Raw genomic sequence first — 57,671 nt, forward strand, 5'->3', positions numbered from 1 at the left:
CAGGATCTTCACCCCGGCCCAGTAATTCCAGTGCGGTGAGCAGCTCGTTGCTCTGGGCATGGGAACTGCGTGCGCCTTTCAGGGTTTGAATCGTTTCCTTTATATCGTTAATCCAGTTTTTAACGACAGTCGTATCCGTCCCCATGGGGAGAACGGGCAGTAACTCGCCAGTTAAAAATTTCAGCAGGTTCTGCCAGTACTCAATTTTTTCCGGGCGTGTCAGCAGCACTGACCGGTGCTTTTCAAACCGGGCAAACATTGCATCGGCTTTTGCTTCTGCTGCTCGCCTCTCCCGAGCTTCTCTTGCGACCTTTTCAAGATATTCCGGACCTATCTCAAGGGCGACCACGGTAGGGGTCGGGCTGAGAGTGAAGGTCTGAGTCATCTGGGTGAGATAGCCGGTTTCACTCTCATACCTTTTGCCATTAGATGACCAGGTGACCCAGGAAACCATTTCTACAGGAAAAACAGTGGTTGATATTCGCCCGTAGTGTTGAGTAAACCCTTCTGCTATAACCTTTTTGCTCACTGCCTGGATTCTGTTTCTGTTTCTTGAAAGCGTTGCTACTTTTTTTGTGCTTGTGGGTTTTATGGTTGTGGGGTTTGTAGCTGTAGGTTTAATCGCTCCTTGGTTTTGCCGACTATCCACTTTGATCACACCATTGACGACGGCAAGGCTTCTGCTTTCCCACTCAATAGCGTCCAGCCAGCCACTTCGCCATAGCTGCTCAGCAGCCCCTTGTTCTTCCGGTGTCAGATCCTTTTTGTCGAGAAGCTGAAGTACCAGAGCCTGTTTGTCAGCAGGCATGATGCTCTTGCCCACCTGCTCCCCGGAACGGAATTCATCACCACGGCCACGACGGGAATCATGACTGCTGGCAAATCGGTGAAACCGGGCCATATGTTCCCTGACCTGTCGGGTGGGATGGTAAGGTGTTGCACCGCCTGGCCTGATTACCACGGCGGGGCCTCCGCCACGGTCACGCATTACACTGGCTCCCGCACTTGGCAGGCCAAAAGCGCCACTGTCCTGATTAGTGGTTTCCAGACAGGGAGCGGGATAGCGTAGGAGGGTTAGTTCTTCCAGATGAGAGTCGAAAACCTGCCCCTCCAGCCATTCCTGCCAGAACTGCTCTCCCTTCCACAACCCTCCTCCCGGAGTCAGTCGTAACCACTCCCTGGCAAGCCAGTGAAGAAGACGGTTGCTTTGCTGTTTTTCCAGCGCTTTGTGCCACACTTCCCACTGAGCATCAAACGACGACTCTCTTACAAAAAAATTCAAGACATAACGGAAAAGAGAGTCTGGAAAGGATGACTCTTCAATAGAACAATCCAGCAGTGAATGCTGAAACTGTTGAACCTGTATCAGCCATGAATAAGAGAAATTACCCGCAAGGATATCAATAAAGGTTCTGGAGTTTTGCCCCGTCAGCGCCAAATATGCGGGTGCATGAAGAGAAAATTTAACGTCGTCATACAGGTTTTCAATAATCAGTGCTTCGAGATCAGTCGCATTGCGATCACTAGATTCTGAAACTGAGCTGGCACTACTTGAACTCGCCAGCAACAGTGCAAGAGTCAACCTGATCAGTAAGCCTGTACAACTCATGTCAGAACCGTGATTTCAGAAAAAAAGAAGGATAGACGAGTTTTTTTGTAAAGAGCTGATGACCCGGGCGAGGCTGAGCCAAGTGGAGATAAGGCTATTAAGTGTTCACCTAATACTTACTAAAAAAGATCACAAAAAAGCTGTACCTACTGCTACACAAGGGCTAACGCTTATTTTCAATGATTGTGAGCAGAACTGGCTGTTTTCGGCTTGTTTTCAATGATTGTGGTTTCATTATCAATGATTGTGAGCACAAGCAGATTCTTATTTTCAATGATTGTGAGCAGGAAATGCTCTCTGTTTTCAAGCAGAGCCTGTTTTGTTTTCAAGCGGCTACACCTAGCGATGAGTGAAGCGCCTGCAAGCTGTAAATATGGCCTGTGGACAAACGGTCTGGATTTTTTCTTCTTTCAGAAAATAGTTGAGCGTTTCGACGTTAAGTTCAATCCTCTCGGCCATTGGCCGCCAGCTGATGGCACTATCGGCACCAAGGATGTTCACTCTGATGCGAAACTGCGTAAAGCCGACCCGGATATGCTGCGTACTGCTTTCCGCCGTTGTCATAACTTTATTCACGGTAATGAGGGGATGCCTAAGGATGCTGCCTTCTGGCAGTTCCTGCGCCTGATTTACTGCAAAATGTACGACGAAGGGAAGAATCAGGCTGAGCGCCGTTTCTATGCAGGTTATATCCCTCGTGAAAGAAACGGTAAAACTGAATACATCGACGAACAGTTTGACGACGAAGGTCGCCAAAAGATTCGTGAGCGTATCTTTTTACTGTTTGAGGATGTAAAAAAAGCCTATTCCAACTTGTTTGATGGCACTGAGAAAATCACCCTTTCTGAACGGGCTCTGGCCTTTATGGTGGCAGAACTGGGCAAATACGATATGCGTCGCGCCGATGTAGATGCCAAAGGTGCCGCTTATCAGGAAATTGTTGGTACCAATCTACGTGGTGACCGTGGCCAGTACTTTACGCCACGTTCAGCTATCAAGCTGGTTGTGGAAATGCTGGATCCTCAGGAGAATGAGAAAATTCTCGACCCGTCCTGTGGTACCGGCGGCTTCCTGGTGGAATCTGTAAATCATCAGCTTCGCCGTTTTCGTAAAGAAGATCAGGAACCGGAAGATACTGAAGAGTTTCTGTCTGAACTTCAGCGCATCAAAGAATATGTGGCTGAAAATGTCTTCGGTGCCGACTTCGACCCCTTCCTGGTAAAAGCAACGTCCATGAATATGACCATGGCGGCAAACGATCCGGGTAATCTGTTCCATATGGATTCTCTGTCCTTCCCTAAAGGACACCTGTCTGGCGTTAAAGAAGCCAACAGCATGATTCCCTTTGGCTCCATCGATGTATTGATGACCAACCCTCCTTTTGGTTCAGATATCCCAATTACTGACCCTGCTGTGCTGGGTGAATTTAACCTGGCAGGCAAATGGGATAAAAATAAAGAAACCGGTGTAATCAGTCGTGGCAATGGTTTTCAAAAAGCTGTGGCACCGGAGGTGTTGTTTATTGAGCGTGCTATCAAATGGCTGAAGCCGGGCGGTCGAGCAGGCATCGTTTTGCCTGATGGTATTCTGGGTAATCCTGGTGATGAATATATTCGCAAATGGATTCTCCGCCATTGCTGGGTACTGGCCAGTGTTGACCTGCCGGTAGAGACCTTCATTGCCGAAGCTAATGTAAACATTCTGACTAGTCTGCTGTTCCTGAAGAAAAAGACTCAGGAAGAGATTCAGGCAGAAGACCTGGGCCAGGAAACTGACTATCCAGTTTTTATGGCTGTGGCAGAAAAAGTAGGCGTTGACCGCCGTGGTAACACTCTCTACAAGCGTGGCCCAGACGGGGAAGAGCTGCTCAAAGACGTTACAGAGGTCGAGCAAGTCCGTGTTAAAGGTAAAATGGTTGAACGAACCTTGCATCGTAAGGAAAAAATTCTCGACAATGATCTGGTCGAAATCGGCAAGGCATACCGTAAGTTCCGTGAAGAAAACTTGGAGCCAGGTGTATGAAAATCAAAACTGTACCTCGCTCTTGGTTTGATGAGACTGGTCTCCGCTTTGATAGTAATCCATATATTGGTGGAGCTATTGAAACAAGAGTTGAAATTAATTCATGTCCATACCCTAAGCAGCGATTGGATGAACTTACTCGTGGTGGGTATTCAGGTATTGTCCATGCAGGAAGGATAAAAAGACATTGGGTTGATGACCCAGAGTATGGCTTACCCTTTCTTTCAGGCAGGGATATATTGCAATTTGACTATTCGAACTTACGTTTAATCAGAAAAAAATCAGCCATTGATAACCCCAAACTTAAGTTGAGTTCTGGGGCTACCCTGATCACTAGAGCAGGAACGGTTGGTAAAATGGCTTATGCTAGGCCAGACATGGAAGGTTTAGCGTGTACTGAAGATGTTTTACGAGTTGTACCCGATGAAGACAAAATTCACTCAGGATATTTGTATGCATATTTGAACAGTAAGTATGGGATTCCTCTCATTCTTGCCGGCACATATGGTGCGATTATTCAACATATCGAACCTCCTCACATTTGTGACCTCCCTGTTCCCAGGTTAGGAGCCAGAGTAGAACAAGCTATTCATGAGTTAGTTGAAAAAGCTGCTAACAATCTCTCTGAATATCAGGAGCTAATCAATGAGGCGTCTTCCTTAGTTTTTACAACTTTAGGTTTAGAAAATATTTCTGCGTATGACTGGCGCTCTAACAAAAAGAAAGATTTTGGCTTTGTAGTACAGAGTTCAAATCTTGAGATCATGCGTGGCTGGAATCATTCAGAACGCTTGTCTTCTTTAAAGCAAAATATACGCTCTGTTAGACACTCAGAATTAAAAGACGTAATTGATCTTGACTGGTTACGCTGGCGAGTAATGTTTAAGCGCATAGATGCAGATAAAGAGCACGGCATTGAAGTGATGACCCAAAAAACCCTCTTTCAACTATTTCCTGAAGGTCGTTGGGTCAGTAAAGAATATCTATTGAACCATTCTCCACGATTTAAGGTTCCTGATGAAACAATCTTGATTGCAAAGCAGGGTACTCTTGGAGAGCAAGAGGTCTACTGCAGAAGTGAGTTTATTACGGGAGAACGTACGCTAGAAAGGGCGTATTCAGATCATTGTATGAGGGTTGTTGCCATACCTGAAAAAATTGATGCTGGCTACCTTTTTGCTTTTCTGCGTTCTCAGACAGGTTTCCGGCTCTTACGGGGTTTATCTGAAGGTTCGAAACAGCAGGATCTTCATTGGCGTATGGTGCCCACTCTTCCTATTCCTAGGTGCGGGGGAGACAAAGAAAAAGAAATTGGTGATAAGGTTCGGAAAGCCTATAGGCTCAAGAACGAAGCCATACAATTATTTACTCAAGCCCGGAATAAGGTAGAGGAAACCATCGAAGGAGCGAAGTAATGGCCAAGGTGATCCCCGGCGGTGGTGAACCCGTCAATGAAGCAGAACGTCTTGCCATACGGTACTTGCGAGATGAACTGCCCGATGATTATCTGCTGATGCATAATTTTGAAATTCAGCGGGGGCGGGATAAGTTTGAGGTCGATCTGGCGGTATTTACCCCTCACGCCATCTATATGGTGGATGTGAAGGGAACCCGGGGTTTGATCGATGTTTATGGCAATAAATGGTATCCGCAGGGGCGGCAATCGTTTACCTCGCCGCTGCTTAAGCTGCGTGGACATGCCAAAACCCTGAAGGGGATCATCACGGACGGTCACCCTGACCGTCCGGAGCTTCGGCAGATTTATGTAGACGCAACCATATTGCTGACTCATAAAAATGTTGAGTTCAAAGACCCTCAGGATCGAGATTCAGCCAATGTTACAACCCTGAAAGAAGCCAAACGCTTTTTCTGTGACAGTAGTCGTATTGCTCACTGGGCGGAACGTAATATTCGGCCTCACTTTAATCTGGTGGGTAAAGCCTTGCTTGGTGTTGCCAAAAAACGAATTGGTCCTCTTCAGTTTGGTAACTGGGAGGTTCTTGAGCGTTTAGGCGGTGGGGAAGGCTATACCGAATATCGGGCTTTTCATGTACTTGCCGGTCAGAAGGCAGGAACAGCCATTATTAAAGCCTATGAAGCCGACCCTTATCTGCCGGAGCAGGAAAGACAGAAACAGCTGCGATTAATTGCAAACGGGTTTCGGGCACTTACCTGTTTACCAACTCATCCGAGTATTGCCGGTAGCCGGGAGTTCTTCACGAATGAAGATGAAAGCTGTTATTACCTGGTGATCGATGATTTACCTGGGCAGGCATTACGATTGTATTTGGATAAGCCCAATCTGGCATTAACCCTGGATCAGAAGTTTCGTATAGCCAAAGATCTGCTTTCAGCCCTGAGCCATGCTCATACCCATGGCGTGGTACACCGTAACCTTACTCCCGGCACATTACTTCTGGCTAAGGATGGCAAGATTCGTCTGGTCGGCTTTGACTTTGCCCGAAGCGGCAATGGCAGCAGTGACACCATTGCAGGAGAGCTGACAGAAGCTCTGGAAACCAGTTGGCAGGCACCGGAAGTATACAGCGATCCAGCCAAGGCCAGTCCTGAGTCTGATGTATTCACCGCTGGCTTGATTCTGTATGAGCTGTTTACCGGCGAACAGGCTTTTGCCAGCAGCACAGAACTGTTTGACCAAAGTGCGGAGTTTTCTCCAGCCCCTTCAAAGTTGCGCCGGGACTTACCAGAAGGGTTTGACCTTTGGCTGCAAACCCTGTGTGCCTTCAAACCGGAAGATCGCCCTACCGCAAAAGTGGCGAATCAGGCACTTGAAAAACTGTTAGCACCACCTGAATCCACTGAAGTCATTAAAATTGAAACAGAGACAAAGCCGGAAACAATAACACCGGAACAGGAAGCAAAGCCCGAAGAGTTCGATTTTCATAACCTGAAGCAGGGTGACACCCTGAACCGTAAGTTTATGGTTCAAAGCAAGCTGGGCAAAGGCCAGTTTGGTGTAGTGTATAAAGTGATTGATACGCTTGGCGATGTCACCCGTGCCATCAAGCTGATTCTTAATGATCGTCACTCTACCCTGAATCGCTTAAAGAAAGAGTACAAACTGTTGCTCCGTCTACCCGATCACCCCCATGTGGTTAAGGTAGTTGATGCAGCGTATCTGACCCCAGGCAATATTCCTTTTCTGGTATTTGAATATCTTGAAGGTCAGGATGTGGCTGCCATGGTAGAAAAAGAGGCTTTTTCGCCTGAGGATGTTCTGTCACTGGCCAAACAAACGGCTGAAGGCCTGGCGCACCTGCATAAAAACACGGTTTTCCATTGTGATATCAAACCGGGCAACCTGCTCTGGACCCGTGGCGGCGTGAAGATTATCGATTTTAATGTGTCTGTCGATGCCTCCCATGGGATGAAACAGGGGGGCGGCACTCGTCGTTATATTCCACCCGATATTGATCTGGATATGCCTCCACAGTCCAGCGACCTGGCTGATCGTGATCTGTATGCTTTGGGCATTACTCTGTATCAGGTATTAACAGGGCGTTACCCATGGGAAGCTTCTGCGCCACCACCGGCCACACCTGCAAAAGACCCACGGGAGATCAATGGTTTTGATGAACTCGCCCCTGAATTTGCCGGATTACTGTTAAAAGCGATCAGTCCAAAAAGAGCGGATCGTTTTGCATCTTGCTCAGAACTGGTGGAAGGCCTGGGCAAGATTAAACAGGCTCGACGCATCAAAGCCGATGATTCCTCCACAGCCAGCTGGAAGGCTCTGGGTGGTGGCTCTGGTGACAATATCAACCCCTATGTCGGACACCTGCTGACACTTTACAGCCAAAGCCCTCATAGCAATGCTGGTACTCGTGGTCTGGATGCTTTTGCAGAAAAACTTTATGTCGATACGGTTCTTGACCGTGAACTGCTACCTGCAGTGCTAAATGGTGATTTTAAACTGGTGCTGATTACCGGTAATGCCGGTGATGGTAAAACCGCTTTCCTGCAAATGCTGGAAGCAGAAGCTAATAATCGCAAAGCACAATTTTCTGCACCACTACCAAATGGCAAACGGTTTAAGCTGGGACAACAGAATTACCTCACCAACTATGATGGCAGTCAGGACGAAGGTGACCAGGATAACCAACAGGTTCTGGATGATTTCTTTGCTCCCTTTACTGGCGACGATGGAGAGAAATGGTCTGCTGGTGAGACTCGTCTGATCGCTATTAACGAAGGGCGATTAATTGACTATCTGACTACTGAGAAGACCCGTTTCAATCGATTAGGACAGATCGTTCACACAGGACTTGAGACAGGTGAAGAGCTGGACGGAGTTGCCGTTGTAAACCTGAATCAACGCAGTGTTACTGCTCAGCTAAATGACAGTAACCACGAAGGATCAATCCTGAAGCGGCTGATAGGCCGAATGACCCACGAAAAACTCTGGCAGGCTTGTGAAGGGTGTTCCCTGAAAGATAAGTGTTATGCCTACCACAATGCCCGCACATTCCAGGATGAAACCGCAGCTACTAAAGTGATTGAACGGCTGGAGACGCTCTATGACCTGAACCAGTTGCAGGACAGACAGCACATTACTTTAAGGGACCTGCGCTCAGCGTTAACTTATATGCTGGTTGGTACCCGGAACTGTCAGCAGATTCAGGAGCTCTATAAATCGGGTGACCGGGAAACCATTATTCAGTCCTACTACTTCAACAGTTGGCAAGGCGGTGACTTACCCAACAAGGATCGTCTGCTCAGTCAGCTGAAAACCGTAGACATTGCTCAGGCTCCTGACCCTAAGCTGGATCGTGGACTGGATTTTGTTGCCCCTGCGCTCTCTCAAGGAAGCTTTGGCTTCGAACAGCGCGGGCATTACGATCTGGATATTCTTGCCAGACTTTATGATGACCTGCCCAGAGATTACAACGGCAAAGCCACCCAACACCGTTTTCAGGCACACCAGCAATTTGTTGCCATTGCCAAACGTCGTTACTTCTTTGAACGCCGTGATGACCAGTGGCGCACCATGCTGCCATACAGTTCAGCGGTCAGCATGATTCAGTTATTGAAGCAGGAAAGCTCTCTGGACATTGCTTTAGGCAAGGTGCTGCACGCCATCAACCGTGGTGAAGGTTTAACCGATGCCCGTCGTTTAGGCGACAATCTGGCTCTGCAGGTGCGGCAGGTTGATAAAGGCACTGTTCGCAGCTATCGCCTGTTTTCAGCGGATCAGTTTGCTCTGGCTATTCGCCATGCAGGCCAGAAAAACCGTTTTGTGGAAAATCAGCCGCAGGGGCTGACGCTTCAGTATAAAGGAGCATCCGGTACTCAGGCAGAACTGGTTATCAACCTTGATGTGTTTGAAATGTTAATGCGCCTGAATGAGGGCTATCGCCCCAGTGTGGAAGAGTTGCAAGGGTACTATCTTAACCTGTCGATATTCAAAAACCTGTTGAATTCAGAGCCCTATCAGGAAGTGTTATTGACTACCACAGGGCATGATTTCTATCGGGTTGCCCGCAGTGATGACGGTCGTCTGGATATGAGCCTACTCGGGGAAGGAGCGGCGTAATGGCACTAAGCAGAAGAGATAAAGAGTTCCGCCTCACTCGAATTACCTATGTTGATTTCAAACATCTGGAAATGGATCGGGTGTTAACAGCGTTTTTTGCCCGGTTGTTTCATGATGGCTATACCAGTCGCATCAACCGCAAATTTGAACTGACTACCGAAGCTTTTGTCGAAGAGTTTCTGGAGCACCCGGAGTGGTTCAAGGGTTTTGATAAGCATCCTGACATTCTAAGTCGCTGGGTTGAAACCCATTTAATGGATGTAGTAAATCGAGGCAAGGCAAAACAGGCTATCGCTTCACCCCGGCCATTGCATGGTTATACCTATCGTTTCCGGAATCCCAAGCATTCCAGAGATTACGGTGCAGCACAGCATCTCTATGAACTGTTGAACCATGCACGCAATGGTTCTGGTCATAATGCACTTGAGCATTTGAAGTCGTTTTTCTTTCCAGATAAAGACCCGGTTACCGGAAGTACACAGGCGAGCAGCACCATTGATGTGGAAACACAGGCACTGCTGCGCTTTCTTGAACAGGTAAGCGATGCGCCGGATCAGCGCCAGCGGGATAGTTATAAACCATTGTGTATCGGCTCGGCAGACCTGTTGGCTGAAGATATCCAGCGACTGCTGTTTTACCGGAATTTTATCCCCAGAACAGTGATGGTTGATTATCTTAAATCCCTGATTGGATTTCATCTGGCACTGTACCATCTCAGATTAATGAAACTGTTACCTGCTCTGGTAAAGAAAGAAAGCGGTGATCCAACCTGTGCAGCCTGCCCTATGGCGCCAAGGGATTATGATAATCCTCAGGGAGACTGCCCTTACAAGGTTGGGTTGTTCCTTGATTTGACTGGCAATCCGGAGTCTGATGTTGCAAGGCTGGCAGAACGCAGCGCTGATGTGCATTTCCGTCGAATTCCAGCCTTCGTCAAAGCTTATATCACCACTAAAAAGCTGGATGAATTTACCCAGGGGCTGGTGAAAAAAGGCAAGATTAACAAACCGGATAGAGGTCACTTTTCCGTTGATGAGCTGGTGAAATTTCAGCAGCAGCCTCATAGCACCGAACGCAATATGTTTTTTGGTCAGAGAGTCAGTGCCCTGATTCAGGATTCACAGGAAAATGCACAGGCGGACCTGGACCCTGAAATACAGGCGGTCGTTGACCTCGGCTTGCCAGAATATGAAAGCTATATCGAAATGCTGGTCGCTGTTATGGGCAAGGGGCATAAGCGTTACATTACTGAATGCCTTGACTCCCTGATGATGAAAAATCGTTCCGGAGCCATACTGGCTCAACAGCGATCCAGAAATGCCCCCAGACGTTTTGTTCTTGATAGCCGCCTGTTGGAGGTCTTGTTGCAAATTGCAGTGTTAAAACCGGGTGGAAGCAAAGGTTACCACACTGGTGAAATGCGAATTGATGACCTGCTTGGTTTTCTGCGCAAACGCTATGGCTTGTATATAGACCGCTTACCTTCAGGTGACGGCTTCTCTGCAGCGACTATTTCTGATCGACAGGCTCTGCGTACCAATGAAGCAGCGTTCCGATCCCGACTTCGTGAAGTAGGCTTTTATCGTGATCTTTCAGACGCATATATCACACAGACCATTACCCCAAGATACAAAATTACAGCTGGCAGTGAAACACCTGTTGTAGGAGGTGGAGTATGACGCAAGGACTGCGAAGTCTGCAGGCCCATGATCTGGCAGCAGAGCTGGAACAAACACTGTTTCCCCATTTGGTGGAAATCGTAAAATCCAGAGCTGATGGTCATTGCATGCGGGTGTCTGATCTGGATGATGTCCTGATGATCCGACTGGGAACTCGCCTTCAAGCAGAAGTGCCGAATGCACAGATAGCATTGCTGGTGAATAAAAGCAGCTCTGCTGTGCCTGAGTCTCTGGGAGTTACCAGTACCAAACTGGTGGAAATGCGTAACCCCCATGCGGATGGCTCGCAGCGCCCCCCTCTTCTTGTTTTTGTACCCAGTGATTTGCGAGCTGCAGCGGAAGATTCTTTTGGCATTGCAACCTTTGAAGAAATTCCGGTTGGGAATATCTACAAAACGCTGAAAAGACAGTTATTACAAAAATTGCCGGGCAACTTTAAAGGTCCAGTTGGTGAACTCATTAAACGACTGACAGAAGGCGATAACCCATGGATTTTTGCCGATGATTTTGCAGTTGTACGTTTTTTGTTAACCGCCAAAATTAACGGTTTTGATGGCGAGGCTATTGGTGCATCCCTGTATGAGCTTGGATTGATACCTGATTTTAAGCTGCTGACAGAGCCTGAAAAGGCTCCTAACAAAATCAATCGCAACCGGGAATGCGTTGAAACTATCACCTGGTCAGATAAATCTGAACGAGGCAGGGCCTTAGAACTCGGTTTGACTGAAAAAGCATTTCGGGCTCAGGTCGCTGAGTTTCTGGTCGAGACAGGTGTCGAAAACCCAAAACACTGGACTCATAAGATTATTCTGGATCGAAGCTGCTGGCAGTTTGCTTTTAATCACTGGGTATTTGAAGACTCAAAGGATATTGATTCTGTTCATATCTTTGATGTGTCTACCAATCTGCCAGTAGTTGCGGAGGATGAAAAAGACCCAAAGCTCAGTCAACTAGCCCGAATATTTCATAAATGAGCAACAAGTTCCGGAAAAAACATCCCATTCTGATTTTTTCGGAGGTCTGTTGCTCTACTGTCCATGAAAAAGGTATTACAACCCGAACTCACCATTAATTCGGATGTTTTTTGATCAGCACCTGCTTTTTCAGGACAACAGAATTCCCCAACACTCTTTCTGTTGGTCGCTATTTTATTCTGATTGAGTTTATGAAGCTGACTATCCCGGTCGAGGCAGCGGCATTGAATAAAAGACTTCGGTTATATGCTGCAAAAGCCCTTTTATTGGACAGCTGCGGGGCAAGTGAAGTTTGATTCGGTCTTTATACTCAACCACTTTAACCGCGACCTTACAAAGTTTTGTGATCACGGTTGATGGCTGTGCCTTTTCCAGCTCCGTACCTTTCAGTGCCTTGGTTCTCAGCTCATAGTGAAGAACATAAGCAGCGCAGGCGTAAAACATTCTCAGGTGATTTGCCAGAAAGCCCTGATCTGACAAGCGATCACCGGACAAATCACTTTTCAGATGCTTAATGAAGTTCTCATCCTGCCCTCTGGGACAATAAAGGTCTTCATATATTTCCTCGGGGGAAGCCTCCATCATCGAAGTCACAATAAAGCGGGGATTGTCGCCTTTCTGGTTGACCTCTGCCTTATAGATTATCCGGGTGTCCAGCCCTTTCCAGCTTTTTGCCTGATAGTCCGTTTCTCCGTAGAGCCTGAGTCGCTCAGGCTCTGGCATGTTGTTCAGTTTTGCCAGCCCGGTTTTAACGTCGAGAGCTTTCCGCGCTTCATCCAGCAACTCTTTGGCTTTAGGTCGCAAGGCCGTCTTGTGTCCTGCGCCTTTTCCCAGCACGTAGTCGGAGTGAGGGTCATCCTGAACAACCTGCATTAACTCTGGTTGGGCAAAGTGGCTATCCCCACGAACCAGTAAATGGGTTTTCGGCCATCTTGTACGGATCAGCTTAATGAGGCGCTGGAGAATAGCTGCATTCTCTCGGCCTGTGGGTGTTTTTCCAGGACGCAGGATCGAAGTGATCAGCTTGCCGCTGAGCCCCTCAAAGATCATTAAGGGCAAGTAACAGTAGTCTTGATATTTGGCGTTGAACAGGTTCATCTGCTGGCCGCCATGGGTGATAGCAGGCGTATGATCCAGGTCGATAATGATGGCTAATGGCGGGTATTCATAACTGCTGATGAAGTGATCAGCCAGTGCTTTGGTCATATTATAAATATCCCGTTTGGTCATGGACTGACCAAGCCTTGTATACGTTGGAGCGGAAGCCAGATGGTTATCATCGTCCAGTGGGTTTCTTCCATTGGCAAGCTTAAAGATTGGGTCTTTACGCAGATGGTTGCTGTCGTTTGCATCTTCATAACCACAGGCCATTTGCAGAACTCTTTGGGCAATGAGTTCTTGCAGGGTGTGGTCGATGTAGGATTGATGACGTTTATCGTCAATGCCGTCAGTCAGCCTGGATATGATACCGCTGTGAAGCATTGTTTCACGTAGCATCAGGGCGCCAAAATCAGAGGATAATTCTCCGCCATTGAAGTCTGCCCGGATAGTTTTTCCGTTGGAGGGGTGAAAACGAAGCTGTTCTTGTGTAAATTTGTTCATGGCAAGTTCCGGTTTGCTTCTTCCGAAGCATTTTTTTGGTCGACCCAATTATATCAAGTGATTGGGCGGAACTTGCCTCTTTTTATGAAATATCCGGGCTAGTTGGGCAACAATACCTTCCATTGGGCAAAGGCGGGCTGAAGAAGTTTAACAGCATTTTCAATGTTGATCCCCAGCCCTCAAGAATAGAAGGGCTGAGCAAATTTGTTCTGCAGGTAATATCTCGCGATCACGGACCTGTTGGACTTGTACGCAGTAAAGCTGTTTGGAAAACCAAAAAAACCGATGCCAATGTTGCTTTTACCCGCTTGGGTAAAATTGACTGGGAAGAAGGTTGGCATTTTATTCGGGTTCTGGCGCAAACAGAAGACGGTGATCTGATTCCTCTTATAGATGAAAACGGCAAACCACTTCCGTGGGCTGCGGATGATGATGCCCCTGTCACACGCATCAACGAAAGCGATCTGTTTTATGTGCTGCCCGATACCGAAGTTGAGGTAGAACCAGAACAAAGGGCTGTGCAAAAAGAAGATAGCCTGATGCATGCCTGGTTCCGACTGCAGTTCTCTGCTCTGATTGATGAACGCGATTACGAGCGCGTTACTCCTCAGAGTGTGGACTGGCATGAATCATCCAGTAAAACCCGATCCAATAATGATCTGATTGAGCTGCGATTTGGTCGTGAAGGCACATTAAATGTGCCAGTCTCAAAAGCCCTGAAACAATTGGAACAAAAAATACTTGCAGCTCCGGAAGGTCCTCTGGGCTGGCATATGCCTGTTGTGCACTGGAATCAGTGCGAAGTGGCCGGAAAATGATCTTGCTGATGAATTTTTACAGGCTAGGGCTCGCTATTTTGAGGCTCTACGTGCTGAACCAAAAGAACTGATTACTCAAGCTGCTGACCTGGTTGCTCTTCGCCCCTTAATTTCAGAGTATTCGGACAACTATTGTCGTCTATTGCAAAACTGCCTGCATTTGGCTGACAGTCGTGATGCTGGGGTAGCACAGCAGGCTCTGCTGGACTTACGCCATCTTTCCGCTTTGGACTCAGTTCAGATTGTTATTAAAGACCACCGTGGTCACAGACGGGAATCTGTACTGGTATCCCCTACACATCCTCTCAGGGCATTGTGGCTTTCAGGCTGGTCGGTAATGGGACAAAACTGGCTGAAGAAGACTGCTAAAGCCAGAGTGCATGCTGTATCGGCAAGAGATGCCCTGCTTCGAAATCTGGCTCCGATTGGTTATCCACCGGTTTTGCCAACCAATGATGGTTCATTACTTACAGCTGTAGATAACCTTAATCCTTTCTGGACTCTCTACGCACCGGCTCATGAACCTGACCCTCGGGGACTAATCGGGCAAGTATGTGAAGCGATGGGGTTACCGGAACCGGATGTAGGAGGAGCCAGTATTGATGGGAAATACCTTGCTACAAGAGTGCAGCGTTATTTAATCCAGCATCCTTATGTGCAAACGTTGGTGATAAATGCGTTTAATACTGGACGTTCTGTAGCACTTGCCAATATGTTACTGCAACTGCAAAAGCAAAAAGCCTTTGCCCATATTCGTTATGATATCCGATTGTTTGTGCAGGATGCCGATGCTCCCGGCGTAGGCGAAAACCTGATAGAACTCCTGTCTCCTCTGGCTAATACCAAAGTTGGCGAAGCTGATGCCTTTTCAACTACCAGTGGTAACCACTTAAAACCTAAACTTGGATTAGCAATAAAGCCTCTTTCTGAATACAGGTACAACCCAGAGCAATACTCTGCCCATTTGTCATTACTTTTTGATGTATTTCCTGCTCAGGAAGTAGGGGCAGTTGAAGCCTCTGCTAAAGAAGGTTACGCCCCCGTTCATGGACTGATTCAGGACTTCAGGGTTCGATACACCGATGAAGATGAAATCATTGCATGGAGTCGTTATCCCAAGCATGGCCGCGCTCTTGATTTAATGGGTATTCCAGCGCATTCGGCCACCCATTCCGGTAACATCCGGCCACCTGTTCCAGTGTATCCGGCCACCCCTTTTCGGAGCGTAGCGACGCATCGGATAGCAGCTTAGGACGTAAGTTCTGACTTTGCCAGTTTTGACTGTTTCTTGCGCAGGGAGTCACCCTTAAGTGGCACCCGGTGAGCGTTGTGAATCAGCCTGTCCAGAATGGCATCTGCCAGTGTTGGATCACCGATCAATTCATGCCAGTGATCTACCGGCATCTGACTGGTGACCAGGGTGCTTTTTACATTGTGCCGGTCTTCTACTATTTCCAACAGGTCACGCCGCTGGCTTTCTGTCAGAGGTGATAGACCCCAGTCGTCTAAAAGAAGAAGGTCAGTTTTTGCCAGTGCTGTCATCAGTTTCACATAGCGACCGTCAGCCCTTGCCAGGTTCAGATCTTGCAGTAATCTCGGCAGCCTGAGGTACTGCACTGTGTACCCATCCCGGCAGGCCTTCTGTGCCATTGCACAGGCCAGCCAGGTTTTTCCTACACCCGTCGGCCCTGTAATGATCACGTTCTGATGCTCCCGTATCCAGTGGCTGGATAACAACTGCTGTATCTGGTCTCGTTTAAGACCACGGGGGTGACGATAGTCTATGTCTTCCATGCAGGCATCATGACGTAGTCGTGCTTTTTTAAGCCGTGTTTTTAAACGCCGGTTATCCCTTGCGGTCATCTCACGGTCAATCATTAAGCCGAGCCGTTCATCGAACGACAACTGCTCTATATCCGGACTTTTAAGCTGCTCATCTAATGCTTCGAGCATACCGGTAAGTTTCAGAACCTGAAGCTTTTCCATCGTAGGGTTCATTAACATTTTTATTCTCCTGCCGTCGTTAGTTAAAGTAGTCTGAACCCCGAAGGTTCTCGTGCTCATCAGGCAACACCGTCTCTGGCTCCAGTTCCGGAAGCGGTTGCTGATCGAGGTTGTGCTTCAGGATTGACTCTATGCTCCGGTAAGTGCAGGTTTCTGCATAAAGTGCACGACGACAGGCGTTTTCAAGTCGGTCGTTACCGTAGCCTTTGGCTAAACGGATGATGCCCTGACAACTTCGGTAACTCAGCTCAGGATAACGCCGTGTTGCAAGGACGCGTTGGATGACGGCTGCGGTTTCAGGTCCGATTTTTGCCGCCCAGCTTTGCATTCGTTCTGGTGTCCACTCGGCATATTTACGGTGCTTTTCCGGCATGTGGCTGGCTTGAGTAGTATGCCTGCCCTTATGCTGCGAACGGCGGTGGCTGGCGACTCTCTGCCCCTTATAGAAGCACTCAATCGTCTGACTGGTCATGCGTACACTTAATTGCTTTTTGACCAGCTGATAAGGGACTGAGTAGTAGTGTTTGTCGACCTCTACGTGGTAGTCAATATGTACTCGTGCCTCCTTCCATTCTGCGTATTGATAACGCATTTCAGGCAGTGGGCGCAGTGAAGGCTTATCGAGAGAATCAAACAATGAACGACGACTACCGGACAGTTTCTGGAACGGTTGGTTATTCAGTTCTGTCAGTAACCCTGCAATAGCCTCATTGAGTGAAGCCAGGGAGAAGAATGTCTGGTGGCGTAAACGCGCCAGTATCCACCGTTCAACTATCTGAACAGCAGACTCGACCTTACCTTTATCTTTTGGAGATCGGACCCGGGCGGGTACGACAGCGACATTATAATGTTCGGCCAGGTCTTGATAAGTAGGATTGATCTCAGGCTCATAACGATGAGGATGCTTCACGCCACTTTTCAGGTTATCCGGCACCAGGTTATTGGGTACTCCACCCAGGTATTCAAAGGTACGCACGTGAGAGCCTATCCAGTCTGGCAAAGACTGAGATAATGTAGCTTCTACATAGGTGTAACTGGAGGCACCAAGCGTCGCAATAAACACCTGCGCCTGCTGAACCTCTCCTGTGTGCTGATTAACGACAGGAACCGTCTGTCCGGCGTAATCGATGAACAGCTTGTCGCCTGCAATATGATTTTGGCGCATAACAACATCAAGGTGCGTTCGCCACTCTCTATAGCGGTCACTGAACCAACTGTACTGATAGCCTTCAGGATGGTTGGTCTTGTATTCCTGCCAGAGCACCATAAGGGTGACACCGGGCTTGCGAAGTTCCTGATGAATTTCGCTCCAGTCTGGCAAGGCCAGTTGGCGCTTTGAAGCAGGTGGCTGAACGGGAAACAGTTGTTGATCCAGTGTCGTCTCATCCAGATTAGATGACAAAGGCCATTCCAGCCCGGAGGCAGCAAACCGGTTAAGGTAATCACTGACGGTTGCTCTGGAAATATTGCAGCTACTGGCAATCTTCCGGATGCTGAGTTGGTGCTCGAATTTGAGCCTGAGTACTTCACGAATTTTGCGCATGGGCAGTCTCTTCATGATGCTATCCACTCGTCCTTGAGGAGGTCTCAAGTTTGAGGGTAGCGGTGAATTATGGGACTGCGCCACTGGTCGGAAATGGGGTGGCCGGATGTACCGGAATCAGTGGCCGGATACTAACGGAATGGGTGGCCGGATGTTACCGGAATCGGTGGCCGGATGGCTCCGGAATACCCATTTAACAGATGCAGAAGAATTAACCGATTTGTTGACCGGTTTGCCTGCACTGATGTCAACGGCTATCGCTACCTCGGCAACAGGGAAAACTGGGATCAGATTGCGTCCTGAAGTCACTATGGCACTTAATACTGAGCATAAAGCTTTACTTCATCAGGTACACGAAAGCAGTGACTGGGTGATGACGGTTGATCGTAATCTGGGGATAGAGTTTTTTGACCATGGTCGTCTGGCTAGTAGGCCTGATTATCTGATTGACCACTCTCCTGATTCTACTGTTGGGCTGGGTCACAGGCTATTTATCACTTCTCGTTCCATCGCTGAGCTCGAAGCACTGCTAAAGCCAGTTCTTGAGCAGTACAACCTGAAGTCATCGCCAAACCATGTAGTGTCAGCTTTGGATCAACTGCGCTCTCTATCTGGCCGACTGGCACTGAAATTAATTTCTTCGCCAACACAGCGAGCAGAAGCAATGGGGCTGGCATTGGCCCGCATGTATCTTGAACATCAGGGGGTGTTTGAAAACCAGATTCTGGTGCCTCTGGATGCTCATTTGGAGCTATATCAGGTTCTGCAAAACCAGGCTGATGAACTGGGGAATGAAATAAGCTTCAAGAGGACTGATCTGGCATTGTTTGACCTTGATCCTGGCAGCAGAAAAATCATCTGTCGTTTGGTCGAGGTGAAGTGTTATTCAGATGTTGGTGATCTGGCTGCATACGCACAACTTAAAGACAGCATAACCGAACAGATTGCGGAAAGTGAGAGCGTACTGGCTCAACACTTTGATCCTCAACATAGTCAGGAAGACCGGCCTGATCGATTGATTAAGAATCAGGAACTGGTCAACCTGCTTGGTTTCTATCTGGATCGAACCCAGCGTTACGGTTCAATCTCTGAAGTTGCTTCTGAAGAGGCCCGCTTCTTCCTTGATACCATTGACGATGGTTATGAGCTGAATTTTACCCGCAGTGCTTTGATTTTTGATTTTGCCAAGCCTGGTACTGAACCTGCAGAGCTTGACTGCGGAATTGAGTTTCACCGGATTGGTTATGACTTAGTTCATGAGTTGGTTGATGCATCTGCTAGCTTATTGAGTGAAGGTATTGAAGAAGCTGACGATGCTGATATATCACCTGCTGACAGAAAGTCTGCAGAGCTGATTGTTAAACGTAATAAAGCTCCTTCTCTTCCTACCCTGGATGAGGCCGCCTTCTTGGGCATGCAACGTGAACGCACTGTGTCTTGGGATGAATATAAAGATTCCAGGAAGAATGAAATTGTCACAACAGCTGAAGGCAGTGAACAGACAATCCAACATACGGCCATAAAGGCAGACACAGAAAAAGATGTTCAACCTTCAGAGACACCTGAAGTAAGGCATGAGCCAAAACCAGTATCAGAGCCTAAAGAAACTGTAGAGTCTTCGAAAAAGCCTGAGCAAAAGCCTGAACCAGAGGTCGCGAAAGAGCCGATAACAGAGCAACCTGAGTTGCCTGAAAACGTGCCCGAAGTCTTTTCGGAGACTGTTACTACCGTTACTCAAGAAGATTCAGAGCTTGCATACGATGTGATGTTAGGAGTTAACGGAGAGTCCAGGCAATACGGCCTGTTAGGTGAAATTGCTGGCCGGAAAGTCGCTCTGGATCTTAATCATACTCACACCATCAGCCTGTTTGGTGTTCAGGGTGGCGGCAAGAGTTATACGTTGGGCACCGTTGTTGAAATGGCAACGGCTAAAATTCCTGCGATCAGCCAGCTGAAGAAGCCGTTATCTACAGTGATTTTCCATTACAGCCCAACTCAGGATTACAAACCTGAATTCACTTCAATGATCGCTGCTAACGATGATCAGAAGCAGCTGCAAATGCTTAAAGATCGCTATGGTGCTGAACCAGCGAAGCTGGAGGATGTTCTGCTTCTCACACCAATAGACAAGCTGGAGCAAAGAAAAGAAGAGTATCCTGGGATCGATGTTCATCCTCTAAAATTTGCTTCTTCTGAGCTGCAGGCTGGTCACTGGAAATTCCTGATGGGGGCAGTAGGGAATCAGGCTGCTTATATCCGACAAATGACCAATATCATGCGGAAGAACCGTAAAGCACTTACTCTTGCATATTCCGGCCTCCCGTGAACACCCACTCCGGTTTATCGTGAACGCCTATTCCGAAAAACCGTGAACACTTATTCCGCTCAATCGTGAACACTTTTTGCGAATTTCCGGAATCACTGTTCACAATGCCGGAATGAGTGTTCACGACACCGGAATGATTTCCGAAATGAACCAAAAACCTCTCCTTAAGCATTGATTTCATTCAACTTGTGCCGCTTTACCTAATTCCACAACAACAGGGAAAGCGGCTATGCCAAAGGAAAAGAGGTTATCAATGCGAAAAATTCGGGAAATTCTTCGACTTCGTTGTGAGTGCAAACTGTCTACCCGTCAGATATCTGCAAGCGTCAGGGTGAGTGTCGGTGCGGTCAGCAAATATCTGAAATTGTTTGAAATATCCGGGCTCTCCTGGCCTTTGCCGGACGACATGGACGACTCCGCGCTTATAAACCGGCTGTCTCCTGACACGCCGTCCCGTAAGCATCAGGGCTTTATTGATCCTGACTGGAGCGAGGTCCACAGCAGCCTTAAGCAAAAGGGCATGACCAAACAGCTGCTCTGGGAAGAGTACTGTGAGGTTTATCCCCACAATGCCTACAGCCACAGCCAGTTTTGCCATCGCTACAACGAATGGTGCAAAAAGCAGAAGCGCTCAATGCGCCAGCAGCACAAAGGCGGTGAAAAACTGTTTGTCGACTACGCAGGCCTGACGGTTCCCATTGTCAGCAAAGAGACCGGGGAGACAGCACCTGCACAGATATTCGTGGCGGTGCTGGGAGCCTCTAATTACACCTACGCAGACGCTTCCTGGACCCAGGGTTCGGTGGACTTTATTGGCTCACAGGTCAGGGCATTCCAGTTCTTTGGCGGAGTACCCGAGATGCTGGTGCCGGACAACCTGCGCAGTGCGGTCACCAAAGCCTGTCGCTATGACCCGGAAATTAACCGCAGTTACCAGCACATGGCGGAACACTTCGGCTGCTCCATCCTGCCGGCGCGTCCCTACAAGCCAAAAGACAAGGCCAAGGTAGAAGTCGGCGTACAACTGGTAGAGCGCTGGATTCTAATGCGCCTGCGTCATACGACGTTCTTCTCCCTTTCCGAACTGAACTGGGAAATACGACGCCTGCTGGAAGAGCTGAACAGCCGGCCATTCAAGCAGCTGCCCGGCTGCCGCCGCAGCCAGTTTGAACTGTTGGACAGGCCTGCGATGGCACCGCTGCCCAGGCAGGCCTTTGAGTACCTTGAGTTCAGGATGGCCAGGGTCAACATTGACTACCACGTTCAGTTCAGCAGCCACTATTACTCCGTGCCTCACCAGCTGGTGAGGGAGCAGGTGGAGATCCGTGGCAGTCACAACACTGTTCAGATTCTCTACAAGGGCAAGCCCGTAACCAGCCACGTCCGGCAATACTCAGAAGGAGGCTTCACCACCAAGCCGGAGCATATGCCTAAAAGTCACCAGAAACAGCAACAGTGGACACCGGGAAGACTGCTGCGCTGGGCACAGAAGCTGGGGCCGCAGGTTCTGAAATTTACCCGACAACTGTTGGACGACAAAAAGCATCAGGAGCAGGCTTACCGGGCCTGCCTGGGGCTATTAAACCTTGAGCGTGAGTACGGACAGAAGCGACTGAACGCTGCCTGTGACCGTGCGATCAAAACCGGAGGTCGCAGGGTAAGCAACGTACGCTCCATCCTGCAATCAGGGCTGGACAAGGTGCCTGTTGAGCAGCCACCGGAAAACGACAGCCAGCGAGTCACCATCAGCCATGAAAACATTCGTGGTGCAGGCTTTTACCGATGAGGAGCAGAACATGATTAACCAGACGATGACCCGGTTACGCAGTCTGCGGCTCAGCGGCATGGCCGAAGCCCTTGCCCTGCAGCAGGAGCAGCCCGGTACTTACGAAGGCCTTAGCTTCGAAGAACGTCTTGCCCTGCTGGTTGACCAGGAGGACGCAGACCGCAGCAACAAGCGGCTGGCCCGATTGCTCAGGGCGGCCCGGTTCAAGCTGTCAGCCACGATGGAAGGCATTGATTACGAACAGCCACGGGGCATAACGAAATCCCAAATGGCGACACTGGTCACCTGCGAGTGGCTTCGGCGAAAACAAAACCTCCTGATCACGGGTCCCTGCGGCACAGGGAAAAGCTGGTTGAGCTGTGCCTTCGGACACGGAGCTTGCCTGCGGGGGCTCAGTGTTCGTTACTTTCGCACCTCAAGGTTGCTGGAAGCTATGACCGTTGCCCACGGTGACGGCAGTTACAGCAAGCAACTGAAACAGCTGGCCAAAGTAAACCTGTTGATTCTGGACGACTGGGGACTGGAACCACTAAACCAGAGCCAGCGCACCGACCTGCTGGAAATCATGGACGACCGACACAACCAGAGCTCAACCATAGTGACCAGCCAGCTGCCAGTGTCGAAATGGCATGACAGCATCGGTGATGCCACCCTGGCAGACGCGATTCTGGATCGCCTGACCCACAACGCACACCGGATAGAACTTAAGGGAGAATCTATGAGAAAAATAAAAGCAAAACTGGATGATCGTGAACACCCAAGCTAAAAATTAAGAGAGGCAATGCTTAGGGAAGCGGAGGTGTTCACGCTTTCCGGAGAAGGTGTTCATTTTGACCGGAATATGCAACTCTCGAAGGGCTTAAAAAGGGTGTGGCTGATTCTCAGATGTCTGACGCAATGAAAGGTCTAGCAGAAATGCGTCTGGAGTTTGCAGACCAGTATATTGATGATGATTTAGGTATCAGTGGCCTTATACGACCGGGGCGTATGATCATTGTCGATCTTCGGGATGAGTTCATTGAAAAGGATGAAGCTCTTGGTTTGTTTGTAGTTCTCCTGCAGATATTCTCTGAAGCAAAATACCAAGGTGAAGCGTTCAACAAACTGATCGTATTTGACGAATGCCACAAATACATCGACAGTCCTGACCTTGTAAAAGGGCTGATAGAAGTTGTCCGGGAGATGCGCCATAAGGGCACCAGCGTTATGGTTGCCAGCCAGGACCCTCCTTCTGTTCCTGTTGAACTGATTGAATTGTCATCACAGATCGTTCTGCACAAATTCAATTCACCAGCCTGGTTGAAACATATTCAGAAGGCGAACTCGGCTCTTAATCAGCTAACACCCCAGAAGTTGGCGAACCTTCAACCGGGTGAGGCTTATGCCTGGTCAAGTAAGGCTTCTGATACTGAATTTACCAAACAGGCTATCAAGATTCGGTGCCGTCCTCGGGTGACTAAGCATGGGGGGGATACTTTAACAGCGGTATAACCCTTTGAGACTCGGGAAATTTTGATCAAAACAAAATTTCCCGATTTCTGATATACGCTATCAGAGAGTGGAACCTAAAAGAAATCCCGTGGAGAAACTTCTAAAGCTGTAGCAAGCTGATGTAACTGCTCAGAATTTGTTGGCGAATTTCGGCTTCAATTGTCGGTGAACATTAAAGTTTGATCAAAAAAAGTACATTTTTGGCTGCTTTTTAAGCAAAACAACAACAAAGTATGATCATTTCCGGAGGGGGGTATCGCAGCCACACTGCTTTTAATGACATTAAAGTTTGATAAAAATATTTTGTCATTTTAAGCCAGAGAGTTACGCCCCCTAAGGTGTAGTAATTCAGACCTAAATTAATTATTGGGTCCTTGCTCTCCTTCTACGATTCCAGACTCATCATTAGCTTGAGCCATATCTTCAAAGCTTGGCCTTTGAAACATCGTATTCGCCTGCAAGCGAGCTGTTTCATCGACACTCAAGAAATCAATCCTTCCATTTGGCAGAAGTCGTACAGCAAGTATACTTTCCCCAATAGAGTCAGCTATGTGGGAAGATATATGCATTTTCCCATCTTTCATGACTTGAGCTATATGATGCAAGCGTTCCTCAAACTCAGCTCTAGTTTGAGGAGTACTCATTTGCGTAAATTTAGGAAACATATCCAATCTCCTTACGGGGCTTCCACTATCCCAAGTGGCCTTCCATCTATTTGTAAAACCCAAGCCACTTGAAGGCCTTGAATCAACTTCAAGGCATTAGCCTTGATAGATAGATAGCAGCCTTCATGTTCTGGCCCTCCGCCTTGGCTTAAAGGATGCCTTCCCGAGCGCCAGTACGTCCGGTTTATATCTGCACTTGTAGCTCTTGTAAGTTTCATGAGTGTATCCGAAGGAAGTGCCGGCGTGAAACTTCCAAAAAATGATCCCGTTCCATCAACCCCCACACAGCAATCACACCAAGAGGCACCATCTAACGACGCTTGCTCCGTCGGAGAGAAACTTGCGAACTGTGGAAGTTTAGTAGCATGTACTTTATGATCATAAAAAAAAGCCGTTAATCTAAATAGCCTCCACTGACCTTCTATCCAAACTCGTTCAAGAAAATCCAGATATATATCATTTCCCCTTATGGGGATAATTTTACCATTCTGATTTTTCAAGGCTTCAACCCATGCTACAGATGGTGATGAAAAGTTTGAAATCCGAAAACGATCTACCCGAACAGGGTTGTATGGTCGGAATATTTGTTCAATACGCAGGAAAAATTCTTCGGAAACAATCGGGAACAATGCAACTTGCAATGCATAACTAATCTTTGCCATCCACCTTCCCAAAGGGTGTTCCATATTATCTCTGAAACCTTCCGCCAAAAGCCGCTCCACCTCAATATAAATATCTATCTCTAAAGGAGCGCACTCATCCTCAAGAACCTTTTTGGTATGTTCAACAAGCTCTTTTGTTGCTAGCCCCATCGCATCTAGTTTCCCCCATTGATATTCTGCGATTAGAGCCCACTCAGGGCATCCAGCCTTAGTCATAGCTGGGTCAACAACCTCAGTAGGTGAAGAAATTTTTCTGCGTAATTGATCCCTTATTTCAACAGCACCAGCTCCATTTTGCCGAACAGCCCGTTCTACAATTCGAAGCAACACGGTGAACCGCCCAATATGCTTACAAGAATGGAGAACTTCCTCAAAGTTCAAAGCAGGAGCAAGCTGATTCCAAAGCTTAATAGGATGCGATTGCGACAGGTGATCTAGAACTCCGCAGATAATATCAGGGCTGTTAGTGCTGTCCATTGCGAAGGCTTTTGGGCCTACTGTAGGAATGTATTCCGGGTGGCTTTCCAGAAGCCAAAGAAGCATTTCCGCAGATTTCTCTCGACGTAACCACTGTGGATGGTTGAGAGCATAAACCAATAGCTGAATAAGGCTTTCAGATACGCTGCCTTGGTATGAGTCCTCTAAGAACTCATATTCTTGACTCTTTTCATCACAACCGACAATGGTTTCAATATGCTCAATAGCCGTCTGAATCAAAGCTGCACGCTCTTCTCGAGTTGTAATACCGGCAAGCTGCCCAATCAGATGATCTGCTCGACGCCATCTCTCTGCATAGCGTTCGTTAAGAACTAAAGGGGCATATAGCTTAACAACAGTGTCTGCTGAATCACTCTTGTGGAGCAGTATATTTTTTGCTCTTGTTGCCCCAGAGGATAGATTTCCCCATATCGACCAGCCACCACGTTGAAGATGTTCAAGGGCTATACTCGCTTCTTTTTGCGCTGCTGTATTGTTACGACGAGAAAGAAGTCTTTCTGCTCTTAATACTGCTGCTTCTGACTGCTGGATAGAGTGTTGTGTACCAAATACACCAGGCAGCACCATTCCGTCTCTTGTTACTTCATTCTTTGCTTCGCTTTTGCCCTCAACGTAACCTGTTAATACCTCTTTTTGACTCTGGCCTGACACTGAGTGCTCGTCCAAAATGCCTTTAAACATCTCCAGCTTGTCGGTAGGTAGTTTTTCACGCAAATAAATAACAAACTCACTTCGTTGATGACTTGCAAGTTCAGTCTCAATGGCAAGCCTTAATCTACGAGTTATTTCTTTTAGGGCTACTTTATCTCCGTCAATTTTCTCTATTATTTGTGCATACAGTTCAGCAGTCGCACTAAGATGCCGTCGATCACCAAATTGATAGATCTCCAATAGCGCCCAACACAATGCCCAGTGGCCTGAAGGTATTGCATGCCTGAGAATGCGATGTATTGCCTCTTGTTCATCAAGAGCTCCGCCAGGAAAACGCATGCCTCTCAAGGGGGAAATCCGATCAATTTCACCTTCAGAAATTTCGGTAAGCATTTGCTCTGCGGTTCCACAGATTTGGCGTAAAAAATAGCTAACAGCTTTAGAGTAATCTCCTCGTTTACACAAAATCTCTAAAAGTTCGGCTTTGTCATATCGAACGTATCGCTGAAAGGTCATCTCACCGCTTGCAGCTTCGAGCAGGCTAGCAATTCGTGGTAGAACCCCAACCTCAAATGCTTCCCCTTCTGGTATCTGATCGATAGCACCAGTCATAAGGCTGAGCTGATCCTCCTTATACCAGTCTGGCCCCATTGATAAAGCCAAAACTGACTGGTATGTACGTTCGGCCTCTTCAGATGCACCCAGATGTACAAATAATGGTATTAAAGCCAACAACTCAGGAATTAGTTCATGCCGATTTTTGACATTTTTCAGGACAAATTCCTGCCAACGCAATAGAAGATTCCACGCAAGATCTTCAACCTTGTCGTCTAAAGGCTGATGCTTACAGACCCTATCCAAAACTGTAATTAATATTGCGCAAAAACCCTCAGAGTACAGACCATATTGGAATGGAAATCGCTCATTAAGAAACTCCAGCATATAGCCAATTTTTTCTGGAAAAACATCTGTAATTAAACAATTTAAATATCCATAAATATGTGGAAATACTGACTCTGGTAATGAGTAGCTATCACTCCACTCCACTCTCTGAGCTAACGTAATTCGTAACCGATTAAAAACTCTGCTTTCAAGTAAGACCCAAACTTGCTGCAGGCCTGCATCGTTCCCTTTATTTTTTGCTCGCCTTGCAGCACCGTCACACCAGGCAAGCGCTCTACAAATTAGATCAACACCATTCTGCCAGTTCTCATGAAGGAGTTCTTCTGTTTCCGGACAAGGTATGTTCTCGTTCAGCATAGACATGAGTCTCCACGGCGACATTCCTGCGTGAAGCTCACGCTCATCCATACCAACATTATCTGCTGAGATGAACTTTACAGGCTCCATCTGGCAATCCATCTTGTCTGTTATTAATGCCACAAGATCAACTGGAGCTCCTAAGGATATTATGGAATTAACTGTATCTAGTTGCGGCTTATATGGCTCTCCTTCAGCTTCATCAAGCAGTGTTCGCAAATCACAAAATACTTGTTTCAAAATATTCTGATCTGGTGTTAAGCCGAAATCAAAGCAATATTCCTGATAATTCGCAAGCGCCCGCATAAGTACGATTTCTTGCCTAGGTATTGGGTTCGGATTCATTTTTCGCAGCACTGCTAAAGGGGTGTACCGATTCCCCAAACATATTGAACTACCAAGAACCCAGCTATTCATTTCAGGTAAGATATGTCGTAAATCACTTTGTTTTTGGATGCTATTAGTGACGGCTTGCATGGACACATGATGAAACCGCATCAACATATCCATAGCATTCTCATCACCAGCTCTATATCTAAGAATCTTTTGCTGAATCTGAAATTCAAAAAGCTCCATAAAGTCTTCGACTTTTGGGTTTCTATCGCTGAGCCGTTTTTCTAGCACAACTTCAGTTTTATCTAAAAGCTTCAAGGCCTCATCGAGTTTTTTATCAACAATCAACTGATAGGCTATCCTTAAAGCCTCATGAACGGGGACAATTAGACGCCCGTAGCGTACTACATGCTGAATAGTTTCTTGTGTTTTTCCTAACGCCAGCAATGCATCAGCAACCAAATCGGCAGAAAGTGCAAACAGCGAGTCATAGCGAAACTGTAGTCGCTGAGCGAGCAACAGTAGTCTCACTACATCTATGAGTTTTCCTCTATGCGCAGCTGAATTAAGTGCTCCCTCTACATCACCGAGCAATACATCAGGCTCTACACCTAATGTTACGCATTGATCTGCCCACTCCTGATTGCAAGCAGAGACAACTAAAACTTCTTGTTCCTCTAATGACTTGAGCCCGTGATAAATGATATTCAGCTTTCCATAACGAGAGCCAGGGTTATTATGACAATACTGAGCCAAGCGTTGCTGAATATCAGGATCACGCAACTCTGTCTTCTCGATTAGATAATCAACAAAAGATGAGTGATAAATGGTCGTTTCATTACTCTCTAATAGTAGATGTTGAATCCGCTCAATCGTACTAACAAGAGTTACCCGCTCTGAATCTGTCAAAATCTCTGAAAATTGTTGTATGGTAATACCCCATCGCAAGCGCGCAATAATAGCTAAGAGATTTACAACCTCTGGGTCCACGCTGAGTTGAGACCATAGGCACTCGTAATAATTTCGGATGCTGCCATTAATCAATGGCAATGTATCAAGATGCTCATCTTCGGTTCCTTCGTTAACCAAATCAATAAGGTAACGCAGGTAAAGAGGATGACCCTGAGCTCTATCACAAATGATACTAATTGTTTCTGGACTATATCTGTTTGATAATAAAGCTCTAGCGCAATAATCGCGAACATCACTGCGCATCAATGATGGCATTGTGATACAGGCTTGGCTTCCTACTCTGCCCCCAATCAATGAAGAGAGTTTTGTATAGCTTGGCCCAGACATAACAAGCACTAAACCAGTCGGTATTTCTGTTGGGAAAAGCCCTATAAACTTTAAAAAAACGTCTTCTCCAAGCTTTGCAACTTCGTCCAAACCATCAACGAAGATTACTCCAGTCTTTCCTTGGGACGAATACATTCCCCCTAAGCTTTCAAGAAGCTTCGTTGTGTCTTTAATGAGCTCTGAATAGCTCTTAATAGAGATTCGGGCAGCCTTTCCTGTCAAGAGCGATGAGACTTGTGTGTTTAACCAATCGAAAAACACTTCAGGCTGAGCTAAATGCATTCCGTTCACACGATTCTTGCGAGAAGAAAAGCTGTAAGTAGCGAAGTAATCCAATTCAGGACTAAGAGGAAGGTAACTATCACAAAAAGTAGATTTGCCGATACCATGAGCACCTTCAATGAAGGCATATCCATTAGTCACACTAAGAACTAGGGAGTCAAACGATTCTATGAAGCTTTTTCTTGAAACAAGTTCTTCCCGATCACATAGTTCTTCCTTAGCTCCCTCTTCAATTGGAATGGCGTTCTCTCGTAAGAAAGCAGCCATTCTGCACACAGATACTGCGCCTAACGACAGATCAAGCTTAATGCGCAACAAACCTTGGCATACTCCACCACAAATAAGAGCTGCTCCTGAAATGCCTTTGTATTCAGAAAGAGCTGCCGGAGAATCAACATGGAGATCAACGTCCATTTTCAGCTTTAGCTCATCAAGTACTTGCGATACAGTACCCTCTAATCTGTGACTAACTGTTAATTTAGTTTCAGGAAATCCATATGAGACGAAACGCCTTCCTTCAACTGGTAAAGCCTCACTTAAAACAATTGGTGTAATATCAATATCTTCCGGAAGCTGCAGCACACAGACATCAAAATCTGTGTTATCTGCTAACACACTTGCAGTAGAGTCTTTATCAGCCCCATCAATGGAAAACCGCAAGTCGATTTGTGCTCCGTCATCAATAGCCTCATAAACACAATGACGTGCCGTAATCACTATCGATGGTGTAACTAACCAACCTGTCCCTGTTTCTTCACCACACTTAACCTTACAGGTAGCGTTTTTTATTTGAGCATCAATCATTTGTTAGTACTCTCCTTGATTTCTATCCAGTTTGTGGCGTTGTCATACACTGTGAAGGCTGTGCCACTCTTTGATTGATAGCTTCGAATATACTCTGCAGCCGGTGTTGGGTAATTAAGGTAAATTGTTCGAGGGAAAGGTGCTGATCGATCTACAATAGCGGCTAAGACTTCAATATCAGGATGTCCATGCTTTTTTCCATTGGATGATACGATGTACTTTGGGGCATCAACTAGCTGCAATAATTCTGGACTAGTGTTTCGAGAGCTTCCATGGTGGGAAATTTTAATTGCATCGAATATCATGGAGGTGCCCTGAGACTTGAGATCACGAAGCGCTTGAACAATATCTTCTGCCCAAGCATCAGCAAGCATAAGAACACGGGCGCCTCCAAGCTCAATTATGGTTGCAATAGAACTCCCATTCGTTGGAGAAGCATCAGGCTCATACATATCTTCAAGATCGATAAATCTATTAGCGGATATTTCTACTGGCTTTGTTACTGTACTTTTACCAGAGTATTCACACATAAACTCGAATGCGTCATCTATTACATCACCTGCCCCGAATGGACCCTCATAACCTAATCGTCGCAGTTCTTTCTTCCACCATTTTAAAAGGCTGTCTAGCCTTTTCTGGGTTGGTGCAAGCAGATTGACGCATCCATCAGGTAAAGTGAATACTGGTATGCTCTCTACAGAAATTCTTGTGGCTCCATCACCACCATTCCACAGATACTTTCCCTGATGGATTAGCGAAGCTAAGGAGTTCCCTTGGCGCGCACTGATCTCGGCTACATCATTTGCGGTAGCTGGGCGCCCTCGTCTAAGTACTGCATTCAACACCTCTTGATCTGATGGCTGGGCTTTCATGTCAACCTTAGCGGTCAAACTCCGTAAACTGTTATGCCAGATATTACCTATGGGAACAATTTTTGGAGAATCAGAAGAGCCGTTTAGAGATAGTAAACGAATAATGCCTGAAATATGGTCAGCATCGATATGAGTTGTGATTAGGAGATCTAGATGCTCCCCCCTACTTGACAGATCATGTAAATCATCTGAGATGTGCTTGTCAAAAGTTTGGGCATAGCCACCATCGACAAGTATATTTACCCCTTCCGAGCTGATTAAAAATGCATCGCCATTACCAGCAGGGTACATCTTCACTTTTAGCATTCAGGCCTCCTTTCTAATAGTTATACTACCACGACCTTCTGCATTACTTTTGATGTGAAAACCACTATCAGAGGATGATTTTGGCTCTACCGCTTATCTGCTCCTCTGTTCGCTTTACAGCTCTACCCAAGCCTGACACCCAAGCCACTTTATACTCTAATGATGTTCGAGCACGCTTGCCCTGCTTGCTCCCCTCTGAAGCTGTTTCTCTGTGAGGGTGCTTGGCAGAGGCCGTTGCTCCACAAAGACGGTTAATGACTTTGGAGTCCCAGATAACACCATTATCTGAGCAGGCCTGCATAATCTCCCGAAAGCTGTTTTTGGCATCGCTTTTGAAACCAAAAACCCTGGTGCTCAGGGTCTTCCGCCCACTGTTATATTGATTAATCAGTAAACGGGACAACTATCCTGACACAGGGGGGAGTCGAACCCACTGGATTTCAACGAATGATTTCAGTTCATACCAAACCTCCCACATTCTCAGGCTTCGCCTGTCGCAACCGGAATCGGTGGCCGGATGGCTCCGGAATACCCATGTAGGGAAGCAATAATCTCAAGTTTACAATCAATGGTCGGTTAGCCGGTCAACATTGCCGCATTTTCTATTTCTTCTAATTGCTCTTGTACAAAGCTAATGATGTGCTTTTTGGGAGCATCTTTCTTTATCTCTAAATCTGCTTTCAGCGAGCTTACAAGGTACAAAACCGATTTTAGTTTATTTTGAACATTCTGGATATCAAAAGCATGTTCAAAAACATCTAATTCATCCCACGCCAGATCAATATAATGAAAAAGTGAATTAACATCCTTATGACCTGTGAATTTTGCAATTTTAGTCAGGATCGTCCTATAGTCACTATCTGTCATTATTTGACGAGACTTTAGAGGATTTTTATCCATGAATGATACTAGATGTAATTTAACCATATTGGTGATAAAGCGATGTCTGAACATACTTTGGCAGTTTTTTTGAGATATTCCGGCTTTTTTTGTCAGTCGGAAAAACTCTTGATAAGCAGCATCAGGTTTTACCTTTTTCCCAGTCTCTGAGTTTAAATAAATCACATCATCGGCATGCTCGGCACAGGAAAGAATGCCATATCGAACAAGCCTTTCAATTAATTTTTTTCGATGAATATCAATAAATACTTCAATGCGGATTATAGTGGCACGATCCATAGGTATAAGGCGGACAAATTTTTTTCTTTTTAAAGTTGGCACAAGAATATTACCCTTTTCTAAGTGAGGTCGATTATTTGTAACACAGATATTAATTAATTCTTGAGGGCGCATACCAGTGGCAGCAAGAAGAGTCAGTTGAAGCTCTCTACGTTTATGCATATATTCTATATGATCTTTTTGCTCCTCAATTGAAAAAAACGATTGTAATCGGCGATTAACCTTAGCGTATGCTTTATTCTCAGCTAAAGTATCCCAAAGCAATTTTATGACTGTTTCTGAAACAGGTTTTTTCGGGCACCTAGTAGAGCTTGGTAATTTTGTAGGAAAATATTGATAAAGAACAGCATGCCCTTTCTCTGTTATACGACGTCCCTCTCTTAGTTTTATCTGATGTCTCTTCTCAAAAGTATCTATACCAATAATGTTCTTGTTAGGAAAATAATTACTTTGAAGCCACTTTAAAAAAATAACAACACTTGATAGTATGGACTTTATTGTATTATTATTTCTTCTTCTGTTGTTACCTGTCTCATCCTTTTCATTTGCTAAAACAGATACAAATTTATCTATATCAAAAGTTGTTAACTCCCAAAACTCTTTAGATTCTGAATAGCAAAACCTTACCAAGTGAGTGATTTGAGATGCATAAACTCCTACAGTACCACCATCAGACTTGCTAATTTTAACTTCTTCAGATTTGTCAATTAAAAACATTTCAACGAAAATACACGGTACTCCATTAGGCCATAAAAATGAGAAAAAACCTTGAGAAATTTCTTGCCCAACAATAATTTCATCTGTAGTTAAATTAAAGTTTATTATTTTTGGATACTGGACATCTTCAATTAATTTGTAGAGCTTTTTCATATTTCATCATTTGTTTTTAACAAGGTTTAAACCAAAGTAAGAAGCATAAAGCTTCTTATGCTTCTGATAATCATTTTGACACTGTGGACTATTGACTAAAGCATCTAGCGTAATTTTATTTAACTCATTATATGCTCTTAATAAAACAGCACGCATTCGCTCTGCTTCCTCCAGTTTAGATTGAATATCAATTACTTTTTCTTCCTGTCGTTGCTTTTTTTTCGCAGGGAGAGAATTAGGTCTTTTTGTCTTAAGCTGTATACGTATTTTATTAATTGATTCAAATCCTCCATCGATATATAAGTTTGAATATTTTTTAAAAGTATTCAATGTCATCGGGTGTATATTATCCGATGCTCTCTCAATTAAAGAAAGAGATGACTGGGTTCTACATTTAGATATCAGCCAATGATAATTATCACACCCTTCCTCTAATGCTTTGGTCATTTCATTAAATAAGGCGATAACTGATTTAGCATTTTTATCTTTAGTCATGAGTCTGCATCCCTTAACCGGAAGGCAACTTCTGTATTTATCTCTTCATCAAGACTATCTATTCCAAAAACTTCTATTTTATAGATACCCTTAGCTATTGCAAGATTAATCCAGTCTTTTAGGTCATCTTCTGGAACTTCAGAAATATTATTAACGTTAAAATGATTGCAGACATCATCATTAAGAGACTCTATATTTTTCATTTCAGGTAAAGAACTTCCTTCATAAAATAGCCTTATCTGTTGATACGCATATTCAGACTCTACTTCGATCATTTCTTCTCCTGGAATATTAGCTTCAATATATTTCAAAACATGATCAGGGTCTTTATGGCCTGCAATCCAGCGGCAGGCATCTAATGAAGAAAATTTAAAGGTCCAGAAGAAAGTCAATAGAAAGGATTTTCTAAGTTCATGAACGTTAACATACCACCGCCTTCCATATTCATCAGGCTCTAATTCAATATAGTCACAGAAAACAGCCATCAAATTATGAATATCCTGCGCACTTTTTACCGAGCCCTCTCTGTAGCTACCAGTCAAGTTTATACCATACAACAAGTATTCTGACTCTTTTTTATTAACGTTTTTTACTATCTTCTGAGATATGTCATTAAATCTTTGCAATAGCTGTATTGCTTTTGCAGATATTTTGGGTATAGGCTTTTCTGTTGAAGGAAGAATTCCATTCTTTCCTGATTTTTCCAACTGTTGGGATATCCAAAAGCCATCACCATCCTTAAAAAAAAGACAATCGTACTTTAAAGCTGATAGCTCTCCTGCTCTGATAGGCTTTAATCCTGCAATGATTACTAAACATGCGCCCAGTAAAACCTTTAACACCTCATGTACAGAGGGGTTTTTTCTTAAATTTTGAACTCGTGTTTTTACTCCGCTATGTTTTTTTTGCCCTAACTTTGAAATATTAAAATTTTTGAGTTTATCTGGAATCATCGAAGTTATAATGGCACACCTGATCGGAAAGAAATTTCGATCTGTTCTGTAACCATCAATTTTAATTAACTCTGTAGATAACTCATCATAGAAATTTAAAAGATCTTCACCATAATTAACAATGAAACCAATTGACCTATTTAATAGCTTTAAAGAGATAGGAAGTGGTATCCATGGTGTCACATTTCCATAGTCGCACTCCTTATTAATCAAATTAAATAATTTTTTTGTTTGTATCACTTCTGGTTTTGGTAGCTTTGATGGGAACATTTGCTTTAGTTTCATGAAGTCGACAAGACAGCTCAAAGCACCTGACGATAAAGATTCTCCATATGTTTTATCTATTGTATCTGACATTAAAGATGTCTTATGGGAAGGCAGTTCGTTCTTTAGATGAAGTGGGAGTAGTAGCTTGTCATTGACAGAAAGAACTTCTGGCTCAAACTGTCGTAGAAATAGAGTGCAGCTACTGGGTTTGAGCTCTTGTTTTGATATATTAAATAAGTCTCTAATCTTTACCCTATCTATAACATGTACACCATAATTGTTTTTTTTATAACAGCAATTTATTTCAAAAAACTCAATGATAGAATCTTTCTCTATCTTTGTTAGAGAAAATATGTCTTTGTTAGAAATAGAGCATCTTGAAATACTATTTATCTTGTTAATAATCCTCTCTCCTGTCTTAAGTACTGAAAAAGACCCTCCTTTAGCTGCATCCTTGATAAAACTTTCTAGATAGTTGTTGGTTAACTTTGAAAAACCAAAAGATGACGGATTGAATACTTCTTTATGCAAATACATCCATGAAATAAACATCAATAATGGAGAACACATGGTAAACAACCCAGTTAGATTTGATTTACCATTTAAATATGGTGATTCATAAGTTATAAAAACCAGCTTTTGGACTAACTCTAAAAACTCTCTATTATTTTTGTCAGTCAAAAGAGTTTCGTCAGGTAAGATCCTATCCCATCTTACATTATGTGTATATTTATAGCTAAAAGGGTGAGTGCTTGCATCATCAAAATCTCCATTCTTCTTGATATATTTTTTTATAGTTTTGGGTGTTTTCATAATCCATATATCAGCATGAATATCTGTCAATAACCAATCTGCCTTGAAATCACCTTCATATACTTGTATAGCTCTATCATAATTTGCCAAAAACTGTGTTACTGAGCTAACATCAGTAATGGAGGAATTTACTTCAAGAGTTATTTCTTTCATACTACTACCTTTCTGCTTATCATAAGATCTGTCCAATTGACATTTGGAAGCATTGAATTAGCTTGATTAAAGGCTCTTTCATGCGACTGTCTGATTTTTGGGTCAGGACTGGTTGGCAAAATCTTCACGAGGTGACTTCCTAAAGAAATTATCGCCATTGGTGATATACCTGTTTTTTTACCCTCTTTTTTGAGCATATTTACATCAAAACCACAATTCATGGCAGATGCTCTATAAAGATATACGGCTGTTAACGCCTGTTCAGATATTGAAGCTATCATTTGACCAGATGTTGCAGAAGCTGAGTTTGATTTTTTATAATGATCTTTTAGATAATCAACTAACGGGTTCTTTGATTTGCTATTTAAGGAAATAATATCTTCAATGAACTTATGTACTTCATTTGTAACTGCTCAAAATTGACTGGCAAATCAACCTCTACAGGTCAAAGAAAGTTATCCTGATCTTTCGTATATTTCACCGTATGCACCTGCCTGACTCACTATTCTCCAGTACAGACAATGAACAGTTGCGTTCATTCGTCAAAAACCTTCTCGACACGGTCGAGAAGCAATCTGTGCAAATTGAAAGGCAGCGCGTTCAGATCGAACAGCTGGTCGAAGAGAACGAACAGCTTCGAGCAGAAATTCGCCACCTGAAGAAGCACAAGGGCAAGCCTAAAATCAGGCCTAATGTCTCGGACAAGGGCGATGATCAGGAAGACAGCTCTTCTGCGGAAGACACTGATCAGGCTGCCGGGAAAAGTGACACTGATCGTCCGCCGAAAAGTAAACGACCACGATCACAAGAAGCCGGTGAAACCGCTGCACCACCAATGACTGTTGACCGAGAGGAAATCTGTTCAATCGCTGCTCCCGGTGAGAACTGGCGCTTCAAGTGCTATATCGACTTTTTCCATACTGAGCTGGACTTGCGTTTTGTCACTACTCGCTACAGGCGTGAGTATTACACAACTCCGGAAGGCGGGGTGTCAGCCCCGCTACCTGATCATGTGAAAGACCGTTTTGGCGACAACCTGAAAGCCCATCTGCTGGATTTTTATCATTCATGCAGTACGACACAGCCACTACTGCTATCTTGGCTGCACGACCATGGATGCTCAATATCAGAAGGTTCCCTGAGCAACATCCTGACGAAAGGCCATGATATTTTCCACCAGGAAAAAGAAGAATTGCTGGAAGCAGGGCTGACTTGCTCTGATTATCTCCAGGCCGACGACACAGGTGCTCGCCACCAAGGAAAAAACGGCTACTGCCTGTTTATCGGCAACCCTTATTTTTCCTACTTCCATAGCAGCGACAGTAAGAGCAGGATTAATTTCCTGGGCTGTCTGCAAGGGCAGCAGCGGCTTTATCTTCTCAACGACGTTGCCATTGACTACATGGAGAATCAGGTTGATGTGTCGAAGAAGTGGATCACTGCGCTATCCGAATGCGGCGAGAAGCGTTTCTCAACAGAAGAAGAGTGGGAGAGCTTCCTTAACAGCATTGGTTGTGCTGCCCCGCAACAAAGGCGCTGGGCGACAGAGGGTGTTTTAAAGGCCGCATTGATGCTCAATCATCGCCTTGAGAACCTGATTATCCATAGCGATGGAGCCCGGCAGTTTGATACAGCCTTTCAGCATTCGCTGTGTTGGTACCATGCGGGAAGAAACATGGACAAGCTGATACCGGCCAATGACCTGGAACGAGCCGCCCGTGACACCGTGCAGGATCAGTACTGGTGCCTCTACGACGACATTGAGGCCTACCAGAAAAAACCAACGGACAAGGAGAAACAGAAGCTCTACCAGGAGTTTGATCGTTGGGTAACACAGCGGGTTGACTACCCTGCCTTGCAGGCTGAGTTGGGCAAACTGATGGTTGTCAGGGAAGAGCTGTTATTGGTTCTTGAGTATCCGTGGCTGCCACTGCACAACAACCTGAGCGAGAGGCAGATCAGAGAGTATGTGAAACGGCGAAAGGTTAGCGGTGGTACCCGGAGTAAACTTGGGAGGAAATGCCGCGACACCTTTGCCAGTTTGAAAAAGACCTGTAAACAACACGGGGTGTCCTTTGCCAACTATCTCAGGGACAGGCTGACTGGAACCAATCTGATTCCGCAGCTGGGGCATCTCATCCTGAAGGCATCAGGCTATCAGGAAACGGTTCTTGCCAATGGAATATGAGCAGTTACCTTCATTTAATGTCGTGAAATCTACTGCCTCTAAAAGATAGTTTTCGTTAATAGTAGCTGTTGTAATTAGTAGGTTCTGAAATCTACGAATTTGTCTTGTGTTATACGCCGCAATTAGCTCTTTTGGTATGTAGTGCTCCAGAGCGACTCTATTGGAATTACCTAGCCTTCTTGATGCTGATCTCACTGAACCAGTTCTAAACCATTCCAAAACACCTTCTGTTGCTCTGATTTTTGAATGAGTAATTGTATTTTCAATTAATCCATACTCTTTCAATGATGGATAAAAGTGCATTAAGCATTTTCCAGAGTATGGCGCATTGCTATTGCTACTGTCATAACCTGTAATCCAGTTACTTACTCTTGTATGGCTTGGAGAGACTAATTTTTTACCAAACCTATCTAATACAAGAAAAAGCCTATCTTTTATGCTGGCATCAGCATATTTTCTGTTCTTCACATTCATCTCTGTGATGGTACTGATTATTTCCAAACTAGTATCATTTAAAACTTCTGTTTTTATTGACTTGGCACGCATTTTCTCTATTGAAAATGTTTTGCCACTTTCCGTGATTTCTAATAATGTTTTTCCATTCTTATCGGAAATATTGCTTTGTAATAGTGATTCAAAAGTAAACTTAGGATTAAGCATAATAAGCAATGCAGTAATGTAAGAAATGTCTCTATGACACAAGATCCCAAAGCACCAATTGATTCTATTGCAAATAGGGATTTCAGAAACATTTTCTATCTTGCACTCGGGAAAAGGATCATAGCCTTCCAACAAATAAGAGGATATAGCTTTGCTTGGAAATGCGGGGTGTCGATAGGCTGCCACGGAGTAACCGATACCAAACTCTTGCAATAAAAACAGGCAGTTATTAAATCCTTCTTTATAATTTGATGCCGCTATATGATATCTCAAAGGCGGCACACGTCCTGGCCTCATATTATAATCAAAAACATCCTTACGATTTATGCGGGACAAAAGCTTTTCTTTATCTATAGATTTAAAAATTTTTTGCCCAAATTCATAGTGTAGCTTTATAGCCTGCCAGTAATTTTTTAAGCAGGCATATAATTTATCTCGCCTTCTTTCTAGTTCAAATTGAATTTCATCAAGGTAGTCGGCATCATTTCTGCTAAGGGTTATTGGTATAATCAGGTTGTTTATATCCTTATTTTTCTCTACTCTTTTTGGGGGAGTTTCTCCTATTAAAGAAACCTTGAAACTTGTGCTTTTTATTTTTTCTCCAACTTTTCCCATTGGTGGCACAAGAACATCAATTGGTATTAGTTCTCTAAATTGCAAAAAAATCAAAAAAGGCCTAATGTTTTTATTCCAAACACTAACCCTTGTTTCAATTTTTGCTTTTAATTTTGATGTAGTCAGAGTAATTCCATACCAATTTTTTATAAAAATACGCCATTCATTTGATGTTTCAGGAAGTCGATTAATATCTGTTTTTTCAATTAGAGCGTTAAGAGTTGAGTTAACCCTGTTAATCCATGAAATGATACTTTTATAGGATTTGCCCTCACAATAGGCAATCATCATAGTAGTTATAACTTTATGGTCTGAAAGATATCTAATTTTATTGAGGTTTGTATATGAAAATCTACCGTCTGTTTTCTTATGCCGGATTACAATTCTATCGCCTTCTAATATAGTTTTCATCTCTATCTCAGAAACTGTCAAATTTATACTAGTCAAAAAATATACTATGAAGTTGATTTTATCTAGTAATATCAATGTATTAATGCACCAATCATAATTTTTTTGACAATATTTCGTGTTCGGAATTGTTTCGTCCAGAAATTTCAGGAACGGGATGGCAAGCCCATCAAGGCTGCCGCCAAAGAGGCAGAAGCCGACAACGAAGACAACCAGACCCGTGTCCGACGGGTGCTTGAAGATGGCAAGTTCTATATCTGCGAAGACCAGAACGTCAACTATGGCCTGCTCAATGCCGACGGCACTGCCAGACCAAACCAATGGGTGGAACAAAGTCGGGAGGCGGTGGACTTTCAGGTGTTATCCACCAAACCCAACTTTTATGTTCTGGTGGATGAAGCCCACCGCAGCCAGTACGGGTTTCTGGCGGCCTTTATGCGGGCCAGCCTGCCCAACGCCAGGTTTATCGCCTTTACCGGCACACCGCTGTTCAAGGAAGACAAGAACACGCTCAATGCTTTTATGGGAAAGGGTGGTAGCGGCGACTACATCGACACCTACCGGCTGGATGAAGCCGTTGCCGATGGTGCCACGCTGCCCATTAAGTACCAGGAAGGCATGACCGACCTGACCGTTGACCCGGAGCTGGATACCGCTTTTGGTGATGTGTTCGGTCAGGAAGACGAAGCCCGTCAGAAGCAGCTGAAACAGGCACTACTCAAAAAACGCCGCACCGCCCAGGATCGTATTGATGAGAACGCCCAACATCTGGTGCCGCATTTCCTGACCAGCGTCAAAGCCAAAGGGTTTAAAGGGTTGCTGGTGTGTGATGGCCGGGATATGACGGTACGCTACAAAGACACGCTGGACGCCATCATGGCAGAACGGACAAAAGCTGGACAGGACACCTTTGAAAGCCGGGTGGTGATTTCACTGGGGGGCATTACCGAGAACAAGACCGGCGTGAATGAAGCGCAGGCGGCTTAGGAGGTGCATGGCATTCTTCACAAGCTGCAATCCATTGAGGAGCGGGTGCGGGCGGAGATAAAAGACGGCGGTCAACCCATTGCCGTTCCCACCGATGAGATTCCCAAACTGGTCAACGACCTGTTCAAGAAACCTTACGGGGATGAGAGCCAGAACGATAAGCATCATACCAGGGTGAATAATACTGGCCTGCTGATTGTCTCCGATATGCTGCTCACCGGCTGGGACGCTCCCATCGTCAACACCCTGTATCTGGACAAGCCCCTGAAGGAACACACACTGCTTCAGGCCATTGCCCGTGTGAACCGTACCCGCAAGGGCAAAAACGCCGGTTACATTGTCGATTATCATGGCGTGGTCGAATATCTGGACAAGGCTCTGTCCATCTATGGTAGCGAGGTGCAACCCGAACAAATATGGACGGACATCAACAGCGAACTGCCTAAGCTGGAAACCGCTTTGCAGAAAGTGCTGAACCTGCTGCCAAAAAAACACGACCCGATTAAACAGCCAGAGTTGTATAAAGAAGACGCCGACCTGCACCTTGACCCGGATGCCCGGCTTGATGTGGTGCTGCCCGACCAGCGGGGAGCCCGTTACCAGCCTTATTTCAAGGTACTGGGCGAGATCAAGCTGGCTCTGAAAGACGAGTTCATCACCGGCAGTCGCCTGCTCTACCGGGGCAAAACCTGGTACTGCGTGGTGGAACCGGCAGAGGAACTGAGTCAGGCACGAATAAGCTTTAACCACTCCCGGTTTTTCATTCAGTCACCGGAAGGCAGCCACATCAGCAATTCAGTACTCCGTGTTGCCAGGGAAGCGTTCTTCAGGGAAAAGGCGAAAGACAAACTACTCCCCCGTATCCGCTACTGGCAACGACAGACCGGCCTTGAGGCGACAGGCTACCGGATGTTCAAGTTCCAGCGACGCTGGGCCAGCTGTAGCGAAGACAATGTATTGGAGTTCCATCCACGCTGCATGGAGTTCGCCCCGTCCGTACTCGACTATGTGATTGTCCATGAGCTGTGCCATACCATTGAAAAGCACCACGACAAAGCCTTCTGGGTGTTGGTTGCAAAGCATTACCCGGACTGGGAAAGGTGTCATGCGGAGGTTGATCGGTTGGGGGTTGAGGTGTGACCTCTAAAGCTGTACCTGTTCAAATTTGGCAACCGCACCATGATTCCATCTTACCTTGAAAGCCGACCCGCCTGTCATGTGTTCAGCGTGATCCATGATAGCAGGCCACCAGCGCACCAGATTATGGGCTTTCTCCCAGTACTTTCTCTTCGACCATTGCTTGTCCAGAAAGAAAACCGTTAAGCCACTGCGCCGCAATGCTTCTTTTTCTTCATTCCTGAATTCAAGTCATAAGTGCATAACCCATGACTTTTCTTGCATCTATTCCAGTTGACTCTTTAAATGCCTCATAAGGAGTCTTGTAGCCCAGGCACTTTCTTGGCCTGTTGTTCAGCTTATCCACTGCAATGATGACATCTTTTTCTGTCACGCCATTAAGCTCCATCGACTTGGGGAAATACTGCCTTAGCAAACCATTAGCATTCTCATTCTGGCCTCTTTCCCAAGAATGGTAGGGGGCAGCAAAGTAGCTGTCACATTTTAAAGCTTTGGCAATTGATTCATGCTGAACAAACTCCTTTCCATTGTCGTATGTTATTGTCTTTACAAACCTTTTCAGAGGCTTGAGTACGTCAATTATTCCCTGTTTAACCGCTTTTGCCTTCTTGCCTGGTAGAGGGACAGCAAGGCGAAGCTTGGTTTTTCGTTCATCTAATGTAGCGATGGCTCCTTTATGATTTTTACCTATTACAGTATCAGCTTCCCAGTCACCAACTCGCTCTCTGTTGTTGACCACTTCGGGGCGTTCTTCAATGCCAACCCGATTTGGTATACCGGTTCGGTTATGAGCTGAACCGTATCGCTTTCGATAAGTTTTTTTCTGGTGCCTCAAGTGCTTATAGAGCGAGCCTCCGCGCCGTTTATCATCCGCTACAAATTGATAAATCGTCTCATGATGCAGCTTGATTACACCGTCCTTTTCAAGCCTTCCAGCCACTTGTTCAGGACTCCAATCTGAACGGATATCGTTTGAAATACGTTGTTTAATGTCGTCTGTCAGCTTAATAGCTTTTGGCTTATCTTTGTGCCGCTGCCGAGCTGTGCGATTAGCCTGTTGGTGCCTGTACCCTCTTTGCCCTTTATTGCGGTTTACTTCTCGCGACACGGTAGGCTGTGAACGGCCAAGCTTTTTAGCAATTTTGTTTTGTGAAGTCCCATTTTTGAGTTCAGTTTCGATATAATATCTCTCTTCAGAGCTCAGGTGTGTATAGGCCATCCTTGGCTTCCTCTGTATGGTTTGGTTGCTTTACAGAATACCCCTGAGTTCTGATTCACTTCAAAGGTTCTGAAACAATCCTCTGGTTACAGAGGTTATGCACTTATGATACGAATTCAGGATTGCCTTTTTTGAAACGATCCTGAGAAACAACAACCCAGTGTTTATCTCCGGACAAAGCAGTAATCCAGTCAATATCTTTCGTATCCGGGGAAAACTTATCCTTCAGGGCATAGACTTCAGTATTGTCACAAACGGTTGAAAGCTCACGAATGGCATGAGCTAACGCTGGAGGCAAATTGTTATCAATGAGGTACTTCACCACCGGCAATCCTTTGCTCAAAACTAACGGCGGCATTCACAGAAGCAGTGTCTACCTCATAAAGACTGGCAACCATTTTGGCATTCTGGTCTTCTGCTAACCAACTTTGGTACAACGTTTCTGTTGTGATACCTGCGGCTGTAACAATAGGCTTGCCAAATGAACGTGCGGGATCAAGCACGACCTTTTTGCTCTTTGGAACCGGAAACCAGCGCAAAGCACTGCTTTCATCCCCATCGTATTCAATACCCGTATACAAAGATGGCTTAATCACTCTGTTGAATACATTTTGTTTTTTTATCAAATCAACCAGGCTTTCATCACCGGTTTCTTCTTCCACCGTCGCAAATATGCTGCGCCCATCCGTCTGAAAGCGCCTGCATGTAAACGGGTAGTCCTGATCGAAATATTCCTTGGCCTGCTTCACGGCTGCCCGGATCGTCGGTAATTGAACACCGTATTGCCGGAATGCGTTTACGAAGCGGATTTCCAACAAATCCTGAAAGCTAATTGTGTTATCAATGCTTTCTGTGACTGCTGACTTCCACAGGGGAGCCTGTCTGGAACGACTGCCTGATTCGTATCCCAGCATCCAGCCCCTGATCTTGCGAGATGGAATGCCTGTAAGAACTGAAGCTTCAGGGATGCTGTATAAACCAACGCCAATCAATGATGTCATTTTTACCTCCCTGCTTCTCAATTATCGTGGATCGTTAGTAAACATCAGCATGACGCAGATGACAAGTCAATCGGCCAAACAGTTTGGTGATTGAAACCGATGCCAGCGCAGCTGTCTGGTTTCAGTAACACTGTCAAAGAAGCACACTTGCTGGACACCCTCCCGCCCCCGGCTAAGTCATTGATCCCCCGTGTCCAAAAAAACTTAATCCTGCCCAACTGGACAGGATGTAAAGCAGGGTCTAGTTTTCCCTTTACTCAGAATAAGAAGTAGAGGAACCCCGCCATGAAAGGCCAGAACGTCGGATACATCCGGGTCAGCAGCGTTGACCAGAACACCGCCCGCCAGCTTGAAGGTATTAATCTCGATACCACCTTTGAAGACCATTGCAGCGGCAAAGATACCAACCGGCCTCAGTTAAGGTAGAGAAGGCTTACAATCACACGACACCTACACCCATTTCATTCAGACTATCTCTGAATGCCTTCTCTTTATTCTGCGGTATAACAATCTGTAACTTTCCTAAACGCTGACACCACTTTGACAGCACTTTGTCATTCATAATCAAATCAACGATCTCCTTGCTCTTGCAAGACATAATTAATGCCTCGCCTTGAAGCTTCACCCCCTCCCGATTAGCTTCAGCCTGTTTCAACAAACCCTCGCAATCTTCCGGTAAAAAAGGCTGACTCTCTCTGTCGGTCAGAAAAGCTTTTAATTCCGCAACACTACCACCAACCTGTGTGGCTTCCATGATTTTCTTGCGGGATAGTTTCCAGTCGGTTTCTTTGCTTTTCACAGCGTAAAGCGATAAAAACTGCTGCTCCCAGGGCTCAGGGTGACTGTCAAAAACAATACGTCCCTGGCGATGAATACTCAGGCTGGTTACTTTGCTTTCAGTAGGCTTTGACTCATAATCATCCGTCAAACCCAACACATAGCTGCCCAGCGACGTCAGTCTGAAAAAGCGTAAGCCATCATAACGGCTAAGGCACTCCATATCGCCAAAATCATCGTAATACACGCCCTCCTCATTAGGTGCAGCCATCACCACATCCACAAGCCCGAGAGTCGCTGCATATTCCAGCAGGAAGCAACGTAGATAACGAGCCTCCAGCTGATCCCATGATGCATTGCAAAACTCACCCCAATCAGAATTATAAATGTAGAGGTACCCGGGCATTGTCGTAATGTCGAGCCCGGAACCCGTTGTAAACATGTATTTGGAAAAATCTCCAAAGTTGATCCACACCCCCGAAGGGCAGTCTTTCAAATAGCCAATAATGTCATCTCTTCTGGGAGCCACGTCCGTAAAAAAACGCTTCCCCTTGCCAGTCTGCCCTTTAATGTTATCTATACGGTTAAATTCATCGAACTTACGATTGCCGATCCACTGATCCCAGATATCTTTAATGTTGTCGGCAAATTGGTTGTTCGTCTTCTTTGCCTGAACCAGCGTCGTTTTTGACTGCCTGGTAAACTTGCTGTTGCCCATCATTCTCAGCCAACCGAAGGAAACAATATGCTCCATACCCTTTGCTTCACGACAGGAGGCCTTGTCATAATACTCATGAACCTCTTTGGCGACTTTCTTCAATGTTGCCAGAGACGCAACACCGGTCTTGTCGCTGACCTTGATTTGTTTATCCTGAAGTAACATCAGCAACGCATGAAATTCCGACTGGGCAACCTGCTCCCGTTCGAACACCTGATAGCCATCAGGCAGGGTTTCCGGCAAGGTATCAACAGCCAATGTGTCGGCTTCCGGTTCATCAACAAGCTCTCTCAGAACAACAAGCAATTCATCAGGCATCTTTATTGAAGAAGAATCCCATCCGTATCGTTCCTGAGAATAAAAAAACACTGAAAGCGATTCAGCCAGCCTTGAACCGTAGTAAAACATCCCATGACGTTCTTTATTTTCAGGAAAGTCACCGTACTTGGCCTCAAAACGGCTTTTCTCGATAAAACCCTTGTAATTAAACACCGTCTCTTCAATAAACGCTCGCTCCAGATCTGAAAGACCCTGCAAATACGGCTTCATATAAGCCTCATCAGACAGTCCTTCTGCCAGAGCTTCAGTCAACCAGGCCTTGCGAATCTGCTTTGGCCTCACTCCAAAGTAAATGGCATACCGCTTCTTTAACGTATCAACGGTTTCCATTTCTAATGCTGCTTGCAACCCGGACATTGAATAACCACCTTTCGTTCAGTAAAGCTGTTCCATATCAGCACAGTGTAAACGCATTCGACCGTTCAAACCCTACTACCTTTCCTGTAATCTACCTCTCATTACTCAAATCGAAATCAGTCCGCACCTTCAACACCCGGACGCTCGCATTACCGGTTACCAACATGCCCAACACCCAAACCAACCTGGCCGCCTTCATCTGGTCCGTCGCTGACCTCCTGCGGGGCGATTTTAAGCAATCCCAGTACGGGCGCATCATCCTGCCCTTTACCCTGCTGCGTCGCCTGGAGTGTGTACTGGAACCCAGCAAAGAAGCGGTACTGGCACAGTATGAACAGGTGAGAAAAAGCAACCTGCCCGAAGACGGCAGTCAGGGCGACATCAAGGACAATCTGGAAACCTGCGTTCAGTCGTTTTCCCGTGATGCCCGCGAAATCTTTGAGCATTTCAAGTTTGATGAATTTGTCGGCACCCTGAACGAAGCCAACCTGTTGTATAAGGTGGTGCGGAAATTCGCCACCATAGACCTGAGTCCGAAGGCGATCTCCAATCACGACATGGGTCTGGTGCAGCTAAGCACTAAAAACCATGCATGCAACGCTTTCGTCATCCCCGCGAAGGAGGCTGTCGCAAAAGGGTTGAAAGCATGAATTATTACAACACCGTCGTTCCCGCGCAGGCGGGAATCCACACCAGCCAACAGTCAGTAAAAAAACTGTCATCTTTTACCGGAGCAATGGATTCCCGCCTTCGCGGGAATGACGGTGAGGTGCAACTGCCCAGTATTGAAGAAATTGAGCAGGGTTTGGGAGGGGAGTTGTTATGAGGGCTGGAAGCTTGAAGCCGGTAGCTGAAAGTGGGAAGTATAAGGCTTATTCGGAGTATAAGGATTCTGGGGTTGAATGGTTTGGCTCCATTCCTTCTCATTGGCAGGTTGCAGGCTTTAAAAAGTATTTGTCTTCGATTGTTGATTATCGTGGTAAGACACCAAACAAAACTGATTCCGGGATTTTGTTGGTAACAGCTCGAAACATAAAGCAGGGGCAATTGGATTATGAAAAATCCCAAGAATTTATTGATCCTGATGACTATGAATCGGTCATGATTCGAGGTAAACCAGAGATAGGGGATGTTCTATTTACTACAGAAGCTCCATTAGGCGAAGTTGCGATTGTAGACCGCACTGACTTCGCCCTAGCTCAGAGAATCATTAAATTTTCGGGAATGAAAAGCATACTTGATAACTATTATTTCAGGTATCTGCTTATGTCTCAGGAGTTTCAGCAGTCGTTACAAATGTACGCTTCAGGCTCAACGGCATTAGGCATCAAAGCAGAGCGTTTTGTTTATCTTCGAAAGTTACTTCCCCCGTATAGTGAGCAACGCATTATCGCTAACTTCCTCGACCACGAAACCGCCAAAATCGACACCCTGATCGAAGAACAACAATCCCTGATCCGGCTGTTGCAGGAAAAACGACAGGCAGTGATCAGTCATACCGTCACCAAGGGGCTGAACCCGGACGCGCCGATGAAGGATTCCGGTGTGGAGTGGCTTGGGGAAGTGCCGGAGCATTGGGTTGTTAGACGGTTGAAGCACGCATCTGACCATCAATCAGGTATACCAAAGGGCAAAGATTTAACCGGCAGAAAAACCATTGAAGTTCCCATGCTGCGTGTCGCCAATGTTCAGGATGGTTATCTTGATTTGACTGATGTTCATACGATCAAAATTGAGCCGAGCCAGCTTGACCGCTTTATGCTGAAAAAAGGTGATGTTTTGATGAATGAAGGCGGCGATAACGATAAATTGGGTCGTGGCGCTGTTTGGACAGGTGAAATTAATCCCTGCATTCACCAAAACCATGTTCATGCAATCCGACCCAGAGAAATTGAGCCTGAATGGTTAGAACTGCTTACAGGTTCCTCATATGCGAAGTTTCACTTCTATAGAGTAGCGAAACAAAGTACTAACTTAGCTTCAATCTCTTCTAGCAGCATGAAAGAAACACCTTTGGTGATTCCCCCTGTTGAAGAGCGTAGAGAAATCATGTCTTACCTCAAAAAAATGAAGACTAATTATGACTCTCTTGAGACTGAGTGCCAGAAGCAAATAACACTATTAAGCGAGCATCGCACCGCCCTGATCTCCGCTGCCGTCACCGGCAAAATCGACGTGCGTGACTGGACAGCACCAAAGGAATAAACCCATGAAATTAACGGACTACCAGTTTCTACAACAACTGTCGGCATTGCCCTTTGTCGAGGCGCTGTATCTGTTCGGCTCCCGCGCCCGTGGCGACGCCCGTGAACGCTCAGACATTGATCTTGCAGTATTCTGCCCTACCGCTTCAGACAACGAATGGTTGCAGGTCTTGGCTATTGTGGAGCAAGCCGATACCCTGTTAACCATTGACTGCGTGCGCTTTGATGCTGAACCGGCAGGCAGCACATTGCGGGCCGCCATTGAACAGGATAAACAGGTATTGTATGAGTGTTGATTTAAAACTGGATGCACTGGGTAAAGCACTGCAACGATTTCACGAATCACTGCAATACGACGAATCCCAGCCACTGGTGGTTGATGCGTCAATTCAGCGGTTCGAGTTCTGTATTGAACTGAGCTGGAAAACCTTGAAAGCCTGCCTTGCCCAGGAAGGCATTACCGCCAACACTCCGAGGGAGTCTATGCAGCAGGCGTTTGCGGCTCACTGGTTTGATGATGAAAAAGCATGGCTCAGTATGCTAAAAGATCGCAATCTTACCTCGCACACGTATAAAGAAGATCTGGCGTTAGAAATTTACCGCCGCTTACCCTCTCATTATCAGGCGATGCAGGCATTGCATACCCACCTGACTTCCCGCTTTGGTCACTACTGATTCCTGATTGTCTCCGCACTGCGGAGACAATCCTTTCTGTAGCATGAGTTATACGATGGATAGCATCCAAGAACGGATTTTCCAAAATGAAATGATCGCCCAAATGCAGTCCAATGGCTGGCTGCCGGGGTCAGCCGACCAGTATGACCGGGAAACTGCGCTATACACCGCCGGCAAAAAGATAAAGGCCTGGCGCATTGATCTGGTATTGTTTATCAACGGTTTGCCGGTGGCGACGCTGGAGCTGAAGTCGGAGTTTAAACAGTCCGTCGATAACGCCATTCGTCAGTACAAAAAGACCCGTCTGCCCCAAAGACCCGGAAACCGGCAAGCCGGAACCATTGCTGACCTTCAAACGGGGCGCACTGGTGCATTTTGCCGTGAGTCAGTACCAAGTGTATATGGCAACCAGTCTGGCGGGCAGCGATACGTTCTTTCTGCCGTTTAACAAAGGCACGGCGGAAGGCGGCGCACTTTGTCCCTGATGATGGCCTTGAATATCACACGATTCATGATGTCAGCATACAGGCGCACCGCCACCTCAGAACCATTCCATGTGGTAAGGGTGGGGCTATCCATGATTACCTGCCCTTTTATCTCGGTCCTCTGTCACCGATGCTCTATAAACTGAGCAAAGGCGGGCTGGACGGTTACAGTGACGGGCAGGAACCTCTTATTTATCTGGTCGCCTGGGCTGATGAGGTGGCTAAGGCCGGATTCGATTATGTGTTTTCTGATGGGCATGGTCTTGCCCGTTTCACTCAATGGTATGACGACGTTTCCCAACTGGGTCAACTGGACTGGCCACTGGTTCTGAGTCAGGAATGGGCAGACACTCTGGAAGACAATGACCGCAAGCGGCGCAAACAGGCTGAGTTTCTTGTTCACCGTGAGTTTCCGTGGTCGATGATTAAGGGTATAGCTGTAATTAACGATGACATCGCTGGCAGGGTCAATGCTATCCTTGACCAGTTTTCAGACCGACATAAACCGCCTGTCAGGGTCGTCAGACAATGGTATTACCAAGGCTAAGGATATGATCAAGCTCACTCAGGGAAACTTGCTGCGCTCAGATGCTGAAGCACTGGTAAATACCGTGAATTGCGATGGTTACATGGGCAAAGGCATTGCCCTGCAATTCAAGAAAGCGTTTCCCGAAAACTTTGTGGCTTACCAGAAAGCCTGCAAACAGAACGAGGTTCAACCCGGAGCCATGTTTGTGCATGAGTACGGCGATATGATGGGCAGGAAGATCATTATCAACTTCCCGACCAAACGCCACTGGCGCAATCGCTCCCTGATGGAAGATGTGGATTCCGGGCTGGTTGCTCTGATTGAAGAAGTGAGGAACCGTGGCATCAAAAGCATTGCTATCCCACCGCTGGGCTGTGGCCTGGGTGGACTTGAATGGTCGGAAGTCCGGCCTCGAATAGAAGCTGCCTTTGCAGAATTGCCTGACGTTGATGTTCACCTTTACGAACCAAAAGGTGCGCCTGATGGCAAGACACAGCCTGTTGGCACCAAGCAGCCCAATATGACCCGTGCCAGAGCTTTAATCATCCTTCTCATGGCTCGTTATCGTGAGCTTGAATATGAGCTGACGCTGCTTGAAGTGCATAAGCTGGCTTATTTGCTGCAAGAGCAGGGTGAAGACCTGAAACTTAACTTTGTTGCTCACCGCTTTGGTCCTTATGCCACCAACATTCGGTTTCTTTTGCATGTAATGGAAGGGCATTTTATTCGGGGGTTCGGGGATGATGAAAACCCGGAACAGTTAATCGAGCTAATGCCTGGGGCACCTCAAAAGGCAGAACAGTTTTTGTCTGCGGACGAAACATCCCAGTCCCGATTAGAGTCTGTCAGCCAGTTCATTGATGGTTTTGAAACACCTTATGGAATGGAGCTACTTACAACTGTTCACTGGGTACAGAACCATGAACAAAAGCAGATCGAAGAAGACATTTTTATGCGTGTTAAAAAATGGTCTGCCCGTAAGGCAAACCTATTTACGCCGTTTCATGTTAAGGCGGCTATTGCTCATTTGGGTCGATGAGTTGATATTCAATCACTGAATGAATCTTTAACCAGCCAAAGTAAGTATACTTTTTGGACACCCTCCCGCCCCTGGCTAAGTCATTGATCTCGATACCACATTTGAAGACCATTGCAGCGGCAAAGTGAGCTGCACTCTTGTCATAAAGAGCCGCTCATGGCTGTTTAGTGGAAGAATTACTATCGCTGAAAAGGCTATCTGCAAAGCATTCACTCACATGATGTAGTGGGTGAGGCTCTGTTCAGCATAAGAAGTGAACAGAGCCTCACCCAAATGTCTTAAGTTTGTATAAGACTATCAATCCAGCACCGTCTTGGTACCATCGGAGTGCCATTTATAAACGACAAAGCTGAAGTCTTTAAGATCGCCCTTGCCATCGAAGGTCAGTTGTCCGGTTGGTGTCGTAAAAACATTCCTGCGCAGCACATCCGCTACTTCTTCAGGGTCTTCATTCTTAGCCATCTTCATGCCGTCTGCCATCACCTGTACAGCAGAGTAAGCCGGAAAAACAAAAGGACCCGATGCGTCATTGCCTTTTGCCTTGATGGCTGCAACCAGTTTGGCATTGACCGGGTCCTGATCGAAACTCTTTGGCAGGGTGACCAGTAAGCCTTCTGAAGCTTCGCCGGCAATAGCAGATATATCTTTGTTGCCCACACCTTCTGGTCCCATAAACGGTACCTTCAAACCCTTTTCAGCACTTTGTCGCAAAATCAAACCCAGTTCAGGGTGGTAGCCGCCATAGTAAACAAACTCGACATTTTCCCTTTTCAGCTTGGCAATGAGCGCAGAGAAGTCTTTGTCACCGGAAGTGACACCTTCAAATACCGCTACATTAATACCTGCCTCTTCCACAACATCCTTGACTGCCCTGGCAATACCTTCGCCGTATTGCTGTTTGTCATGAATCACTGCCATTTTCTTTGGCTTGATCTTTTCAACGATATATTTACCCGCAGTTGGTCCCTGCAAACTGTCCAGGCCGATAGTGCGGAAAATCATCTTGTAACCACGACTGGTAATTTCAGGGCTGGTTGAAGCCGCAGTAATCATCAGAATGCCTTCATCTTCGTAAATATCAGAAGCAGGCTGAGTGGAGGAGGAACAAAGGTGACCAACAACAAATTGAACCCTTTGGTTAGCAATTTTGTTCGCCACAGCTACGGCTTGTTTAGGGTCACAGGCATCGTCGAAAACAACGGCTTCCAGTTGCTTGCCATTGACACCGCCCGCTTTATTGATCTGCTCAATCGCCATTTTGGCGCCGGTAAACTGCATATCCCCATACTGTGCAACAGGGCCTGTTACAGGACCCGCCAGAGCAATTTTGATGGTATCTTCAGCCTGAGCCATACCCATGACTCCAGCCAGCAGCATGGTTGCCGTAAGGCTCAATAATTTTTTTTTATTATTCTTCATTGTGTTGACGCCCCTTCCAAAAGGATGGTTTCGATTTGTTATTTTAAAGTCTCTGGTGCTTGCCACTCGCTATATTAATAATTTTTTACAGCCAGATCAGCAACTATTTTTTCAGAGCCGGCGCAAAAAAATAAACGACTGACCGGGGCGCCAGGCTTCGGGGCTGGATATACCACAAACAGCCAGAGTAGTTCGCTTTTTATGCTATATGTGCTTATGCAGTTACAAATAAGGAATTGATTATGACTCGACTGTATGTTTTTGCATTCTTTTTGCTGATAACGCTCAGGTCGTGGAGTCAGGTGGAATCTCCCGACATTACAGGCAATTTGTTCCAATTCGGACTATTAGGTGTATTTATCCTTAACTATAAAAATTTTAATGAATATTCCGAGCCTGATATGGGTATGACCAGATCATATGATAATCATTCCCCGCAGTGCCGGGTAGGAGTCCGATTGAAAACAGTTCAGAAAAGGGAGGGGGTATTATTGAATTTGTGGTGGTTTCCATCTAATAAATCCGGGGAATATAGAAATGGCCAGACTTCGATTGAAGTGCCTTCAGAAAATGTGCCAGAGCCGGTTGAAGGTACTCTGAAAATGAAATATTTGGAAAACAGTGCCATTGCGCTTTGCGCTCAAATGCCGGCGGTGAAAGAAAAAGGTTTGGATAGAGTCCAAAGTTTTTTACCTGACAAGGCTAATCGAATCGACGTTTTGTTTTCCGGAAAAGGCAATATTGATGTTGATAATAACGAATCCCACTTCTATTTATTTGGAATGGGGCAACAAGCAGTGGACAGGTATCATTTATGTTCATTTTACCGGATTCACCCAATAAGAGACATTCAAGTGTGGATGATGCATTCTGAGGCTGAAGACGACGGCACTCCTACTGATCAACAGCAATATCATGAAGGCCTGAATAATGAATGGGCTGTCTCTATGGTTGATCCACAGTCAACGCCTGCTTCTGATGAACCAGACGAACCAACGGGTTTGGAGGTTCTTATACAGGGGGCTACTGTGATGGGGGAGCGGGGCATGTTAGAGCTGATGGATATAGCAGCGACACAACAAGGAATAATGTGGAACAGCCGGAGAGCCAGATTGCCTTCATTGGAGGAAATAGCTCATCAGGAAGCAGGATTGAATCAGGCAATCTCAGGAGTAGAGGAAATAGAGGGGGAAGAAAACATTCCCCAGTTTCTGCAAAACAGACTGGAAGACGCATTTTCAGCAAATAATAACCCAACTGAAGATGACTTGCGATTAACAGCCCTGGGATTGGATCTGTCATTAGAAGTGGTTGCACGTTGGTTTTCACAACGTCAGGCAGTGAAAGATCAACTGACAAGGCTTGTCCGATGGAGTGATCTACATACTTTAACAGAAGCGGCCAATGAAATGGTGGAGTAATGGTCAAAAATGAACAATTTCTCTCGCTCATGGCTCTGTATAAGACATAAGTCGAATTTCCGACCAATGTAGCAAGGATCAGTATCAGAAACAGCTCTAAACTTGAGAATGTATAAGGAAAAAACTGAATCAAGTCACACTGAAAAAGAATAGAAACACCAGAAAAAGCCTGTCATAGAGGGAGCTGTACTATGGAACTAGAGAGGGAAGTCGAGAGGGATATAAAGAGTTGCGACTACGAGCTGAATTTCAGCGAACTTGTCGTACTAACGTTATCATTTGGCAGTATTATCATAGCCTTGCACTTTTTCTTTGCCAGTGTTTTCTGATATCAGCATGATAAAATCAGATTTATTAAAAACGGCCGGTTCAACCGGCCACTCTTAATGATTAGACAGTAATGATTAGACAGTAATGATCAGGCAGAAATGATCAGGCAGTGATGGTTTCCACTCCGTTTTCAGTACCCAGCAACAACACATTGGCTGGTCGGGCAGCAAATAAACCATTAGTGACCACACCTACGATCTGATTGATTTTCTCTTCCGTGGCAACCGCATCGGTAATTTGCATATTCCAGACATCCAGAATGACATTACCATTGTCAGTCACTACACCTTCGCGATAAGCCGGATCGCCGCCCAGCTTAACCAGTTCACGGGCCACATAACTGCGAGCCATTGGAATCACTTCAACAGGCAGTGGGAACTGGCCCAGCACATCCACTTTCTTGCTGCCATCAGCGATGCAGATAAACTCCTCAGCCACAGCCGTAACAATCTTTTCACGGGTCAATGCAGCGCCGCCGCCTTTGATCAGCTGCCGGTGTTCGTTGGTTTCATCAGCACCGTCGATGTAAAAGCGCAGACTGGAAACACTGTTCAGATCGTAAACGGGAATTCCATGGCCTTTCAGGCGGTCTGCAGACGCTTCAGAACTGGCAACACAACCATCAAACTTCGCCTTATGCTCAGCCAGGGCATCAATAAAGAAGTTAGCGGTGGAACCTGTACCAATACCGATGATCATGTCATCTTCCAGATGTGGAAGAATACGTTCCAGAGCGGCTTCAGCCGTTGCTTTTTTCAGTTCGTCCTGAGTCATTACGTTACCTTAACAGCATGAGACACGGGGAAAACAAGAATTATACTACTCAACCCCGACCGATTTCCTTTAGAATGCCCAAAACCAATGAAAATCCAAAAAAAGTCAGTATAAATAGCAGAACAAAATGCCTCACCACTATATAAGAAAGATTCTGGAAGCCAGGGTCTACGATGTCGCGGTGGAAACACCTGTCGATCCAGCTCCCTTTCTGAGCGAGCGTCTGGGCAATAACATTCTTCTTAAACGGGAAGACCTTCAGCCCGTATTTTCTTTCAAAATTCGTGGTGCCTATAACAAAATTGCCCAGCTCAATAAGGAACAGAAAAACTGTGGTGTGATTGCCGCCTCGGCAGGCAACCATGCCCAGGGCGTGGCGCTGGCAGCAAAAAAGCTGGGCATTGAAGCCATTATTGTTATGCCCACCACCACACCGGAAATAAAGGTTCGGTCGTGTAAGGTGAGAGGCGCCAGAGTTATTCTGCATGGAGACACCTTCGACCAGGCACTGAAACACGCACTGGAACTGGTTGAGCACCATGGCTACACCTTTATTCACCCTTACGATGATCCTGATACCATTGCCGGACAGGGAACGATCGGCATGGAAATACTCCGCCAGCATACCGGCCCCCTGGATGCTGTTTTTGTTCCTGTCGGCGGAGGTGGCCTGGCTGCCGGTATCGCCACCTACATCAAGTATCTCCGCCCGGACATTAAGGTGATTGGTGTTGAATACGAAGAGTCTGCCTGCCTGAAAGCAGCATTAGACGCTGACGAACGTGTAGTTTTGCCCCACGTAGGCATCTTTGCAGATGGCATCGCCGTGGCACAGATTGGTGAGGAAACCTTCAAGCTTTGTAGAGAGTATATTGATGAAGTCATTACCGTTAGTGCAGATGAAATCTGTGCAGCCATTAAAGACATCTTCGATGACACGCGGTCTATCTGTGAAACCGCTGGGGCAACGGCGCTTGCGGGGCTGAAGAAATTTGTTGAGTACAAAGGGGTTCAGCAGCAAACACTGATGGCAATAGACTCAGGCGCCAACGTTAACTTTGATCGTCTTCGCTATGTTTCTGAACGCGCTGAGTTGGGTGAAAAGCGCGAAGCCATCATTGCTGTAACGATTCCGGAACGTCCCGGCAGTTTTAAAACCTTCTGTGAAACATTGGGCAAGCGCAGCGTGACAGAGTTTAACTACCGCTATCACGATCCGGTAAATGCCAGCATTTTTGTCGGTGTGCAGGTACACCCCGACCAGATGCCGATCGATAACCTCATCAATGAGTTGAAAGACAAAGGTTATCCGGTTGAAAACCTGACCGATAATGAAATGGCAAAGCTCCATGTTCGCCATATGGTTGGAGGGCATAGCAGTGCCGTTGAAAACGAAGTGGTTTACAGCTTCGAGTTCCCGGAACGTCCCGGTGCTTTGCTGAACTTCCTGAACAAACTCGGCAAACGCTGGAACATCAGCATGTTCCACTACCGTAACCATGGTGCGGCTTATGGTCGTGTTGCAGTGGGTCTTGATGTTCCACCCGGGGAAAGAAAGCACGTGAGCGGCTTTCTGGATGAAATTGGCTACCACTATTCCGAGGAAACCAATAACAAAGCCTATAAAGCCTTTTTGGGCTGACCAGTATGGGAGTCCTTTGCGACTCCCTTTTTTATGCCTCAACCTGGTATCAACAATTGCGACGACTGTCGTTTATGCCAACCATGAAGACATTTTAGACTGCCGGAGCCTGAAGCCGGGACAGCTCTTCTTCTTTTACCGCCCGCTTACGCTCGTCAGCCGTCCTTGCGGTTCTCAAGTGACCAATCTCTTCTTTATGTCGCTTAATATCGCCTACCAGTCTCAAGCGCTCCTCTGCCGAGCTGTCGTCACTGATAATTCTGGCTTCCTTGTCGAGAATTTTCTTTTCCAGCTTCTCTATTTTTTTCTTTGCGTCAGCAATTTTGTAACCGTAATCCCGAATAGATTTCTCGACAGCGTAATACTCTTGCCCCTGGTTGTAATACTTCAGAAACTCATTGTGCAAATCTGCCGGACACTGGTGGTTATAGGTTCCGCCACTCTTTCCGTAATCATAAGCATTAGTCGGCGTACAAAACTGCCTCAAGCCTGCTTCAAAACCTTGCTGGTATAGCGCCTGGCTTGGAACAATAGAGTATTCAGCGCAAGCACTGCGATGATCGCCAATTCGGGACATAGAGTAGCCATTCAGGCCATCTTCAAAACCAATTAACTGCCAGTCAGCGTTAAGGCACTCAGACTCACTCATAGTGGCGCACCCCCCCAGAAAACCCATGGAAGCTACCAGAGAAATCGCTGTTATTTTTTTCAACACGGTTAGAAGTCTCAAAACGAAAAATAGACGCTAAGTCTATTCATCTTGTAAGGATTTGGTTAGCAGCTACTTGACGAAAATTTCTAGACATATACCTAAGGCAATCTACGGAATACACCGACTATTAAGCTCGTACAAAAATAACGGTCTATGAATTGCTCAGTTAATACTCTCCCCCTCAACTCACGACACAGTTGATCCCGAAAATCCCGTATAAACTGACTGCTGCGCTCAGGCATCCGCTTTCCAGCTTCAGTTTGCA

46 protein-coding genes (1 of these 46 running past the window's edge) are annotated in these 57,671 nt (G+C 45.9%); 25 read left to right on the top strand and 21 right to left on the bottom strand.

What is annotated here, in order from left to right:
- On the bottom strand, positions 1-1,609 hold the 5' portion of the coding sequence (locus NX722_RS18155) for a colicin E3/pyocin S6 family cytotoxin (RefSeq protein ID WP_262564266.1). It extends 644 nt beyond the left edge of the window; 1,609 of the gene's 2,253 nt are visible here — the first part of the coding sequence; it begins with the start codon at positions 1,607-1,609; the stop codon falls past the left edge of the window.
- Between the two features lie 176 nt (positions 1,610-1,785).
- Entirely contained in the window at positions 1,786-1,938 is a 153-nt protein-coding gene (locus NX722_RS18160; protein ID WP_262564267.1) for a hypothetical protein, read from the bottom strand.
- 16 nt (positions 1,939-1,954) lie between these two features.
- Here NX722_RS18160 and mads2 point away from each other — a divergent pair, with 16 nt between their 5' ends.
- Genes mads2 through mads8 form a run of 5 tightly spaced genes read left to right on the top strand, consistent with a single transcriptional unit; the run spans position 1,955 to position 11,838 of the window.
- Positions 1,955-3,631: a methylation-associated defense system DNA methyltransferase MAD2 gene (gene mads2, locus NX722_RS18165; RefSeq protein WP_262564268.1), complete on the top strand. Its 1,677-nt coding sequence runs from the start codon at positions 1,955-1,957 to the stop codon at positions 3,629-3,631.
- A complete protein-coding gene (gene mads5 / locus NX722_RS18170; protein WP_262564269.1) occupies positions 3,628-5,046 on the top strand; it encodes a methylation-associated defense system restriction endonuclease subunit S MAD5 in 1,419 nt (472 codons plus the stop codon). The genes mads2 and mads5 overlap by 4 nt, the downstream gene beginning before the upstream one ends.
- Positions 5,046-9,185 (top strand): methylation-associated defense system protein kinase MAD6, encoded by a 4,140-nt coding sequence (mads6, locus tag NX722_RS18175; protein ID WP_262564270.1) that lies wholly within the window; start codon positions 5,046-5,048, stop codon positions 9,183-9,185. Before mads5 ends, mads6 begins: the two co-directional genes overlap by 1 nt.
- The gene (mads7, locus tag NX722_RS18180) at positions 9,185-10,864 is read left to right on the top strand and encodes a methylation-associated defense system protein MAD7 (RefSeq protein WP_262564271.1); all 1,680 of its coding nucleotides are present in this window, start codon (positions 9,185-9,187) and stop codon (positions 10,862-10,864) included. The genes mads6 and mads7 overlap by 1 nt, the downstream gene beginning before the upstream one ends.
- A complete protein-coding gene (mads8, locus tag NX722_RS18185; protein ID WP_262564272.1) occupies positions 10,861-11,838 on the top strand; it encodes a methylation-associated defense system ATP-binding protein MAD8 in 978 nt (325 codons plus the stop codon). The genes mads7 and mads8 overlap by 4 nt, the downstream gene beginning before the upstream one ends.
- Before the next feature lie 201 nt (positions 11,839-12,039).
- Here mads8 and NX722_RS18190 read toward each other — a convergent pair whose 3' ends face one another.
- Positions 12,040-13,440 (bottom strand): IS1380 family transposase, encoded by a 1,401-nt coding sequence (locus NX722_RS18190; protein WP_262563762.1) that lies wholly within the window; start codon positions 13,438-13,440, stop codon positions 12,040-12,042.
- A gap of 35 nt (positions 13,441-13,475) precedes the next feature.
- On the opposite strand from NX722_RS18190, the gene NX722_RS18195 reads away from it, so the two are divergent.
- Together NX722_RS18195 and NX722_RS18200 are read left to right on the top strand one after the other, a co-directional pair.
- Positions 13,476-14,258, top strand: a complete 783-nt coding sequence (locus NX722_RS18195; protein ID WP_262564273.1) for a hypothetical protein — start codon at positions 13,476-13,478, stop codon at positions 14,256-14,258.
- Positions 14,221-15,510: a hypothetical protein gene (locus NX722_RS18200; RefSeq protein WP_262564274.1), complete on the top strand. Its 1,290-nt coding sequence runs from the start codon at positions 14,221-14,223 to the stop codon at positions 15,508-15,510. Before NX722_RS18195 ends, NX722_RS18200 begins: the two co-directional genes overlap by 38 nt.
- On the opposite strand, the gene istB (NX722_RS18205) is transcribed toward NX722_RS18200, so the two are convergent.
- Together istB (NX722_RS18205) and istA (NX722_RS18210) are read right to left on the bottom strand one after the other, a co-directional pair.
- A complete protein-coding gene (istB, locus tag NX722_RS18205) occupies positions 15,507-16,262 on the bottom strand; it encodes an IS21-like element helper ATPase IstB (RefSeq protein WP_262564275.1) in 756 nt (251 codons plus the stop codon). The genes NX722_RS18200 and istB (NX722_RS18205) overlap by 4 nt on opposite strands.
- 19 nt (positions 16,263-16,281) lie before the next feature.
- Positions 16,282-17,820 (bottom strand): IS21 family transposase, encoded by a 1,539-nt coding sequence (istA, locus tag NX722_RS18210; protein ID WP_262564276.1) that lies wholly within the window; start codon positions 17,818-17,820, stop codon positions 16,282-16,284.
- 91 nt (positions 17,821-17,911) lie between these two features.
- On the opposite strand from istA (NX722_RS18210), the gene NX722_RS18215 reads away from it, so the two are divergent.
- From NX722_RS18215 to NX722_RS18230, 4 genes are all read left to right on the top strand, one after another.
- Positions 17,912-20,131: a hypothetical protein gene (locus tag NX722_RS18215; protein ID WP_262564277.1), complete on the top strand. Its 2,220-nt coding sequence runs from the start codon at positions 17,912-17,914 to the stop codon at positions 20,129-20,131.
- A 253-nt stretch (positions 20,132-20,384) separates the two neighbouring features.
- On the top strand, positions 20,385-21,917 hold the full coding sequence (gene istA, locus NX722_RS18220) for an IS21 family transposase (protein ID WP_407648010.1): 1,533 nt from the start codon (positions 20,385-20,387) through the stop codon (positions 21,915-21,917).
- 10 nt (positions 21,918-21,927) lie between these two features.
- Positions 21,928-22,683: an IS21-like element helper ATPase IstB gene (istB, locus tag NX722_RS18225; RefSeq protein ID WP_262568692.1), complete on the top strand. Its 756-nt coding sequence runs from the start codon at positions 21,928-21,930 to the stop codon at positions 22,681-22,683.
- 131 nt (positions 22,684-22,814) lie between these two features.
- Entirely contained in the window at positions 22,815-23,408 is a 594-nt protein-coding gene (locus NX722_RS18230; RefSeq protein ID WP_262564279.1) for a hypothetical protein, read from the top strand.
- A 359-nt stretch (positions 23,409-23,767) separates the two neighbouring features.
- Here NX722_RS18230 and avs1c read toward each other — a convergent pair whose 3' ends face one another.
- The 7 genes from avs1c to NX722_RS18265 all read right to left on the bottom strand — a co-directional run bounded on the left by avs1c (position 23,768) and on the right by NX722_RS18265 (position 36,051).
- The gene (avs1c, locus tag NX722_RS18235; protein ID WP_262564280.1) at positions 23,768-24,073 is read right to left on the bottom strand and encodes an AVAST type 1 anti-phage system protein Avs1c; all 306 of its coding nucleotides are present in this window, start codon (positions 24,071-24,073) and stop codon (positions 23,768-23,770) included.
- An 11-nt stretch (positions 24,074-24,084) separates the two neighbouring features.
- Positions 24,085-29,862: an AVAST type 1 anti-phage system protease Avs1b gene (gene avs1b, locus NX722_RS18240; RefSeq protein ID WP_262564281.1), complete on the bottom strand. Its 5,778-nt coding sequence runs from the start codon at positions 29,860-29,862 to the stop codon at positions 24,085-24,087.
- Positions 29,859-31,040, bottom strand: a complete 1,182-nt coding sequence (gene avs1a / locus NX722_RS18245) for an AVAST type 1 anti-phage system MBL fold metallo-hydrolase Avs1a (protein WP_262564282.1) — start codon at positions 31,038-31,040, stop codon at positions 29,859-29,861. Before avs1a ends, avs1b begins: the two co-directional genes overlap by 4 nt.
- A 576-nt stretch (positions 31,041-31,616) precedes the next feature.
- Positions 31,617-33,089, bottom strand: a complete 1,473-nt coding sequence (locus tag NX722_RS18250) for a site-specific integrase (protein ID WP_262564283.1) — start codon at positions 33,087-33,089, stop codon at positions 31,617-31,619.
- Positions 33,090-33,095: 6 nt separating this feature from the next.
- A complete protein-coding gene (locus NX722_RS18255; RefSeq protein WP_262564284.1) occupies positions 33,096-33,584 on the bottom strand; it encodes a hypothetical protein in 489 nt (162 codons plus the stop codon).
- Positions 33,581-35,770, bottom strand: coding sequence for a hypothetical protein (locus NX722_RS18260; protein ID WP_262564285.1), 2,190 nt, complete (start codon positions 35,768-35,770; stop codon positions 33,581-33,583). The genes NX722_RS18255 and NX722_RS18260 overlap by 4 nt, the downstream gene beginning before the upstream one ends.
- Positions 35,767-36,051: a hypothetical protein gene (locus NX722_RS18265; RefSeq protein WP_262564287.1), complete on the bottom strand. Its 285-nt coding sequence runs from the start codon at positions 36,049-36,051 to the stop codon at positions 35,767-35,769. Before NX722_RS18265 ends, NX722_RS18260 begins: the two co-directional genes overlap by 4 nt.
- 203 nt (positions 36,052-36,254) lie before the next feature.
- Here NX722_RS18265 and NX722_RS18270 point away from each other — a divergent pair, with 203 nt between their 5' ends.
- Positions 36,255-37,958 carry an IS66 family transposase gene (locus NX722_RS18270; protein ID WP_262563696.1) on the top strand — a complete coding sequence of 568 codons (1,704 nt, stop codon included), beginning with the start codon at positions 36,255-36,257 and terminating at the stop codon, positions 37,956-37,958.
- Here the strand turns inward: NX722_RS18270 and NX722_RS18275 are convergent.
- Positions 37,920-39,644, bottom strand: coding sequence for a hypothetical protein (locus NX722_RS18275; RefSeq protein WP_262564288.1), 1,725 nt, complete (start codon positions 39,642-39,644; stop codon positions 37,920-37,922). The genes NX722_RS18270 and NX722_RS18275 overlap by 39 nt on opposite strands.
- Before the next feature lie 102 nt (positions 39,645-39,746).
- Between NX722_RS18275 and NX722_RS18280 the strand changes: the two genes are divergently transcribed.
- Both NX722_RS18280 and NX722_RS18285 read left to right on the top strand, forming a co-directional pair.
- Positions 39,747-40,628 (top strand): HsdR family type I site-specific deoxyribonuclease, encoded by an 882-nt coding sequence (locus NX722_RS18280; RefSeq protein WP_262564289.1) that lies wholly within the window; start codon positions 39,747-39,749, stop codon positions 40,626-40,628.
- Positions 40,629-40,631: 3 nt separating this feature from the next.
- Positions 40,632-41,768, top strand: coding sequence for a M48 family metallopeptidase (locus NX722_RS18285; protein WP_262564290.1), 1,137 nt, complete (start codon positions 40,632-40,634; stop codon positions 41,766-41,768).
- 3 nt (positions 41,769-41,771) lie between these two features.
- Here the strand turns inward: NX722_RS18285 and NX722_RS18290 are convergent, their stop codons facing one another.
- The 4 genes from NX722_RS18290 to NX722_RS18305 all read right to left on the bottom strand — a co-directional run bounded on the left by NX722_RS18290 (position 41,772) and on the right by NX722_RS18305 (position 43,985).
- The gene (locus NX722_RS18290) at positions 41,772-41,966 is read right to left on the bottom strand and encodes a hypothetical protein (RefSeq protein ID WP_262564292.1); all 195 of its coding nucleotides are present in this window, start codon (positions 41,964-41,966) and stop codon (positions 41,772-41,774) included.
- Between the two features lie 25 nt (positions 41,967-41,991).
- Positions 41,992-42,984 carry an IS30 family transposase gene (locus NX722_RS18295; RefSeq protein ID WP_262563592.1) on the bottom strand — a complete coding sequence of 331 codons (993 nt, stop codon included), beginning with the start codon at positions 42,982-42,984 and terminating at the stop codon, positions 41,992-41,994.
- A gap of 103 nt (positions 42,985-43,087) precedes the next feature.
- Complete coding sequence (locus NX722_RS18300; protein ID WP_262564293.1) at positions 43,088-43,306, bottom strand: PIN-like domain-containing protein; 219 nt, start codon at positions 43,304-43,306, stop codon at positions 43,088-43,090.
- Positions 43,290-43,985 carry a MerR family transcriptional regulator gene (locus NX722_RS18305; protein WP_262564294.1) on the bottom strand — a complete coding sequence of 232 codons (696 nt, stop codon included), beginning with the start codon at positions 43,983-43,985 and terminating at the stop codon, positions 43,290-43,292. The genes NX722_RS18300 and NX722_RS18305 overlap by 17 nt, the downstream gene beginning before the upstream one ends.
- Before the next feature lie 285 nt (positions 43,986-44,270).
- Here NX722_RS18305 and NX722_RS18310 point away from each other — a divergent pair, with 285 nt between their 5' ends.
- Positions 44,271-44,411 (top strand): recombinase family protein, encoded by a 141-nt coding sequence (locus NX722_RS18310; protein ID WP_456077466.1) that lies wholly within the window; start codon positions 44,271-44,273, stop codon positions 44,409-44,411.
- A 13-nt stretch (positions 44,412-44,424) separates the two neighbouring features.
- On the opposite strand, the gene NX722_RS18315 is transcribed toward NX722_RS18310, so the two are convergent.
- Complete coding sequence (locus NX722_RS18315; RefSeq protein WP_262564295.1) at positions 44,425-46,176, bottom strand: hypothetical protein; 1,752 nt, start codon at positions 46,174-46,176, stop codon at positions 44,425-44,427.
- A 164-nt stretch (positions 46,177-46,340) separates the two neighbouring features.
- Between NX722_RS18315 and NX722_RS18320 the strand changes: the two genes are divergently transcribed.
- Genes NX722_RS18320 through darG form a run of 8 tightly spaced genes read left to right on the top strand, consistent with a single transcriptional unit; the run spans position 46,341 to position 51,108 of the window.
- On the top strand, positions 46,341-46,826 hold the full coding sequence (locus NX722_RS18320) for a type I restriction-modification system subunit M N-terminal domain-containing protein (RefSeq protein WP_262564296.1): 486 nt from the start codon (positions 46,341-46,343) through the stop codon (positions 46,824-46,826).
- Positions 46,823-47,002 (top strand): hypothetical protein, encoded by a 180-nt coding sequence (locus tag NX722_RS18325; protein WP_262564297.1) that lies wholly within the window; start codon positions 46,823-46,825, stop codon positions 47,000-47,002. Before NX722_RS18320 ends, NX722_RS18325 begins: the two co-directional genes overlap by 4 nt.
- Positions 46,999-48,381: a restriction endonuclease subunit S gene (locus NX722_RS18330; protein WP_262564298.1), complete on the top strand. Its 1,383-nt coding sequence runs from the start codon at positions 46,999-47,001 to the stop codon at positions 48,379-48,381. Before NX722_RS18325 ends, NX722_RS18330 begins: the two co-directional genes overlap by 4 nt.
- A gap of 4 nt (positions 48,382-48,385) precedes the next feature.
- Positions 48,386-48,676, top strand: a complete 291-nt coding sequence (locus tag NX722_RS18335; protein ID WP_262564299.1) for a nucleotidyltransferase domain-containing protein — start codon at positions 48,386-48,388, stop codon at positions 48,674-48,676.
- A complete protein-coding gene (locus NX722_RS18340) occupies positions 48,666-49,055 on the top strand; it encodes a nucleotidyltransferase substrate binding protein (RefSeq protein ID WP_262564300.1) in 390 nt (129 codons plus the stop codon). Before NX722_RS18335 ends, NX722_RS18340 begins: the two co-directional genes overlap by 11 nt.
- 55 nt (positions 49,056-49,110) lie before the next feature.
- Positions 49,111-49,503, top strand: a complete 393-nt coding sequence (locus NX722_RS18345; RefSeq protein ID WP_262564301.1) for a type I restriction endonuclease — start codon at positions 49,111-49,113, stop codon at positions 49,501-49,503.
- Positions 49,482-50,087 (top strand): type II toxin-antitoxin system toxin DNA ADP-ribosyl transferase DarT, encoded by a 606-nt coding sequence (gene darT, locus NX722_RS18350; RefSeq protein WP_262568693.1) that lies wholly within the window; start codon positions 49,482-49,484, stop codon positions 50,085-50,087. The genes NX722_RS18345 and darT overlap by 22 nt, the downstream gene beginning before the upstream one ends.
- A 4-nt stretch (positions 50,088-50,091) precedes the next feature.
- The gene (gene darG / locus NX722_RS18355; protein WP_262564302.1) at positions 50,092-51,108 is read left to right on the top strand and encodes a type II toxin-antitoxin system antitoxin DNA ADP-ribosyl glycohydrolase DarG; all 1,017 of its coding nucleotides are present in this window, start codon (positions 50,092-50,094) and stop codon (positions 51,106-51,108) included.
- 297 nt (positions 51,109-51,405) lie between these two features.
- Here the strand turns inward: darG and NX722_RS18360 are convergent, their stop codons facing one another.
- Positions 51,406-52,527 carry a branched-chain amino acid ABC transporter substrate-binding protein gene (locus NX722_RS18360; RefSeq protein ID WP_262564303.1) on the bottom strand — a complete coding sequence of 374 codons (1,122 nt, stop codon included), beginning with the start codon at positions 52,525-52,527 and terminating at the stop codon, positions 51,406-51,408.
- A 242-nt stretch (positions 52,528-52,769) separates the two neighbouring features.
- Between NX722_RS18360 and NX722_RS18365 the strand changes: the two genes are divergently transcribed.
- The gene (locus tag NX722_RS18365; RefSeq protein WP_262564304.1) at positions 52,770-53,948 is read left to right on the top strand and encodes a hypothetical protein; all 1,179 of its coding nucleotides are present in this window, start codon (positions 52,770-52,772) and stop codon (positions 53,946-53,948) included.
- Between the two features lie 432 nt (positions 53,949-54,380).
- On the opposite strand, the gene rpiA is transcribed toward NX722_RS18365, so the two are convergent.
- Positions 54,381-55,052, bottom strand: a complete 672-nt coding sequence (gene rpiA, locus NX722_RS18370) for a ribose-5-phosphate isomerase RpiA (protein ID WP_262564305.1) — start codon at positions 55,050-55,052, stop codon at positions 54,381-54,383.
- Between the two features lie 127 nt (positions 55,053-55,179).
- Here rpiA and ilvA point away from each other — a divergent pair, with 127 nt between their 5' ends.
- Complete coding sequence (gene ilvA, locus NX722_RS18375; RefSeq protein WP_262564306.1) at positions 55,180-56,694, top strand: threonine ammonia-lyase, biosynthetic; 1,515 nt, start codon at positions 55,180-55,182, stop codon at positions 56,692-56,694.
- A 94-nt stretch (positions 56,695-56,788) separates the two neighbouring features.
- Here ilvA and NX722_RS18380 read toward each other — a convergent pair whose 3' ends face one another.
- A complete protein-coding gene (locus tag NX722_RS18380) occupies positions 56,789-57,343 on the bottom strand; it encodes a DUF2799 domain-containing protein (protein WP_262564307.1) in 555 nt (184 codons plus the stop codon).
- Between the last annotated feature and the right edge of the window lie 328 nt (positions 57,344-57,671).

The sequence above is a fragment of the Endozoicomonas gorgoniicola genome (assembly GCF_025562715.2).
GTDB classification, from domain to species: domain Bacteria; phylum Pseudomonadota; class Gammaproteobacteria; order Pseudomonadales; family Endozoicomonadaceae; genus Endozoicomonas_A; species Endozoicomonas_A gorgoniicola.

Excerpts from the sequence above, each read along its gene's own strand:
- mads2 (WP_262564268.1), top strand. The coding sequence starts at position 1,955 with ATGAGTGAAGCGCCTGCAAGCTGTAAATATGGCCTGTGGACAAACGGT.
- mads5 (WP_262564269.1), top strand. The coding sequence starts at position 3,628 with ATGAAAATCAAAACTGTACCTCGCTCTTGGTTTGATGAGACTGGTCTC.
- mads6 (WP_262564270.1), top strand. The coding sequence starts at position 5,046 with ATGGCCAAGGTGATCCCCGGCGGTGGTGAACCCGTCAATGAAGCAGAA.
- mads7 (WP_262564271.1), top strand. The coding sequence starts at position 9,185 with ATGGCACTAAGCAGAAGAGATAAAGAGTTCCGCCTCACTCGAATTACC.
- mads8 (WP_262564272.1), top strand. The coding sequence starts at position 10,861 with ATGACGCAAGGACTGCGAAGTCTGCAGGCCCATGATCTGGCAGCAGAG.
- NX722_RS18190 (WP_262563762.1), bottom strand. The coding sequence starts at position 13,440 with ATGAACAAATTTACACAAGAACAGCTTCGTTTTCACCCCTCCAACGGA.
- istB (WP_262564275.1), bottom strand. The coding sequence starts at position 16,262 with ATGTTAATGAACCCTACGATGGAAAAGCTTCAGGTTCTGAAACTTACC.
- istA (WP_262564276.1), bottom strand. The coding sequence starts at position 17,820 with ATGAAGAGACTGCCCATGCGCAAAATTCGTGAAGTACTCAGGCTCAAA.
- NX722_RS18215 (WP_262564277.1), top strand. The coding sequence starts at position 17,912 with ATGTACCGGAATCAGTGGCCGGATACTAACGGAATGGGTGGCCGGATG.
- istA (WP_407648010.1), top strand. The coding sequence starts at position 20,385 with ATGCGAAAAATTCGGGAAATTCTTCGACTTCGTTGTGAGTGCAAACTG.
- istB (WP_262568692.1), top strand. The coding sequence starts at position 21,928 with ATGATTAACCAGACGATGACCCGGTTACGCAGTCTGCGGCTCAGCGGC.
- NX722_RS18230 (WP_262564279.1), top strand. The coding sequence starts at position 22,815 with ATGAAAGGTCTAGCAGAAATGCGTCTGGAGTTTGCAGACCAGTATATT.
- avs1c (WP_262564280.1), bottom strand. The coding sequence starts at position 24,073 with ATGTTTCCTAAATTTACGCAAATGAGTACTCCTCAAACTAGAGCTGAG.
- avs1b (WP_262564281.1), bottom strand. The coding sequence starts at position 29,862 with ATGATTGATGCTCAAATAAAAAACGCTACCTGTAAGGTTAAGTGTGGT.
- avs1a (WP_262564282.1), bottom strand. The coding sequence starts at position 31,040 with ATGCTAAAAGTGAAGATGTACCCTGCTGGTAATGGCGATGCATTTTTA.
- NX722_RS18250 (WP_262564283.1), bottom strand. The coding sequence starts at position 33,089 with ATGAAAAAGCTCTACAAATTAATTGAAGATGTCCAGTATCCAAAAATA.
- NX722_RS18255 (WP_262564284.1), bottom strand. The coding sequence starts at position 33,584 with ATGACTAAAGATAAAAATGCTAAATCAGTTATCGCCTTATTTAATGAA.
- NX722_RS18260 (WP_262564285.1), bottom strand. The coding sequence starts at position 35,770 with ATGAAAGAAATAACTCTTGAAGTAAATTCCTCCATTACTGATGTTAGC.
- NX722_RS18265 (WP_262564287.1), bottom strand. The coding sequence starts at position 36,051 with ATGATAGCTTCAATATCTGAACAGGCGTTAACAGCCGTATATCTTTAT.
- NX722_RS18270 (WP_262563696.1), top strand. The coding sequence starts at position 36,255 with ATGCACCTGCCTGACTCACTATTCTCCAGTACAGACAATGAACAGTTG.
- NX722_RS18275 (WP_262564288.1), bottom strand. The coding sequence starts at position 39,644 with ATGAAAACTATATTAGAAGGCGATAGAATTGTAATCCGGCATAAGAAA.
- NX722_RS18295 (WP_262563592.1), bottom strand. The coding sequence starts at position 42,984 with ATGGCCTATACACACCTGAGCTCTGAAGAGAGATATTATATCGAAACT.
- NX722_RS18305 (WP_262564294.1), bottom strand. The coding sequence starts at position 43,985 with ATGACATCATTGATTGGCGTTGGTTTATACAGCATCCCTGAAGCTTCA.
- NX722_RS18310 (WP_456077466.1), top strand. The coding sequence starts at position 44,271 with ATGAAAGGCCAGAACGTCGGATACATCCGGGTCAGCAGCGTTGACCAG.
- NX722_RS18315 (WP_262564295.1), bottom strand. The coding sequence starts at position 46,176 with ATGTCCGGGTTGCAAGCAGCATTAGAAATGGAAACCGTTGATACGTTA.
- NX722_RS18320 (WP_262564296.1), top strand. The coding sequence starts at position 46,341 with ATGCCCAACACCCAAACCAACCTGGCCGCCTTCATCTGGTCCGTCGCT.
- NX722_RS18325 (WP_262564297.1), top strand. The coding sequence starts at position 46,823 with ATGAATTATTACAACACCGTCGTTCCCGCGCAGGCGGGAATCCACACC.
- NX722_RS18330 (WP_262564298.1), top strand. The coding sequence starts at position 46,999 with ATGAGGGCTGGAAGCTTGAAGCCGGTAGCTGAAAGTGGGAAGTATAAG.
- NX722_RS18335 (WP_262564299.1), top strand. The coding sequence starts at position 48,386 with ATGAAATTAACGGACTACCAGTTTCTACAACAACTGTCGGCATTGCCC.
- NX722_RS18340 (WP_262564300.1), top strand. The coding sequence starts at position 48,666 with ATGAGTGTTGATTTAAAACTGGATGCACTGGGTAAAGCACTGCAACGA.
- NX722_RS18345 (WP_262564301.1), top strand. The coding sequence starts at position 49,111 with ATGGATAGCATCCAAGAACGGATTTTCCAAAATGAAATGATCGCCCAA.
- darG (WP_262564302.1), top strand. The coding sequence starts at position 50,092 with ATGATCAAGCTCACTCAGGGAAACTTGCTGCGCTCAGATGCTGAAGCA.
- NX722_RS18360 (WP_262564303.1), bottom strand. The coding sequence starts at position 52,527 with ATGAAGAATAATAAAAAAAAATTATTGAGCCTTACGGCAACCATGCTG.
- NX722_RS18365 (WP_262564304.1), top strand. The coding sequence starts at position 52,770 with ATGACTCGACTGTATGTTTTTGCATTCTTTTTGCTGATAACGCTCAGG.
- rpiA (WP_262564305.1), bottom strand. The coding sequence starts at position 55,052 with ATGACTCAGGACGAACTGAAAAAAGCAACGGCTGAAGCCGCTCTGGAA.
- ilvA (WP_262564306.1), top strand. The coding sequence starts at position 55,180 with ATGCCTCACCACTATATAAGAAAGATTCTGGAAGCCAGGGTCTACGAT.
- NX722_RS18380 (WP_262564307.1), bottom strand. The coding sequence starts at position 57,343 with ATGAGTGAGTCTGAGTGCCTTAACGCTGACTGGCAGTTAATTGGTTTT.